This is a genomic window from Streptomyces hokutonensis (assembly GCF_042751305.1).
Taxonomy (GTDB): Bacteria; Actinomycetota; Actinomycetes; order Streptomycetales; family Streptomycetaceae; genus Streptomyces; species Streptomyces hokutonensis_A.
The window spans coordinates 43,212-98,230 of sequence record NZ_JBHYWD010000017.1 but is presented as its reverse complement, the minus strand read 5'-3'; the positions used below and the strand labels follow the sequence as shown (position 1 = coordinate 98,230).

Sequence of the window (55,019 nt, the reverse complement as noted above, 5' to 3'; positions counted from 1 at the left end):
CCACCACCACGTCCGGTTCCTCCTCCGGTTCGCAGCAGGGCGGCCCCGGCGGCGGTGGCGGAACCAGCAGCACCGGCGCACCCCAGGTCCAGGGCGGCGGCGCCAACTTCAACGTGAACTCGTACTCGGTCGCCGGCATCGACGTCACCAACCAGACGCTCGGCCCGCTGTCCACGTCGAAGATCACCTCCGGCAAGACGTTCACGGCCTCGCAGACCAACGCGAAGGCCGCCGTCGTCAGCGCCTCGTACGCCAAGTCGAAGAAGTACAAGGTCGGTTCGACCTTCTCGATATCCGGCACCAAGTTCACGGTCATCGGCATCGCGACGCCCAACAGCAGCGACTCCACGATCGACGTGTACCTGCCGCTGAAGCAGGCGCAGACGCTGGGCGACTCGAAGAACAAGGTCACCACGATCTACGTCAAGGCGACCGACTCCAAGCAGATCTCGGCCGTCAAGTCGACGATCCAGAAGAACATCTCGGGTACGACGGTCACCACCTCCGCCGACCTCGCCTCCACCGTCTCCGGCTCGCTGTCCACCGCCTCCAACCTGGCGACCAGCGTCGGCAAGTGGCTGTCCATCGCGGTGCTGATCGCCGCGTTCCTGGTGGCCGCGCTGCTCACCTCGTCCGCGGTGTCCCGCCGGGTGCGTGAGTTCGGCACCCTGAAGGCGCTCGGCTGGCCGAGCCGCAAGGTCACCCGGCAGGTCGTCGGCGAGTCCATGGTCAACGGTCTGATCGGCGGCGGTCTCGGTATCGCGCTGGGCCTCGCCGCGGCCTACACGGTCACCGCGATCAGCCCCAAGCTGACCGCGCAGCTCGGCAACACCGGCGGTGGCGGCCAGGGCGGCCCCGGCGGCGGTCAGGGTGGCGGCCCCGGCCAGCAGGCCACCCAGAACACCCTGGAGATCGCGCTGAACGCGCCGGTCTCGCTGACCACGATCGCCCTCGCGGTGGGCCTCGCCGTCACCGGCGGTCTGATCGCCGGCGCGATGGGCGGCTGGCGCGCCTCCCGGATGCGCCCGGCGGACGCCCTGCGCAGCGTGTCGTAGGACGGCGGCTGCCGCGAGCGGTCACTGTCACGGACCGCCGCACCCCCTGATCCGGGGCGCCGCCTCCACTCCCCCCGGGAGACGGCGCCCCAACTCCCTTCTTCTTCACGGACTCATCGACGGAGATCCCATGTACAAGCTCACCGGCGTCACCAAGCGCTACACGCGGGGCAAGGAGACGGTCGAGGCGCTGCGCGGCGTCGACCTGACGATCGAGGACGGCGACCAGCTCGTCATCCAGGGCCCCACCGGCGGCGGCAAGTCGACGCTGCTGCAGATGATCGGCGGTCTGGACCGCCCCTCCGAGGGCAGTGTCGAGCTGGACGGCGTCAACCTCGCCACCATCAGCGAGGCCAAGCTGACCCGGCTGCGGGCCGAGAAGATCGGCATCATCTTCCAGTCCTTCAACCTCATCCCGACGCTCACCGCGCAGGAGAACGTCGAGACCGCCCTGGTCCCGCTCGGCGTCAAGCCGGCCGAGCGGCGCGAGCGGGCCGCCGAGGCGCTGACCTCGGTCGGCCTCGGCGACCGCCTCAAGCACGCCCCCTCCGAGCTCTCCGGCGGCCAGCAGCAGCGCGTCGCGATCGCCCGCGCGCTGGTCAAGAAGCCGAAGGTGCTGCTCGCCGACGAACCGACCGGCAATCTCGACGAGGGCACCCGCGACGACATCATGGGCCTGCTGGAAGGCCTGTGGCACGAGTACGGGCTGACCTTCGTCATGGTCACCCACGACTCGTCGATCGCCCGCCGCGCCCCGCGCCTGGCCACCATCAAGGCCGGCCAGATCACGCTGACCGAGCAGGGACGGGGCGGCCAGTTCACCCCCCAACAGCAGTACGCACAGCACGGCAACCAGGGTTACTGAGCCCGCCGGTCGACCCCGTCGGGGCCGTTCACCTCCCGAGCACCTGGTCGACCTCGGCCAACTGCCCGGCGGCGAACGGCCCCTTCGCGATCACCCCGGCGTTCCCGTACGACCGAGGCCGACCCCCCCAGGCGGTGAACCGCTCTTCCGCCGCCGCCCCCACACTGCCCCACGGCAGGGGCCGGCCGCCCACGACCGCCGTCCCGTTGAACCGCTCACCGCCCCAGCACCCGATCGACCTCCACCAACCGCCCCGGCGGCGAACGGCCCCTTCGCGATCACCCCGGCGTTCCCGTACGGCCGAGGCCGACCCCCAGGCGGTGAACCGCTCTTCCGCCGCCGCGCCCACACTGCCCCACGGCAGGGGCCGACCGCCCACAACCGCCGCCCCGATGAACCGCTCACCGCCCCAGCACCTGATCGACCTCCACCAACTGCCCGGCGGCGAACGGCCCCTTCGCGATCACGCCAGAGTTCCCGTACGGCCGAGGCCGACCCCCAGGCGGTGAACCGCTGCTCCGCCGCCGCGCCCACACTGCCCCACGGCAGGGGCCGGCCGCCCACAACCGCCGCCCCGATGAACCGCTCACCGCCCCAGCACCCGGTCGACCTCCACCAACTGCCCGGCAGTGAGCGGCCCCTTCGCGATCGCGCCCGCGTTCTGCTCGGCCTGGGCTACCGAACGGAAGCCCGGGATCGGGACCGTGCGCGGGCTGCGCGCCCACAGCCAGGCGAGGGCGCCCTGGGCGGACGTACGGCCCTCGGAGGTGAGGATCTCGCGCAGGGCGTCCACCCGGGCGACCCAGTCCTCGTCGGCGCCGGCGCCCTGCTTGAAGCCCTGCATCCAGGCGGGCGGGGTGTTGCGGATGTCGCCGGCCTCCAGGGTCCGCCCGGCGGCCTGCTTGCCGGTGAGCAGGCCCATGGCCAGCGGGCTGCGGTTGATGGACGCGAGCCCCAACTCCTCGCACAGCGCGAACATTTCGGGCGCGTCCTGGAACACGTTCGCCGCGTGCTGCACGGCAGCGCAGTGCTCCCCCTCGGCAAAGACGGCGGCGCGCGCGGGGTCGTCGGTGCTCCAGGCGTAGGCCCGGATCAGCCCCTCGCGCACGAACTCCTCGCACTGGTCGCGGAGTTGGGCGGCACGCTCCAAGTCGGCGTCGGACAGGTGGAGTTGGTAGAGGTCGATGTGGTCGGTGCCGAGCCGCTCCAGCGACGCGGTGAGTGCGCGGCGGGCGTACTCCGGGGAGTCGTCGGAGCCGGTGAGGGTGCGGGTCTCCTCGTCGAACACGTTGCCCCACTTGGTGGCGAGGACCACGTCGTCCCGGCGCTTGCCGAGCGCCCGCCCGAGGACGCGTTCGCTGTGCCCGGCGCCGTAGGTGTCGGCGGTGTCGAAGAAGGTGACACCCAGGTCGAGGGCGCGCCGGACCGCCCGTACGGACTCCTCGTCGTCGACCTTGCCCCAGCCCAGCGGCTGCCCGCTCGCGTCCTGCCACTCCCCGCCGATGGCCCAGCAGCCGAAGCCGAGAGCGCTCACGTCGATGCCAGTGCGTCCGAGAGTCCTGCTGTTCGTCTCCATGCCTGCGGACACTAGGAGTTGGAGTGCACACCAAGGCAAGGGTTTTTGCGTCGGTGGGGCCCGTCGGTATTTCTATGCCTGCCCGGTCTCGAAGCGGGCGATCCTGCCGTCCTCGCCGACCGTGAAACTCCACCGGGTGCGCATCTCGCCCCATGCGTCGTTGGAGTAGCGGGCGACCAGGGCCCGGCCGCCGTTCGACTCGCGGTCGACCTCCATGTGGCCGTGGGAGGAGAAGATCTCCCGGTCGATCCACTCGGCGAGGTCACGGTCGGAGCCGTCGTCCGCCATCGTCGCGTCCGGCGCGAGCAACGCCAGGAATGCGTCGCGGTCATGGGCGTTGACGGCGCTGACGAAGGCCCGGACGGCCGGATCGCTGAGTTTGGCTGGCTGAATCGTCATGCGGGCCAGACTCACACCGTTCACCGGGGGCCGCCACCCGAACGGCTGTCTGGGCAGGCCCGCCGCAGGCCGGAGGTGCGACGGTGGAGGGACCGTCCCCGCCGTCCGTCCAGGGAGTCACCGTGACCTGTTACGACCGACAAGATCTGGGCCTGCTGCTGCTCCGGCTGGGTACCGGCGGTGTGCTGGCCGCGCACGGTTCGCAGAAGCTGTTCGGCTGGTTCGGCGGCGGCGGGATCGCGGGCACCGGCGTGGCCATGGAGGCGATGGGCTACTCCCCCGGCAGACAGAGCGCCACGATGGCGGGCCTCGCGGAGGCGGGCGGCGGTGCCCTGCTCGCGCTGGGCCTGGCGACCCCGGCCGCGGGCGCCGCGGCGGCCGGCGCGATGGCGGGCGCGACCGCCGTGCACGCACCCAACGGCTTCTTCGCGGCGGGCGGCGGCTACGAGTACGCGGCCTCCCTCGCCCTGACCGCGGCCGGCCTCGCGGTCACAGGACCGGGCCGCCTCTCCCTGGACCACGCGCTCGGCCACGCGGTGAACCGGGGCTGGATGGTCCCGGCGGCGCTCGCGGTGACCGGGGCGGCGACGGCCGTGGTGATCGGCCTGCGCAACCGGCGGGTGCGGGAGTCGGCGGAGTTCGGGCAGGAAGCGCTGTTCGACGAGTAGGTACCTGATGGCAGGCTGAGCCCATGAGTGATCAGAAGGACCAGCCCGCCGACCTCTGGGCCGGCATCGACAGCCTCTGGACCTGGGTGGACGCGAACCGTCCCCTCGACGGCCGGGAGGGGCTCCTCCTCCGCATCCTGAAACTGTCCGAGGAGGTCGGTGAGGTCTCCCAGGCGGTGATCGGCGTGACCGGCCAGAACCCGCGCAAGGGCGTCACCCACACCTGGGACGACGTACAGGCCGAACTCTGCGACGTCGTCATCACCGCGCTGATCGCGCTGCGCACCCTGACCCCCGACACGCAGGAGGTCTTCACCCGTCACCTGGCCCGGGTCATGGAACGCTCCCTCGGCCCGTCCGCCGTTGTTCACCCTCAGGATCTGCCCGCGCCGCGCGGAGTTGGTGAGATCCACTGAGCCTTCTCGTCGACACCGAGCCGACGAAGGGGTCCCAGTGCAGGACTACGTTTTCACCAGCGGGCGCAGGACGGTCGCCGTGGCGGGCAGCTGCCTCGCCCTCACCGCCCTCGGCCTGGGCCTGGGCCTGGGCCTGAACAGCCAGGCGCACGCGGCGAGTTACGGCACCCCCACCATCTCCCTCTCGGCCGGCTACCTCTCGGGCGCGGTGGGCGGCGTCGGCGATCCGACGGTCCAGGTGACGGTCGCCCAAAGTGGCGCGGACGCCGGCGCGTTGACGGTCGCGGCGAGCAAGAGCAGCAAGACATCCGTGGCGCCCACGAGCGCGGTGACCGTCACCGGCACCGGCGCCACCCCTCAACTCGTCGTCGCGGCAGCCGCGCAGGGCTACACCGACCTGACGGTGAAGGTCACCGGCCTCGGCGGCAGGACGGCCACCAAGACCCTGCACTACGCGGCCTCGGCGTCGGTCCAACAGCCCGCCGACACCCGCTACTTGACCGGCTCGAGCGACGCCTCCGCCGCCGTCGACGTGGGCGGCGGCTACGTCGTCGTGGCGGACGACGAGTCCAACGTCCTCCGCCTGTACGACCGTTCGACGTCCGGCGCTCCCGTCAGGACCTGGGACTTCAGCGACGACATCGGCGTCGACAAGGAGATCGACATCGAGGGCGGGGCCCGCGTCGGCGACACGATCTACTGGACCGGCTCGCTCGGCAACAACAAGGACGGCGAGTACAAGGCCGCCCGCAACACGGTCTTCACCACCAAGGTGACCGGCAGCGGCGCGAACACCGCGCTCTCCTACGGCAGTTCGTACGGCAAGCTGCGCGACGACCTGGTGGCCTGGGACAAGGCGAACGGCAACAGGTACGGCTTCGCGGCGGGCACGGCGGCCGGTGAGATCCCCAAGGAGATCGACGGATTCAACGTGGAGGGCCTGGAGTTCGCGCCCGGCTCGACGACCACGGCGTACATCGGATTCCGCGCGCCGCTGGCCCCGGCGGTGGCGGGCGGCAAGGCGCTGCTCGTACCGGTCACCAACATCGACAAGGTGGTGGCGAACGGCACGGCGGCGGCATTCGGCACCCCGATCGAATTGGACCTCGGCGGTCTCTCGGTACGCGACATCCGCAAGAACGCGGCGAACCAGTACCTGATCGTCGCCGGTTCCTGGGCCGCCGACGACAACTCCGACCCGTACGCCCTCTACTCCTGGACCGGCAACGCGTCCGACAAGCCGGTCAAGCTGCGCGACCTGCCGACCACGGACCCGGGCGCCTGGGAAGCGGTCGTCGACGTACCGGACCTGACGGCGGCGGGCGCCCGCGCCCAGCTGATCACCGACGACGGCTCGGCCGACCTCTACGGCGACGGCACCGAGGCGAAGGACCTCACCCACCCGGAGTGGCAGAAGTCCCGCTCGACCTGGTTCACGATCACGGGCTGACTGGCGGCGGCTTGCGGAGGGCAGCTCACGGGGGCAGCTCACGATCACCGGCTGACGCACGGCGGCTTACCCGCGGCGGCTTACGCACGGCCAGAACTGGCCGGTGCCTGGCGCCCGGCCAGAGCCGGGTGGGGAACGCGCGCGCGGTCAGAGGTGACGGGTGCCGCGCGCCTGCCCCAAGGCGGCGGGCCGCGTGCCCGGAACGGGTGCCGGATGCCCGACCCGAAGCCGAGTGAGAAACACTTGCGCGGTCAGAAACGACGGGTGCCGCGCGCCCGACCCAAGGCGACGGGCGCGCGTGCCCGGAACGGGTACCGGGTTGCCGGCCGAAGCCGGTGGGTGTCGCCCGCACCGCGGGGAGGCCGGGCGCGCGGCACCCTGGCACCCTGGTCCTCGACAACACCGTCGAGGACGAAAGCCGAGTCATGACCACCGAGAAGCTCACCGTAGGCGTCCTGGGCACCGGCATCATGGGCGCCGCGATGGCCCGCAACCTCGCCCGCGCCGGACACACCGTCCACGCCTGGAACCGCACCCGCGCCAAGGCCGAACCGCTGTCGGCCGACGGCGCGCACGTCACCGACACGGTGGCGGAGGCCGTACGCGACGCGGACGTGATCCTCACCATGCTCTACGACGGCGACACCGTCCTCGACGTGATGCGCGAGGCCGCGCCCGTCCTGCGCCCCGGCGCCGCGTGGATCCAGTCGACCACCTCGGGCCTCGAATCGGTGGCCGAACTGGCCGCGTTCGCCGGCCGCCACGACCTGCTCTTCTACGACGCCCCCGTGCTCGGCACTCGCCAGCCCGCCGAGGCCGGTCAGCTCACGGTCCTGGCGGCGGGCCCGGAGTCCGGCCGCGAGACGGTGACTCCGGTCTTCGACGCGGTCGGCGCCCGCACGATGTGGGTCGGCGAGGACGGCGCGGCGGCCACCGCGACCCGCCTCAAGCTGGTCGCCAACAGCTGGGTCCTCGCCGCGACCAACGCGGCCGGCGAGGCCCTGGCCCTCTCCAAGGCCCTGGACGTGAACCCCCAGAGCTTCCTCGACCTCATCGCCGGCGGCCCCCTCGACATGGGCTACCTGCACGCCAAGTCGGCCGCGATCCTGGGCGACCAGCTGACTCCGGCGAGTTTCGCGGTCACGACGGCCGAGAAGGACGCCCGCCTGATCGTCCAGGCCGGCGCGGCGAACGGCGTACGGCTGGATGTCGCGGCGGCGGGCGCGGAACGGTTCGCTCGGGCGGCGGCACAGGGGCACGGCGACAAGGACATGGCGGCGGCCTACTTCGCCAGCTTCGAGGCGGGGGCCGACGGGAAGCCGGCCGATCCGTCCTGATCCGACCTTGATCTCGTCACAGGCAGGACACAGCGAGCGCACAGAAGAAACCGGTCGTACGGCCCGAACTGTCTCCCCAGCCGAAATGCCGGCACGGCCGGTCGCACGAACCGAACTCGGGGGACGTCATGCAGAAGAGCAGCATCCGCAGGGCCGCGATGGCGATGGCCGCGCTGTCGGCGACATTGGTGATGACGGCATGTCAGCCGGGTGACACGGACACCGGATCCGCCGGATCCGCCGGGTCCGACGTGTCGTCACAGTCGCCGACCGCGACCGCCTCCCCCACCTCCTCCGGGTCCACGGGGACTTCCGGATCCACTGGGTCGACGGGAACTTCCGGGTCGACGGGGTCGTCCGGCTCCACAGGATCCACCGGGTCGTCCGCGCCCGCGGGCACCGCGGTGAAGACGTGCGCGGCGGCCTCGCTCAAGGCGATCGCCTACCAGGCCGCCGACCGGCCGCAGGGCACCGGAACCGGGGCGGCGGTCGTGCAGTTCACCAACACCACCGCGAAGGCGTGTGTCCTCCAGGGGCACCCGACCGTGGCCGGCGCGGCCAACGGCTCCCCGGAGCTCAACGTCCCGCTCGAGGTCACCCCGACCGGCACCGCCTCCCCCGTGACGCTGTCGCCCGGCGGCCAGGCCTGGCTGAAGCTGACGTTCGTGCAGGTGCAGGGTGAGGGGGACGGTTACTGCAAGTCCGGTTCGGCACCGGTGATCTACCCGACGATGGTGATCGGACTGCCCGGCGCCGGAAAACACCAAGTCGCCCTTGACGACGGGCAGTTCGCGGAGTGCGACGGCACGCTGACCGCGACCGCCGTGACGGCGACGAAGCCCTCCTGACCGTACGACCGTGTGGTTGGCCGTACGACTGGCTGTCCGGCCGTGCGGCTACACCGACTGGCGGTCGCCCGACGCCTCCACCGCCAAGCCCCGCATGACGTGTTCGAGGAGGGCGAGCAGGACCGTCTTGACCGACTCGCGGTCGCGGGCGTCGCACAGGACGAGCGGGATGTCGGGGGCGAGGTCGAGGGCGGTGCGGATCTCCTCGGGGTCCTCCTCGCAGATGCCGTTGAAGCAGTTGACGCCCACGGCGAAGGGGATGCCGCGGTGCTCGAAGAAGTCGACGGACGGGAAACAGCTCTCCAGCCGCCGGGTGTCGGCGAGGACGACCGCGCCGAGCGCGCCGCGGGACAGGTCGTCCCACATGAACCAGAACCGGTCCTGGCCCGGGGCGCCGAAGAGATAGACCACGAGGGCCGAACTCAGCGTGATCCGGCCGAAGTCCATGGCGACCGTGGTCGTGGTCTTCTGCTCCACGCCGGCGAGGTTGTCGATGCCAACGCTGGCCTCGGTGATGAGTTCTTCGGTGCGCAAGGGTGTCGTCTCGCTGATCGCGCCGACGAGCGTGGTCTTGCCGACGCCGAAGCCGCCCGCGACGAGGATCTTGGCCGTGGCGGCGTTGGGCGCGACGGCGGTGGCGCGAGAGCGGCTTGCGCGGGGGTCAGATTCTGCGAATGCCATCGATCACTGCCTGGAGGAAACGGGCGTCGGGAGTACCGGCCGCGGCGGGCGGGGAGACGGAGACGAGTTCGTTGTCCAGGAGGTCATCGAGCAACACCCGTATGACCGCGACGGGTTGGTCGAGCAGGGCGGCGACCTCCACCAGCGCCGTCGGGGTGCGGCAGAGCGCGAGCAGCCGGTTCTGTTCGGGCTGGAGGCGCTGGTCGCGGGTGGGGGGCCGGACGGTGCTGATCAGGGTGATCAGCTCGATGCCGGAGTGGGCGGTCGGGGTGCGTCCGCCCGTCACCGTGTACGGGCGGACGAGCAGCGCGGGGTCTTCGTCCTCCCAGGGATCTTCCTCCGACCAATGTCTCATTCATGCTCACCCGCGAAGGGCACACCGCTGTACTCCGGGAACCGGGGAGCGGCACTGAGGAACTGCCCCACCTGCCGTACCACCATGGTCATTTCGTAGCCGACGTTGCCGACGTCGACCTCGGAGGTGGCGAGGACGGCGAGCCGGGCGCCGCCTCCCGCGGTGGTGACGAAGAGGAACAGGTCGTCCATCTCGATGACGGTCTGCTGCACCCGGCCGCCGCCGAAGTGACGGCTGGTGCCGAGCGCGAGCGAGTGAACTCCCGAGGAAATGGCGGCGAGTTGCTCGGCGTCGTCCTGCGCGAGCTTCTCGGAGGAGCCGACGAGGAGCCCGTCCTCCGACAGGACGATGGCGTGCAGGGTCTCGGGGATCCGCTCGATCAGGTTGTCCAGCAGCCAGGCCAGTCCGCCGTGCGTGGTGTTGGGCGCAGTCATGGATTGTTCCTTGTCGGACGGGGACGGGTGGGCAGCTGGCGCCGCTCGGTCGGGGTGGTGGGCCGGGTGGCCGGCGGAAACTCGTCTTGCGGGGCTGCCGGACGGCCGGGCGCGGAGCCTTGCCCGCGCGTCGCCAACGGCCAGGCGGGCATGGGTACTTCCTCCTGCGCACGGGCCCGGCGGGTACCGTCCCGAAGCGCGGCGAGCATCGACCGCGCCTGCTCCGGCCGCCGCTCCGCCTCCCGCCCCGGCCCGTGCTCACCGTCGGCCTCCACGACCCGGTCCCGCAACTGCGGCGCCAGATTGGCCTGCCGCACCCGCCGCGGCAACCGCCCGGACCCGCCCCGGGTCCCAAGTGACGACGCGCCTCCACCGGGACGGAACCCACCGGATATCACACCACCGCCGGGACGGAAACTGACCGAAGCCGCGTCTCCGGCACGAAGACCTGCGGACGGTGTCTCACCGGTGCGGGAACCCGCGTACGGCGTCTCTCCCGCGCGGGAACCCGTGTACGGCATCTCACCGGTGCGGGAGCCCATGGACGGGGTGTCCCCCGTGCGGGAGTCCACGTACGGCACGTCTCCCGTGCGGGAGCCCACGGACGGCGCGTCCCCCGACTGGGAACCCAGGGACCCCATCTCCCCGGCGCGAGGACCGGCGGACGGTATCTCGCCGCTGCGGAAGCCCGCGTACGGCACGTCCCCCGTGCGGGAGCCCACGGACGGCGCGTCCCCCGACTGGGAACCCAGGGACCCCATCTCCCCGGCGCGAGGACCGGCGGACGGGGAACCCAGGGACCCCATCTCCCCGGCGCGAGGACCGGCGGAAGCCGCATCCCCGGAGTGAAGACCTGTGGCCGGAGTCTCCCCCGCGCGGGAACCCGCGGATGACGCGCCCCCCGTGCGGGACCCCAACGCCCGCATCTCGCCGATGCGGGACCCCTTGGATGGCGGGTTCCCCTCTCGGGAACCCCCGGACAGGCTGTCCCCGGCGCGAGAGCCCGCAGACGGCATGTCTCCCGCATGCGAACCCAGGAATGGCGCGTCCCCCGCGTGCGGGCCCTCGGACGGCATGTCTCCCGCACGGGAACCGGCGGAAGACCCGGCCTCGTGGGAAGGCGCCGCTTCGTAGGAGGGCGTGGTCGCGCGGGACGGTGCGGCCTCGCGGGACAGTGCGGCCTCGCGGGACAGTGCGGCCTCGTAGGAGGGTGTGTCCTCGTGGGGCGGTGTCGTGTCGGTGCCAACGGGGCCCGCCGCCGAGGCGTTCCGCGTGCGGCGGGTACGCATCGGCATGCCGCCCGCTGTCACTCCCGCGCGGGGCGGGCCGCCGACCGGGCCGGTGGGCTGGCCCGGGAGCGGGTCGGCGGGGGAACCGGCCACCGACGCCAGGTGGCGTTCCGCGCGGGCGTCCAGCGGTGACGGCACGCCGTCGGTCACCGGCTCGGTGAGGGCGTGCGGGAGTACGACGACGGCGAGTGAGCCGCCGTAGGACGAGGCCTGGAGGCTGGCGGTGATGCCGTGGCGCTGGGCGAGGTGGCCGACCGTGAAGAGGCCGAGGCGCGGGTCCTCGCCGAGGGTGGTGAAGCTGAAGTCCTTCGGATGGTGCAGGAGTTCGTTGGCCGCCGCGTACTCGTCGACGGCGAGGCCGAGCCCCCGGTCCTCGACCTCGACGGCGTACCCCTGCGCCACCGGCAGTGCGCGGACGCGTACTTCGGTGTGCGGCGGGGAGAACGTCACGCCGTTCTCGATGAGTTCGGCCATGAGGTGGATCGTGTCGCCGACCGCCGGGCCCAACACCGCTATGGGCGGGAGGGGTTCGACGACGACCCGGGTGTAGCCCTCGATCTCGGAGACCGCGCTGCGCAGCAGGTCCGCGAGTGGCACCGCGTGCTTCCAGCGGCGCCTGGGGGCCGCGCCGGACAGCACGGTGAGGCTCTCCGCGTTGCGGCGCATCCGGGTGGCGAGGTGGTCCACGCGGTAGAGATCGGCGAGGAGTTGGGGATCCTGCTCCTTGCGTTCCATGGAGTCAATCACCGTGAGCTGACGGTGCACCAGGAGCTGGATGCGGCGGGACATGTTGTGGAAGACCAGTCGCGCGCCCTCGCGCAGCGAGGCCTGTTCCAGGGCGACGCTCACCGCGGTCCGCTGGGCGCTGTTGAAGGCCTCCGCGACCTTGCCCAACTCGTCCGTGCCGTAGTCGAGTTCGGGCAGGTCGTCGAGTTCGGCGCGCTTGCCCTGGGTGCGCAGCCGGGTGATCAGCTCGGGGAGCCGTTCCTCGGCCAGTTCGAGGGTCTCGGCGCGCAGGCCGGACATCCGGCCGAGGAGGGAGCGGGTGATGCGCCAGGACAGCAGGGCGACGGCGAGTACGGCGACCAACGCGACGACACTGCCCCACATCGCCTTGACGAGCACCATGTGGGTCCGGTGCGAGGCATCCTTGGTGACCAGCCCCAGGAACTGCCCCTCCACGGCCTGCACCGCGGAGGACACCTGCCCCGGGGCAGCCGCCCGGGCCGCCGCGGGGCGCGGCACGTCGATCGTGCCGTCGTGCGCCGCGGTCGCCGTGCCGACGGTCGTCTCGAAGGCCGCCATGGCGTCCCCGTTCTGCCCGCCCATAGCTGTCCCGAGTGCCGCCGCCAGATCCGCGGGCAGATACGGTTCGACCTCGTTGGACAGCACGGAACCACGAACCGCTGCGGCCGAAGCCAGGGCCGCCCGCTCCTGGACGCTCAGCCTCCCGGAGGCGGCGACGCCGCCGAGGATCGATTCCTCCTGCGTCAGAGCCTCCGTTCCGCGCAGGAACGCCAGAGCATGGCTGGCGCCGGCCGCGGTGGCCGCGTCGCCGCTGTCCGTGTTCAGCGTCCCGAAGAGGTTCAGCACCGACGTCACGGTGCCGGAGTAGACGGTGTAGGCGTGCTGCCGACTGCCCTTCCCCGCGTCCACCGCGACCCGTTCGGCAGCCAGGTCGGAGAGTCGTCTCCGCACGGTCGCCAACTGGGCCCGGTACTGAGTCGATCCGTCACTCCCGGAAGCGGTGTCCGCCTTGCGGAAACCGGCGAGCACGGCGTCTGTCCGGCGCCGCTGCGCGTCCAGCGCGGCACGGCCGCCGTGCGACGACAACAGCACTGTCGTGAGCTGCCGTTCCTTCTGGAACTCCCCGATCGCGGGCACCAGGGCGTACGTGGTCTTCGCCGGCTGCCCCTCCGCGTTGGCTTTGTGCCACTGGTCGAACAGCGCGAACGAACCACTGACCCAGAGCAGGACCATCGCCGCCGCCGGCACCACGGCGAGCGTGATGAGCGAGGCGCGGATGCTGCGCCCGCGACCGAAACCGGGTCTGGTCTGCGTGGACGTGTCCCGGTGTCTGCTCACTTCACCCACCGGTGTCCGACGGCGCGACGATGGAGGCGGGCTGCGGTGAGGAACTGCGACACCGGTGGTTTCCTTTCCGGGGTGGCGCGTGACGCGTCGAATCGCGGGCATACGTCAACACGCCTGCAAAGACTGGGAAGTTGGCGGCGTAGCACGGCACGTACGCCAATGACGAGCTGCGGTTTCCCGACGGGCGCCCGAGCCCCCCGCGCAGTTGGTCAGTTATGAAACCGAGCCATCCGACCCGGGTCAAGGGACCCCACAAACACTCCAGGCACAGCGGTTTAGGGCGGTCAGTACACTATGCGCGTAGACAATCCGGCGGCCTGCCCGCCCAACCATCCGCCCACAAAGACGTTTTGGCTGACTACCCTGGGTGAAGTGCGGGGCAGAGGGCGGTTCGGGTGACACCGAGGGCGCTACGGGAGCGGCCGGACGGGGCGCCCGGGCCGGACGCCAATGTGACCTAGTTCACAGCATAAACATCGTCCACGCACACCAACTCCAGCGGTTTCCGCGGTCGTTGCTCACGCCCGCCCCGGCTCCTCAAGCAACGCCAGACTCTGCGCCCCGAGCGACGTCATGCCGTACGTCTCCGCCCCGCGCGCCGCCTCCCGCAGCAGCCGGACCGCGTGCGGCTCGCTGCCCGGACCGCCCATCCGGCGCGTCGCGCGGGCCTGGGCCAGGCGGAGGCGGGCGAGTTCGGGCTGCGAGGAGCGGGCCGGGACCGCCGCCTGCCGGAAGTGGTCGAGGGCGGTCTCCGGCTCCCCTGCCGCCAGCGCCAGCAACCCGCAGGCCCGGGCGGTCGGGCCGACGAGGACGGTGGGCCAGCCGCCCAGCGCGATCTGCTCGCCGTCGTGCGGCGCGAGGCGCGCGCGGAGCGAGGGCACCGCCTGCGCCAACTCGGCCTCGAATCCGCCCTCCAGGTCCAGCGCCGCGCAGACCTCCGCCAGCAGGACGAGCGCGGGGACCGCCCAGCCCGACGGCGGGAACCGGTCGACGTCGGCGACGCAGCCGAGGAAGAAGTCCGCCCCCTCGGCGTGCTGCCCGGTCTCGCACAGGGCGAGGGCCAGCCCGGCCCGCCAGACGGGGAAGTAGGCGTGGCGCTCGACGTCGCCGGCCAGGTCGGAGGTGAACAGCTCGGCCAGTCGGCCCTGTTGACGCAGCAGCCAGTAGGCCTGGCCGAGCCGGGTCTGCGTCAGGTTGTCCGCCGGTACGGCGTAGTCGGCGCGGAGGAGTTCGATGAACTTCAGCGACTCCACGAAGATCCACTCGGCGGCGGCGTCGAACCGGCCGTGCCACAGGTCGAGCAGGGCGTCGAGGGTGTGCCGCTGCCAGCGGGCCAGGGCGCTCTGGGTGTCCGCCGCGTGCTTGCGGTACTGGTTGGCGGTGGCCAGGGCGCTGAAGATCCGGCCGTTGCGCAACTGGTCGACGGCGACGGCCATCAGCGCTTCGCCGCGGAAGTATGCGGACTCGTGCCGCGCCGCGGCCTCGCGCAGCCGCTCGGAGAGGTCCAGTGAATCGGGGGCGCTCATGAAGTCGTAGCGTGCCCACCGGCATTCGGTGAGGACCTCGCAGCGCACCTCGTCGTCGGCGTCGTCGGGTAATCGGCGCAGGGTGTCCTCGGCGAGCCGGGCGCCCTCGGCGGGACCGGCGAGTCCGGCCGCGGTGTCCTGGCTGACCGCCAGCGCCATCTTCTTCGCCAGCTGCGCTTCGAGCCGCAGCCGCAGCCCGGTGGCCTCGGAGCCGGCGTCACCCTCCAGCGCTGCCAGGCACCCCTTGATCGACTGGATCAGTTCACGGTCGACCTGCCCCGGGTCGGACCAGCGGCGGGCCAGCCTGATCACGGCCTCGGCCTGCGCCTTCGGGTCGCCGGCGGCGCCGCGATAGGCGGCTGTGTAGTACCGCTCAGCCTCCCGCATCTCACCGGCGGCATGGCTGAGATCACCGCGCCGCAACAGCCGCAGGAACTCGGCCCGTTCCTGTGCCGGGGCCGAACGGCCGTTCTTCCCTGGGGACTTGACCAGTCGGACGGTCTCCCCGCCAACCGCCCTCGGCGGCACTTCGGTGCCGGGTGGTGGTGCCAGGCCGGCCAACGCGCCCTTGGCGCCCAGGACTTCGTCGCACAGCTGGGCCAACTCCAGGGACGCCCTGCGGCGTCCGTTCTCGACGCGGCTGAGAAAGCTGCGGCTGCAGTACACCTTGCCGGCCAGTTCACTCAGCGACATACCGGCCGCGATGCGGCGCCGGCGTAACTCCGCGCCGAATCCGTCGTGCTCGATGACCATCCCCCCAACAACACGCCGGCCGACCGGTGTTGCCAAATACCCGCTGGCAACACCCGACCCCTGCGGACCGGCACGATTACCGACGAAGCTGTCTGTGCCGGGAGCCTACCGGGCACAGGGGCGTGCCCATTGGCGGAACAGGAGCACTGGTCATGCCTTCGGGCGAACCTGTGGCGTCGACGGGGGTCGATATGCCGGAGGCACTCGCCCACAGCACACCCACCACGCTCCGCCCGGCACCCAGGAGCTGAATGACGACGGGGGGATGGGGGGTCCACGGTCCGGGGCGCGCGGGGGGCGCTCCGGACCCCGGATCCAGTCGTCACGTCAAGGCCCGAGCCGGCCGGTCAGAAGCCGGCGGCGCGTCGCCGCGTACAACTCGGCGGAGACGTCCTTCAGTTCCTGCGCGTTCCGCGCGGCCCGCGAGAGGTCGACCAGGAGCGGCTGACCGGCAAGTTCGAGAAGGGCCGCCCGGACGTCCTGCGGGTATTGGCGCCGAACATCCCCGGAGTCGACGAGCAGGAGTTGGTCCTCCGTACCCGCTGCGCGGCCGGCCTGCTGAACTGGCTCGCCCTGACGCCCATCGGCAGCGAACTGGCCGCCATGCCCGCCGAGCGATTGGAGCGGCAGTTGGTGCCGGTGGTGGCTGGGGCGTTCCGCGGGGGCGCGGGGTAGCGGTGGATGGGCTTCCGCTACCGCGGTTGTCCGCGGGGCACGATCATCGGGGCGACCTTCCGCGCAGGGGTCAACAGGGTTTCAGGAAGACCCTGTTGGGACTCAAGCCGTTCACACGAGCGCGATGACACCCTCGATCAGGAGTGCCACCAGGGCGGCCCCGAAGCAGAGCGCCAAGAGGAACTCGGTGATCCCGGAGACATCGGTGACACGCACCTCGTCCTCCGCCGAACCCGCCGCCAGACGACGCCCCTCCTCCAGGGTCGCGATCACCTTCCGGTGGCGGCCGAAGGAGGGCCAGCGGCTGAACGCCTGGACCGGAACCCGTCGGCCGTCGGCCAGTTCGAGGGAGAGCACGCCCGAGCGGGGTTCCCAGTCGATACCCGTCAGTGTCTGCCAGGGGATCTCGTAGGTGTTGTAGAGGTTGCGGACCACCAGGGCGGAGGCGCTCACGGACGCGGACGGCACGAGTTGTGTGCGCGCCGCCCAGACGATCACGCACCACAGGGCGAGAAGCAGCGAGACCTTCACCACGCTCACTTCGGGCATCGACCCGGCCGCCGCGACGACCACCGTCACGGGGAGGACCGCGACGAGCAGGCCGCCCATGACCCGGCGGTCCCACCAGAGGCTGATGCGCTCCAGGTTCTTCGTCATTTCCTCATTCTCTCCTGCGGATCGGTCCCCTCGGAGGGCGCTTCAGGCACCCCCCGAGGGGAACGACGGGGACCTGTGCGTCAGCCGCCGAACAGGCCGCTGACGCCCCGCCAGGCGCTGCGCGCGCCGCTTGCGATCGCTCCCCCGGCCCGGCTGGCGTTGCTGCCGATAGTGGTGATGGCCTCCAGGGCCTCACCGGTTTTCAACATCGGAACGAATCCGGTCGCCACGCCGACGAGGGCGTTGCCACAGCCCAGGCTGATGGGGTCGGCGACGCACGCGTCGACTGCCACGACCGCGCTGATGCCGACCCCTATCAGAGCCAGTACCGGCGCCGCGGGGGCGGCTGCGGGGGACCTCTCCGGCTACCGGTCGCACCGGATCGACGACGAACACCGCCTCGTCCACCGAGCCGACAACAAAGAGGCCAAGATCTTCAAGGCTCGCTGCCGTCACACCGACCAGGCCAGCCACGGTACGCCCGCCAACAACCCCTACCGCGCATCACCACATCGTCGGGGATCCGGCCTCCCGTGCCCGTGCGGGCTAACTGATCGTTTCAGAATGGGAAACGCCGTCGTCTGGCCTCCATGGTCCATGGTCCCGGCCGTAGCCACACTCTGGGGGCCTCGGGGGCTGACGTTGGCTCAAGCCCACTCCGTCTGCAGCCCGAACCGCTGCACGTGCTCCGCGCCCAGGAACGAGGTGAGGCCTTCGACGAGCTCGCCGCGCAGGGTCAGCACCGTGATCGACCACGCGAGGTGCGGGGCCGACCGGCTCGTGCCCACGTAGAAGGCCACTGCCGGTTGGCCGTTCGCGGATGTGAGGTGGTAGCGCCAGCTCGGGCAGCGGGTGAGCGGGACCTCAACGGCGAAGTCCATGACGGCGGCCCGGCCCCGGTACCACTGGGCCAGCGGCGGCATCGACCAGGCGACGTCCTCGGTGAGCAGGGCGACCAGGGCGTCGGCGTCGCCGCTTTCCAGGGCGGTGGCGAAGGCGGTGACGGTCTCGCGGACCCGGGCGTCGCCGAGCTTGCGCAGGGTCTGCTGCTGCGAGCGCGCCGGGACCCGCTCGGCGAGCAGTCGACGGGCGCGGGCCAGCGCGGAGTTCACCGAGGTGGTGGAGGTGTCCATCATGGTGGCGATCTCGGCGGCGGAGAAGCCGAGCACGTCGAACAGGAGCAGCGCGGCCCGCTGGTTGCCTGACAGATGCTGCACGGCCGCGACGAAGGCGAGTTCGACGGCCTCGCGCTGCTCGTACCGCGCGGCCGGTCCGGCCGGGCCGGCGGGCAGGCCCGCGTCGGGGTAGGGCCCCAGCCAGGCGACCTCGGTCAGCGGGGTGGCGTCGACCATCGCGTGGTCGCTGGCCGGGCCGAGGTCGATAGGCATCGCCCGCCTGCCGCGCCGGTCGACGGCGTCCAGGCAGGTGCGGGTGGCCACGGTGTACAGCCAGGCGCGCAGTGAACTACGCCCCTCGAAGCGGTCCAGGCCCCGCCAGGCCCGCAGCAGCGCCTCCTGCAGTGCATCGTCCGCGTCGTGGGTCGACCCGAGCATCCGGTAGCAGTGCGCGTGCAGCTCGCGGCGCAGCGGCGCCACCAGTCGGGTGAACGCGGCGTCGTCCCCCTCGCGCGCCCTGGCCAGGTCGCCCGTCGCGGATCCCGCCGAAATTTCCTCGCCCACGAGGGACGATTCTGCCCCACTGCGGGAGTCACCTCTTCGACCGATCGTTTTTCACACCCCGAGGAGACCCCGATGAGCAGTGCCGCCTGGTTCGACATCTCCACTCCCGACGCGCTGCGCGCCCGCCGCTTCTACCAGGAGCTGTTCGGCTGGCCGGTCCACGTGCTGGACGACACCTACGCCCTGGTCGGCGACGAGGACGGCCGACCGACCGGCGGGGTCGGGCAGGCGGGCCCGGACAGCCCGTACACCGGGCTCGTCGCTTACTTCCCGGTCGACGACGTCGATGCCGCGCTCGCCCGCGCCGAGCGGCTCGGCGCCACCCGAATCCTCTCCCCGACCGACACGCCTGCCAGCCGCATCGCCGTCTTCACCGATCTCGACGGCAACCTCGTCGGCCTGATCAGCCGCTGACCGGTCCCCTGCCCGCCCGACCACCGCACAGGAGCACCACGCCCATGACGACACCCGCCACCGGAACCTGGCCACTGATCCACACCGAGCGGACCGCCCTGGCCGCCGACCTCGCGCAGCTGACCGACCATCAGTGGGGCACCCCGTCGCTGTGCGAGGGGCTCACCGTTCGTGAGGTGCTCGCGCACCTGACCTCGGCGGCCGGCCTCAACCCGGTCCGGTGGATGGCGGGCGTGATCCGCTGCCGCTTCGACTTCGACAAGCAGGTCGCCATGCGGCTGGCCGAACAGCTGGGCGCTACCCCTGCCGAAACGCTCGACCGGTTCCGCCGAGTGACCACCCGCACGACGAAGCCGATCCCCTCGACCGTGGCCATGCTCGGCGAGACCATCGTGCACGGCGAGGACATCCGCCGGCCGCTCGGCATCGAACGCGACTACCCCGTCCGCACGTTGACCACCCTGGCCGACTACTACCAGCGCACCGATCTGCCCGTCTTCACCAAGACCCGCATCCGCGAACTGCGCCTGACCGCCACCGACAGCCCCTTCACCACCGGCGAGGGGCCACGCGTGTCCGGCACGACCCTGGCCCTGATCATGGCGATGGCCGGTCGCGTGTCCTACCTCGATGCGCTCGATGGAGACGGCGTTGCCATCCTTCGCGAACGCCAGGCACAACCACGGGCATGACGCCCTGTATCAAGGTGGGAACTCAATGCCGCTGCCCCGTCCGGGGCGGCGGCATCCTGATCCGACGGTTCGTCGGCCTGGGGTGAAGCGGTAGGCCAGCAGGTACGTGCCGCCCGTCTTCGCTACCTGGCCTGCGGAATTAGGGGCGAGACACCCAGTAAGTGCCACGTCTGTCGGTGACGAACCCGCGCCAGCGTCGGCGGATGGTCTCCTCGTTCTCCAACCACCGGACAGGGTGGCCGCCTGGCGTGATCGGCCGGTTGTCCATGAAGCAGGCGATGTCCGCGAGGTAGGCGTGATCGCCGTCGTTGGTGATCCTGCGCAGTCGGTGGATGGCGGCGGCAAGGGGTCCGTCGTCGCCGCGGACGGCGTGGTGGAAGCAGACGGCGAGCTCAAGCAGGGGGAGGAGAGAAGTCAGCCCGGCGGTCTCGGTCTCGGCACGCAGAGCCTGGGCGCGTTCGTCGAGGTCCGGGCCGCGGCCCGCGTCGCGGATGAGCGTGGCGATGCCGAGGGTCAGGGTGGTGGCGTGGAGTGTGAGGTCGGTCAGGAACTGGTGGGCGAGGGCGATTTCGCCGTCCGCGGCCGTGGGGTCCACGAAGGCCAGTACAAGTGCGCGGTGTGCCTGGGCGGTTGCGCGTTCTCCCGTGATACCGCGTTGGTCGGCATCGTTGCGGGCATGTTCGTAGTCGTCGGCCGCTCGTGCGATGTCGCCTTGAGGCCAGTGGATGTCGCCGAGTACGCGGTTTCGCCGGCCGGCCCACCCCAGGGTCTCGGCAACGGTCAGGGCGGCGGGGAAGTCGCCGGCCAGGCGGGCGAGGTGGGCCAGTCCGCGGCGGGCGGCGGGGGCGAGGCGGCCACCGCCGTCGGCGACCTGCTGCATCCCTGTTAGGGAGGCGGCTGAGTCACCGAGGTCACGGTGGGCTTTGGCCAGGTAGTAGCGGGCCATTTGGCGCGGCCGACAGCCGCCAGGGCACAGCGCACCGGTTCGCCCTCGGCCTGGAACAAGGACTGCCCTCCCGTTTCACCACCCCCCACGGGCACGACCGGTGCTACCGAGCGCTCACCGCACTCGCACCGGCCCTCGACCGCCATCCGGCAGTGCACACCGTCACGGTGACCGACCGGAACGTTCGCGCGCCGCGGAACCGGCAAGGTGGTACCGCCGCCATCCTGGAAAGGGAGCGGCAACGCCCCTACACGAACACCGAAGCGGCCCGGTTCGCGGCCGTGCAGCGCCGAGTGTGGGCGTTACTCCCGCACCACCGCACGGAACTCTCGGAAATCACCGCCCTGGCAGCGCCCCTGCTTCCACCGGACTTCCCGCTCGGCGGGCTGACAGATCACCAGGTGTGAGCCACGTCCACCACGAGATGGTTGGCCGTCTGGAAGACCCGGAACGGCAGCCGGGCGCGGACGCCCAGTCCGGCCTGGGTGTATCCCTCGGAGCCGCCCGTGATCTTGAACTCCCGGAAGGTCCGGTACCCGGTGACGTCGACGGACGGAAGCGGCGGGTAGGGCTGTCCGGTCCCCGGGTCGTAGCGCGAGGAGAACAGCGAGATCTCCAGAATGGCTCCGCCCTTGATCGGAACCACGACGTCGCTCGGGTCCTGGTGCAGTACGTCGACGTAGTGGACCGTGTAGCCGATCGGGTCGGCCGCCGTGCCCTGGGCGTCGAAAACCAGCCGGTCGAAGCACTCGTGCTGCCCGGTCCTCACGTCGGTCAGTCGCCTGTTGCCGACCGAGTCACCGGTCTTGTCCAGGCTTCCCCACGTCACGGCACAGTCCACGGCCGTCGGCGCGGCCACCGCCGGAACCGTGCCGGCCAACAGGCCGCCGCCCGCCAGCAATGTCGCGGCCAGTGCAGTACCTATCCGTCGCATGACTACCCCCCAGTAGCTCGCGTAGGTGTGTGTCCTTTCAGACCGGCGGCCTTCCAGAAGGTTGTGCGCGGTGGAACAGTCCATTGCGGCACAGCGGCCCTTCCAGCACCAACTGCCCCGTGAAACCACAGGGGTTGCGCGTGCGGCGCCGCCCCGCAGTGCGAACTCCCGCGTGTACGTAAGGGGCGTGGGCGGCGATCCCGGCCACGATGAGAGCAGGAAGCCCCGGACACGAGAAAGGGCCCCGACCATCCCATAAGGCCAGGTCAGAGCCCCGCCGGCAGACGAGCCGGGCCGTACGCCGGGTTCTGTGTCCGGAGGGACCTCACGATCCCCCCGGCGACGGCCATCCATCTAGGACCGGTGTTGCCACCGGCCTCGTGCGGTCTACCCGCGGACTCGGGCGGGCAGCCCTCGAACGTCCGCGCAGAGCCACGCCTCTTTCGAAGCGGCGGCTCCTTTTGACCTTGCTCCGGGTGGGGTTTACCTAGCTGCCCAGGTCACCCTGGGCACTGGTGGTCTCTTACACCACCGTTTCACCCTTACCGAGGAGCGCCCTCTTTCAAGAGCGCAGCCCCGGCGGTCTGTTTTCTGTGGCACTGTCCCGCGGGTCACCCCGGGTGGCCGTTAGCCATCACCCTGCCCTGTGGAGCCCGGACGTTCCTCGGGGAGTTCCCGCTAGGGGCACTCCACGCGGCCGTCCGCCCGGCTCGTCTGCCGTGTCGACCATGCTACCGGGCGGGCGCGGCCCCGCCGACCGACGTCCGATCCGCCCCTACCCGGCCCCGCCGTAGCCAGCACCGACCCCGCCAGGATCAGCGTGAACGCCACTCCGATGCCCACCGTCAGGTCCTCCCCCAGGAACAGCGCCCCCGCCGCCACCGCGACCGCCGGGTTGACGTAGGTGATCACCGTCGAGCGGGTCGGGCCGACCTCCTTGATCAGTTCGAGGAAGGCCACGAAGGCCACCGCCGTGCAGATCACGCCCAGGCCGGCGAGGGACGCCAGTACCTGGGGCGAGGGGACCGTGGACGGCCACGTCAGCGCCGCCGCCGGGGCGTAGACCAGCGCAGCCAACGCCAGGCAGGGGGCCGTCAGTTGGAGGGTCGGGACGTCCTTCAGGTAGCGCGCCGCGATCAGTGGCGCCGTCGCGTAACCGAGCACCGTCAGCAGCACCTCCGCCAGTGAGCGCGCGTCGCCGCCCGTCAGATGCGGGACCGTGAGGACCGTGACCCCGGACAGGCCAAGCGCCAGACCCGCCACCCGCCTGGCGCCCAACCGTTCCGCGTCGCCGAACAAGCGTGCCATCAGCACGCCCACGATCGGTACGCCCGCGATCAGCAGGCCCGCCGTAGAGCTCGACAGGTGCCGTTCCGCGTCCGTCAGCGTGAACCACGGGCCGATGATCTCGATGCACGCGAAGGCCAGCATCGGGCGCCAGTGCGACCAGACCATACGGGTCAGGCCGCCCTGTCGTAGCGCGAACGGGAGCAGGAGTACGGCGCCCAGGGCACAGCGTGTGAAGACGACCATGGACGGGGACAACGGGGCGTCCACCGCCACCTTGATCATCAGGTAGGGGATGCCCCACACCACTCCCATCAGGGAGAACAGGAACCAGCCGCGTGCAGTCATACGGCGAGGATGCGCCGCCGCCTCATCGGGCGTCTTGAACGCTGTTGCGGTACGCCGCCGGGGTCACCCCGAGCACCCGCCGGAACCAGCGGGTCAGATGCGCCTGGTCGGCGAAGCCCACCTGGACCGCGACCTCGGCGGGGCGCCCGCCCGCCTCCAGCAGGGCTCGGGCCCGGGTGACCCGGTACTGGGCGAGCCAGGCGTACGGCGGTATCCCCATCGTCGTACGGAAGGCCCGGAGGAGTTGGTAGCGGGACAGGTCGAAGTCCGCCGCCAGGGACGAGAGCGACGGCGGGGTCAGGAGTTCGTCCGCGAGGCGGTCCCGTACCGCGTGGGCCACCCAGGCCGCGCCGACGAGAAGGTCCGGTGCCGGGCGGGATGTCGAGTGGCGGCGGGCCAGGGCCGTGAGCAGCCACGGGAGGCGGGACTCGGCCTCCAACGGGTCGGGGCAGGCGCTGAGTTCGGTGTGCGCGAGGCGGAAGGCGCGGGCGAGTTCGGCGTCGTCGAGGAGCGGTTCGCGGAAGTGCGGGACGCCGCCGAGGGTGCCGTCGGTCAGCAGTGCGGGGTCGGCGTAGAGGGCGCGGTAGGCGTAGCCGGCCGTGGTGCTGCCGGGGCCGCCGGTGTGCATTTCGCCGGGGGCGAGTACGACGATGGAGCCGGGGGCCGTGCGGATGTGGCCGCCGCGGTAGTCGATGAGTTCGGAGCCGTCGACGCAGACGCCGATCGTGAACTCCTCGTGGGCGTGCGGGGCGTACACGTGCCGGTCGAAGCGGGCCGTCAGGAGGTCGAGCGGCGGGCCGCAGTGGCCCAGTCTCGCCCTCGTCCACAGGGCCTGTTCGCGTGCGTTCACCAGTGGCACCCCCTTTCCTCAAGAGTGCAACGCGGCGGGGACACACGCTATGCCCAGGTCAGCGCCCGCTCCAGGATGTCGAAGGCCGCGTTCATCCGGGCCTGGTGGTCCTCGGCCGTCGCCTCCCCGCGTTCGCCCGCGAGCAGGCGGCGCGCGGTGGTGACGTACACCGAGCGGTACGCGGCGACGATCAGGGCCGCGGTCAGGGCGGGGTCGGGGGTGTCCGGGGCGGTCTCGGCGAGGGCGTCGGACAGGGCGTCCTCGATCTCCTCCAGGCCTTCGCGGGCCCGGGCGCGCAGGGCCGGTGAGTCGACCACGACCTGCCAGAAGGCCGGGAAGCTGTCATTGGGGCCGGCCAACGGGTGCTGCTGGTCGCGGAGTTCGAGCGTGAGGCGACGGAGTGCGGCGAGCGGGGTCTCGCCCGGGGCGCGGTGGCGTACCGCGCCGCTGAGCACCTCGACCGCCTCCGGGATGCGGTCGAGGAACAGGTCCTCCTTGCGCGGGAAGTAGTTGAAGACGGTCATCGTGGAGACATCGGCTGCGCGTGCTACCTCCGCCACCGACACCCCGTCGAAGCCGCGCTCCTTGAACAGGGCCGTGGCGACGTTCGAGATCCGCTGCCGGGTCGCCCGCTTCTTGCGCTCTCTCAGCGAGAGCTCACCATCGCTCATGAGAACAGTGTAGCGAACATAATTTTTTAGTGACTACACTCTTAGTCATGGACATCGAGAACACTCAGAACACCGAAACGAACTACGACGTCGTCGTCTCCGGAGCCGGTCCCGTGGGCCTGCTCCTGGCCGCCGAGCTGACCCTCGGCGGGGCCCGGGTACTGGTCGTGGAGCGGCTGGCCGAGGTCGACGAGACCATCAAGGCCGGCGGCCTCAACTCTACGACCACCGTGGCTCTTTACCGGCGCGGGCTGCTCCCCGAGCTGACCGGGATACACCAGGAGGCGATGAACCGCTTCAAGGAGTTCACGCGGACGCACGGCGACGGCGACACCGACAGCGGCAACAACCCCGTGCCGCCGCCCAAGTTCGCCGGGCACTTCTCCGGGATCATGCTGCGGGCCGATCTGCTCGACGAGTCGGACCCGGCCTTCGCGGGTCTCGGCCCGGCCGACCGCGTCGGGCTCGTCCCGCAGGCCCCGCTGGAGCGGCTGCTCGGCCGGCACGCCGACGCACTCGGCGTCGAGGTGCGCAGGCAGGTCGAGTTGACCGGCTTCGACACCGACGAGGACGGGGTGACGGTCCGCCTCGCTCCCACGGACGGTTCCGCGCCGTACGCCGTCCGGGCTGGCTGGCTGGTCGGCTGCGACGGTGGCCGCAGTCTCGTGCGCAAGCTCACCGGGATTCAATTCCCGGGCACCGCACCGGAGATCACCGGCTACCAGGCCATCGCCGACATGACCGGCACCGAGCCGCTCAGCGGCGGCTGGAACACCACCGACGTGGGGACGTACGCCTTCGGTCCGTTGCCGGGACGGATCCTCACCGTCGAGTTCGACGGGCCGCCCGCCGACCGTCAATCCCCCGTCACCGCCGAGGAGTTGCAGGCGAGCGTGCGCCGGGTGACCGGCGTCGACGTCACCGTGCACAAGGTGCACTCCTCGACCCGGTTCACCGACAACTGCCGTCAGGCGGAGACCTATCGGGCGGGCCGGGTGCTGCTCGCGGGCGACGCGGCGCACGTCCACTCGCCGTTCGGCGGGCAGGGACTCAACCTCGGTGTCGGGGACGCGATGAACCTCGGCTGGAAGCTCGCCCTGGTGGTGCGCGGCCAAGCACCGGTCGAGCTGCTCGACACCTACACGGCGGAGCGGCATCCGATCGGCGCCTGGGTGCTCGACTGGACGCGCGCCCAGATCGCGGTGATGCGCCCCGAGCCGCACTCCCGGGCCCTGCGCTCGGTGGTCACCGACCTCGCGGGGACGGTGGACGGGACGACGTATCTCGTGAAGCGGATCTCCGGTGTCTGGCAGCACTACGACCTCCCCGGCGACCACCCGCTGACCGGCCGCAGCGCCCCCGACCTCGAACTCGCCGACGGCACCCGCCTCGCCGACCACCTCCACAACGGCCGCGCCCTCCTCCTCGACCTCGCCGACGACCCGAAACTCCGGGCCCGCGCGGACGGCTACGAGGGTGTGGTGGACGTCCTCACCGGCTCCTGCCCCGGGCGGCCGGAGCTCGCCGGGCTGTTGGTGCGGCCCGACGGGTTCACCGCGTGGGCGGCGGACACGGACGGCGCCGACGGCGATCCCTCGGACGCGCTGCGGCTGTGGTTCGGCGCACCGGCCGGCGCTTGACCCTGCCGTAGCGTCAGCGTTTCCACTGGTCCCATGGCGCGAACCGTACCTTCGACGTCCCCGGGTCCGCCTGCGTGAGCCGCACCCGCAGCCGCTCCCCCAGTGGCAGCGGAGTCGCACCGCCTTCGAGGCGGGCGACGACGGCCGGGGAGTCCAACTGCACCTTTCCCACGGCGGGTTGATGTTCGTCCACGTCGACCACATAGCCGTCGAAGAGGTCGCCGACACGGTCCTTCAGCAGCGCGGCCTCGACGATGTCGACGCACTCGCGCTCGACCGTGCCCGCGAGGCGGGTGCCGTCGGCCATCTGCTTGGGGAGCGCGTCGAGGCCGGCCAGGACCCAGGCGGGCGGGGACGCGGGAGAGAGGCAGATCTCGGCGGCGTAGCGGTCGGCCAGGCGTCGTAGCGGAGCCGTGCAGTGGGTGTAGGGGGCGGCCACCGCCGCGTGGGTGGTGATGGCCGGGAGGTCGCCGTCCCTGAAGACCGTGTAGCCCGCGCCGCGCAGCAGGGTCGTGCACTCCTGGAGGAAGGCCGCGTGGTGCGGGAGGTGCGGGTCGAGGGAGCGGATGAGCTGGGCGTACGACACGTGGTGCGGCCAGTCGATGCCCAGGGCGTGCGCGGTGCGGTGCAGGCGGCCCACGGCGCCGTCGGGGGCGGCGGGCAGGGTGCGCAGGACGCCCGTGCCGTGCGCGAGCATCAGGTCGGCGGCGGCCATGCCGGTGAGCAGGGAGATCTGGGCGTTCCAGCCGTCGGCGGGGAGCGGGGCGCGGTAGGCGAGTTCGTAGGTGCGGTCGCGCTCGACGATCTCCTGCTCGGGCACGTTGAGGGAGATGCCGCCGCGCTCCACCTCCAGGCGTTCGCGCGCCTCGCCGATGTCCTTGAGCAGCGCGAGCGGTTCCTCGGCGGTGCCCGTGTCGATCCGTCGCTGCACGGTCGCGTAGTCGAGCTTGGCCCGGCTGCGGACGAGCGCCCGGTGGACGTCGACGGCGACCGTACGGCCGTCCGCGTCCAGGTCGATCGTCCACAGCACCGCCGGCCGGGTCACGTCCGGCAGCAGACTCGCGGCGCCCTCGCTGAGCAGGGGCGGGTGCAGCGGGGTCTCCTCGTCCGGGAAGTAGAGGGTGGTGACGCGGCGGTGGGCCTCCGCGTCGAGTGCTCCGCCGGGTACGACGAAGGCGGCGACGTCGGCGATGGCGTACCGGACCCGGAAGCCGGTCCCCCGGCGGGACAGGTGCATCGCCTGGTCGAGGTCCATGGACGTGGGCGGGTCGACGGTGAAGAAGGGGATGTCCGTGACGTCCGGTACCTGCGGCAGCGGCGCCGCGGCTGCCCGCTCCGCCTCCGCCAGTACCTCCGGCGGGAAGCTCTCGGGTACGCCGAGTTCGGTGCGGAGCGCGGCGAGGGCGGCGCGGAGCGGGGCTTCGGGGGTGCCGGTCACCCTGATGCGGCGGCGGGGCATGACACGAGCGTAGGCACAATCCGCCCGGCCGCACCCTTTACGCTGGCGCAGCACCCACCGTAAGGAGATACCCACCGTGCTCGTCCTGCTGCCGCCCTCCGAAGGCAAGGCCTCCTCCGGCCGCGGTGCCCCGCTCAAGCCGGAATCGCTGTCGCTGCCGGGACTCGCCGACGCCCGCGCGGCCGTACTCGACGAACTCGTCGACCTGTGCGCGGCCGACGAGCACAAGGCACGCGAGGTACTCGGGCTGAGCGAGGGCCTGCGCGGCGAGATCGCGAAGAACGTCGACCTCCGGACCGCCGGGGCGCGGCCCGCCGGAGAGATCTACACCGGTGTCCTCTACGACGCTCTCGACCTGGCCTCCCTCGAACCCGCCGCGAAGAAGCGGGCCGCGCGCTCGCTGCTCGTCTTCTCCGGGCTGTGGGGCGCGGTGCGGGTGACGGACCGGATCCCGTCGTACCGCTGCTCGATGGGGGTACGGCTGCCCGGGCTCGGGGCGCTGGGCGCGCACTGGCGGGCGCCGATGGCGGCCGTACTGCCCGAGGCCGCCGGGAACGGGCTCGTACTCGACCTGCGGTCCTCCGCGTACGCGGCGGCGTGGAAGCCGAAGGGCGAGATCGCGGGACGGACGGCGACCGTACGGGTGCTGCACGCGCCGACCCGGAAGGTCGTCAGCCACTTCAACAAGGCTACGAAGGGGCGGATCGTGCGCAGTCTGCTGAGCGCGTCGGCCGCGCCCGGGACGCCGGCCGAGCTGGTGGACGCGTTGCGGGGGCTGGGGTACGAGGTGGAGGCCGAGGCGCCCGGGCAGGCTGGGCGGGCCTGGTCGCTGGATGTGCTGGTGGACGAGATTCACTGAGCAACTCCCGGGGCGCGTGGGCGTTGCACTCTACGCAATGAGCTTTGCGCACAATGCTTCCGCTCGGCAGGATGAGGCCATGGCTTCCATGGCTTTCTCCTCGCTGCTCGATCTCGCTCCCGTGCTGCCCGTCGTCGTCATCGAGGACGCGGCCGACGCCGTACCGCTCGCGCGGGCACTGGTCGCCGGGGGGCTGCCGGCGATCGAGGTGACGTTGCGGACACCGGCCGCACTGGAGGCGCTGCGGGCCATCGCGGACGAGGTGTCGGGGGCGGTCGTCGGGGTGGGGACCGTGCTGACTCCGGGGCAGGTGAAGGAGTCGGTGGCGGCGGGGGCCGGTTTTCTGGTGAGCCCCGGGTGGACGGAGCTGCTGCTGGAGTCGATGCGGGGGGCCGGGGTGCCGTTCCTGCCCGGGGTGTCGACCACGTCGGAGGTCGTGGCGCTGCTGGAGCGCGGGGTGCGGGAGATGAAGTTCTTCCCGGCTGCGGCGGCCGGCGGTACGGCCTATCTCAGGTCGCTGGCCGGGCCGTTGCCGCAGGCGCGGTTCTGTCCCACCGGCGGGATAGGGATCGACTCCGCGCCGGAATACCTGGCGTTGCCCAACGTCGGCTGTGTGGGCGGGAGTTGGATGATCCCGGCGGACGCGTTGGCCGCGCGGGACTGGGGGCGGATCGAGGCGCTGGCCCGCGAGGCGGCGACGCTCAGCGCAGGTGGGACGTGTCGTTGAACAGCCGTACGCTCGCGTTGCCGTCCGCGTAGTACGCCACCGCGGAGAGGGAGGCCGCCGAGAGTTCCATGCGGAACAGGGACTCCGGCGGGGCGCCCAGGGCGAGTTGGACGAACGTCTTGATCGGCGTGACGTGCGTGACGAGCAGGACCGTGCGGCCCGCGTAGGCCGCGATCAACTTGTCGCGGGTGGCGGCGATTCGGGTCGCCGTCGCCGCGAAACTCTCGCCGCCGCCCGTGGGTTGGGCCGTGGGATCGGCCAACCACGTCGTCAGGTCGTCCGGGTAGCGCTCCCTGACCTCGCCGAAGGTGAGGCCCTCCCAGGCGCCGAAGTCCGTTTCGCGCAGGCCCTCTTCGATCGTCACGTCGAGGCCGAGACGCTCCGCCACGGCCGCGGCGGTCTCGCGGGTGCGGGTGAGGGGGGACGCGATGATGTCCTGGATGGTCCCTCGTGCCGCCAACGCGGTTGCCGCGCGGGCGGCCTGGTCCTGGCCCACGGGTGAGAGGGAGGGGTTGGTGCCGCCGCTGCCGGAGAAGCGCTTCTGGGGGGTGAGGGGGGTTTCGCCGTGGCGGAGGAGGACGAAGGTTGCGGGGGCGCCCATGTCTGCGGGGGCCCAACCTGCGCTGGGGGCGGCGACGTTGCGGGCGGCACGAGCATCTGCGACGGCTTTGACGGTAGTCACGGTGCGGGCCGGTGGGGGCTGGTCGCTCCCGCCCGGCGGAGCCGCATGTGTCACGGGCCCGCGCCCTTCAAGGGCATCACCTGAGCCTGCGCTGGAAAGCTGGGGGCTGCTGCGCCCCTGAAAAACCTCGGCCGAGCCCGTGCTGCGCAGTTCGGCCGTCGAATCCGCCGCCGACCACTGCCCGCCGCGCTTGCCCGCGTCCATCGCCTCGTTGGCCAAGCGGTCCGCGTGCTTGTTCTTCTCCCTGGGGATCCACTCGTACCTCACCTGCCCGACCGGGAACACCGAACCCGCCTCCGCCGCCAAGGGCTTCATATCAGGGTGCTTGATCTTCCAGCGGCCCGACATCTGTTCCACGACGAGCTTGGAGTCCATGCGGACGTGGATCCGGGCGGTGGGGTCCAGGGCGTGGGCGGCGCGGAGGCCCGCGATCAGGCCTCGGTACTCGGCGACGTTGTTCGTGGCGACGCCGATGTACTCGGCCTCCTCCACCAGGGTCTCCCCCGTCGTCGCGTCGATGACCACGCTGCCGTAGCCCGCGGGTCCCGGGTTGCCCCGGGAACCGCCGTCTGCCTCGACGATGAACTCCCGCACCGTGAACGCTCCTTGAAGGACTTACAGACCGGACTCGGACGTGCGCACCAGGATGCGGCGGCAGTTCTCGCAGCGGACCACCGTGTCGGGGGCCGCCGCGCGGATCTCGTTGATGTCGGTGATGGCGAGCTCCTGGCGGCAGCCCTGGCAGGTGCGCTGGTAGAGCTTGGCCGCGCCGATGCCGCCCTGCTGCTGGCGGAGCTTGTCGTAGAGCTTGAGGAGGTCGGCCGGGATGGTGGCCGCGATGACCTCGCGCTCCTTCTCGGCCTTGGCCTCGTCGGCGTCGAGGGTCTCGGCGGCGGCGTCGCGGCGGGCGGTCGCGTCGTCGATCTTGGCCTGCACGGAACCGACGCGCTCGGTCAGTTCGGCGGTGCGCTCCTGCGCGGACTCACGGCGCTCCATGACCTCGAGGACGATGTCCTCCAGGTCGCCCTGGCGCTTGGCGAGGGAGACGATCTCGCGCTGGAGGTTCTCCAGGTCCTTGGGCGAGGTGACGGCACCGGAGTCGAGGCGCTGCTGGTCGCGGGTGGCGCGCTGGCGGACCTGGTCGACGTCCTGCTCGGCCTTGGTCTGCTCGCGGGCGCAGTCGCTCTCCTCGGTCTGCACGGCCACGAGCAGGTCGCGCAGCTGCGTGAGGTCCTTGGTCAGCACGTCGATCTCGGCGTGCTCGGGCAGCGAGTTGCGCTTGTGCGCGAGCTGCTGGAGGCGTACGTCGAGGGCCTGGACGTCGAGAAGTCGGATCTGGTCGGCGGGCGCGGCGTTCAGTTGGGGGCTCCCAGTGGGTCAGAAGAGGAAGGGGGGCGCGAAGCGCTCGTTGGAAGGGTGGTGGTGGGCGACGGGTGGGAGGAGGACGCCGCGTGGGCGGTCCAGGGGTCGGTGACCGTCTTGGAGACGTGGACCCTGAGGTCCCATCCCTCGCGGTCGGAGATCTCGTCGAGCTGGGCGGCGGCCAGCTCGCACCAGGGCCACTCGGTGGCCCAGTGCGCAGCGTCGAGCAGCGCGAGAGGACTGTGGGCGCGGGCCTCGGAGACCGGGTGGTGGCGGAGGTCCGCTGTCAGGAAGGCGTCCACGCCCGCCGCGCGTACGTCGTCGAAGAGGCTGTCGCCGGAGCCGCCGCTGACGGCGACCGTGCGGACCAGGGCGTCGGGGTCGCCGGCGACGCGGATGCCCTGCGCGGTGGCGGGGAGGCGCTCGGCGGCGCGGGCGGCGAGTTCGCGAACGGTCAGGGGGTGGTCCAGCTCGCAGACCCGGCCGAGGCCCCGGCGGCCGTCCGGGTCGGTGGGGTCCGGCACGAGGGGTCGTACGACACGGAGGTCGAGCGCGCCCGCGAGGGCGTCGGAGACTCCCGGGTCGGCGCTGTCGGCGTTGGTGTGGGCGACGTGCAGCGCGATGTCGTGCTTGATCAGTGTGTGCACCACGCGGCCCTTGAAGGTGGAGGCCGCGACCGTGGTCGTACCGCGGAGGTAGAGGGGGTGGTGGGTGACCAGGAGGTCGGCGCCCAGCTTCACCGCCTCGTCGACGATCTCCTGGACCGGGTCCACGGCGAACAGCACGCGCGTGACGTCGTGATCCGGGTCGCCCACGACGGTGCCGACCGCGTCCCAGGACTCGGCCCGTTCGGCGGGCCACAGGTTCTCCAGCGCGGCGACGACTTCGGACAGACGGGGTGCGGACTGACGGGATACGGGCTGACGGGGCACGGGCAAAGGCTACCTGGCCGCACTGTGGGGCTGAACCGCTGAAGCTGCCGTAGACGGTCTACGGCCCCGTTCAGCACACCGGCCCCGGTTTCCTCAGGCGAATCGTTACTTGGCCACCCTTATGTGTGATCCGGATGCTCATCGGTCCCACGTCCGTACGTACGAAAACTAGTTTCGTCGCCGGAGGTGACCGAACCATGACGGCCTGTGCGATCGAGCCCACGGCGGCGGACGAGGACGGGGAGACGCGGACCGATGGCACCCAGTGTGCGATCACCGCGGACGGGGCGTACGCGGCCCGCCTCGCGCCGGCCGGGGAGTGTCTGTTCCCGGAGCGGTGGACGCTGGACGGCCCCGAGCCGTACGCGGTGCCGCTGCCCGGCAACCAGCCGGAGGAGCCCGGCAGCGAGGTGCAGCCGATGGGCGACGGGCGGGTGCTGATCCGGCGGCTGGTCGACGGGCGGCACACGTTCTCGCTGCTCTACCCGACCGGCCCGGGCACCGGTGAGCTGCCGCTCGGCGCGATCGAGTGCCCGGACCCGGACACCCGGCTGCGACTGCTGCCGCCGGCGCCGGGGGGCGAGAAGGCGTACGCCCTCGCCGTGGGCCGGCGGTCGACGGCCGTGTGGCTGGTGGCGGGCGGGGCCTTCGGGCCCGAGCATCTCGCGATGGTGCCGGGGCGGTGTTCGGGCGGGGTGTGGCTGGACCGGGCGGGGCGGATGCTGGCGCTCGACCGGGAGGTCGGCGGGCGGACCAAGGCGATCGTGGTCGACCTGGAGCGGGACGGGGAGGTGTCGCCGCTGCTGCAGATCGCGGCGGACAGCGACGACCGGCTGCTCGCGGCCGATCCCGACAGCGGGCTGCTGCTCATCCGCTCGGACGCGCCGTCGCCCGGGCGGGAGGAGCGGCTGGGCTGGGGGGTGATCGGCTCCACGCTGCCGGTGCGGTTCCCGGAGTGCCTGCGGGTGCCGGACTGCACGGTGACACCGTTCGCGATCCAGCCGGGGCAGGTGCTGACGCCGGAGAACTGCGGGGTGGCGCTGCGCATCGACGGGCCGGCCGGCAGCTGGCTCGGCGTCTGGCGGCCCACGGACCGGCAGCTGCTCCAACTCCCGGCGCCCGAGGGGTGGTTGGCGGGCGCCGGGCTGTGGAGCGAGGACGGGGTGCTGCAACTGCCGTACGCCACACGGGAAGTGCCGTGCGGTGTGGTGCGGTTCGCGGTGCCCAGGGGGGCGGGGGACAACGGGGGCCCGGGGGTCGGGGGGACCCCTGGGGTAATCGGGGAAACAGGGGGTACGGGGGATACACGCCCGGGGGATCCGGTTCGGGACGGGACGGTGGGCGCGCCTGGGGAGGCCGCGCCGGAGCCGTCCCAACCGTCCGAACCGGATCCTCCGGTGCCGGTCGCACCGCGTCCGGTGCCGTTGCGGGAGGCGCCGCTCGAAGGACGGGTGGCGGTCGGGTAACAAAGTGGTGCGGCTCGGTAACGAAGTCGTTCCGGACGGCGGTCCGCCTCGCGTCGGCCCCGGAACGGCTGGATAAGATCGCCGAGCTGTATGAAGGATCTTGTTACTACGGGGTGAAGTTTCCGATGAACGACACGAGCAGCACACAGACGATGTCCGCCGACGCCCAGGACACCTCCGGCCACGGCAAGCACCGGGGCCCGGTCTCGGCACAGGACGGCGACGCTGCCGCCCACGGCCGTCACCGCAAGCCGTCCGAGCAGTCCGAGTACGCGAACGCCTGACGGTACGTCGGGCACCTTGCACCACACGGCCCCGCTCGTCTCCGGACGGGCGGGGCCGTCGCGTTCCCTATGCTCCGCCCGGCTCCCGCCTGAGCCCGAGCACCTCGGCCGCCGCGAAGGTCTCCTCCGCCGGCCGCCTCGCGTAGTGCGGAGTGAGTACGGCGTCCAGCTCGTCGTAGGTGAAGGTGTCCTGCTTGCTGTCGAACTTGGCCTGGACGTGGGGGCGTTCGACGATCGCGACCATGCCGCCGTGGACGACGAGGAGCTGCCCGTTGATCCGGGCGGCGGCGGGTGAGGCCAAGTAGCCGACGAGCGGGGCGACATGCTCGGGGGCCAGCGGGTCGAGGCCTTCGTCGGGCTCCTGGAAACCGGCGAAGACGTCCTCGGTCATCCGGGTGCGGGCGCGCGGGCAGATGGCGTTCGCGGTGACGCCGTACTTGGCCAGCGCGAGCGCGGTGGAGGTGGTCAGGCCGACGATTCCGCCTTTCGCCGCCGCGTAGTTGGGCTGTCCGGCGGAACCGGCGAGGAACGCCTCGGAGGAGGTGTTCACGATCCGCCCGTACACCGGCGCGCCCGCCTCCTTGGACCGGCGGCGCCAGTGCGCGGACGCGAAGTGGGTCGTGTTGAAGTGGCCCTTGAGGTGGACCCGGATCACCGAGTCCCACTCTCCCTCCGTCATGGAGAAGACCATGCGGTCGCGGAGGATGCCCGCGTTGTTGACGAGGATGTCGAGCCCGCCGAGCTCGTCGATCGCCAACTCGACCAGCTGGCTGGCCTGTTGGGTGTCGGCCACGTCTCCCGTGTGGGCGACTGCCCGGCCGCCCGCCTCGCGGATCTCGGCGGCGACCTGCTCGGCGGGGCCCGCGGAGGCCTCGCCGGAGCCGTCCCGGCCGGGCTGGCCGTAGTCGTTGACGACCACGGCCGCGCCGAGCCGGGCGAGTTCGAGCGCCTCGGCCCGGCCGAGTCCGCGTCCGGCGCCGGTGACGATCGCGACCAGGCCCTCGAGTGGCAGCGTCATGACCGGCCTTCAGATCTCGATGCAGGTGCGCAGGGCCGTCCCCGAACGCATCTGGTCCAGGGCCTCGTTGATGTCGGCGAGCGGCACCCGGTGGGTGATCAGGCCCTCCAGGTCGACGCGGCCCGCCCGCCACAGGGCGATCGTGCGCTCGTAGGAACGCAGCACGTCTCCCCCGCCGTACATCGAGGGCAGTATGCGCTTCTCGTCGAAGAACAGCTCGAACATGTTGAGCTGGAGGAAGTCGTCGAGGGCGCCCGCGCCGACGATGACGAGGGTGCCGCCGCGCCGGGTGTTCTCGTAGGCGGTGCGGGCGGTGGCGGAGCGGCCGACGACCTCGAAGACGTAGTCGAAGCCCTCGCCGGCGGTGACCTCCTGCTTGGCGGCGGGCAGCTCGTCCGGTGAAACCGCCCTGGTGGCACCGAACTTGAGCGCGGCCTCGCGGCGCGAGGCGACCGGGTCGACGGCGACGATCTCGGCGGCGCCCTTGAGCCGGGCACCCTGGATCGCGGAGATGCCGACGCCTCCGCAGCCGATCACGGCGACCGACGAACCGGCCTCCACGTCGGCGGTGTTGAGGGCGGCGCCGAGTCCGGTGGTGACGCCGCAGCCGATGAGGGCCGCGATGTCGAAGGGCACGTCGTCGGGGATCGGCACGGCGCAGCCGGCGTCGACGACGACCTCCTCGGCGAAGGTGCCGGTGCCCGCGAAGCCGAACACATCGCCGCCGGGGCGCTTGAAGTTGGGGGTGCCCGCGTTCATGAAACCGGCCAGACACAGCTGGGTCTGGCCGCGCTTGCAGGCGGCGCACACACCGCAGGCCGGCAGCCAGCAGACGACGACCCGGTCACCGGGCTTCAAGTGGCTGACGCCCTCGCCGACTTCGAGGATCTCGCCGGCGCCTTCGTGCCCGGGCACGAACGGCGCGGGCTGCGGCAGGACGCCGGCCATCGCGGACAGGTCCGAGTGGCACAGCCCCGTGGCGCGCACCCGGATCCTGACCCGGCCGGGCCCAAATCCCGTCGTCCCGACGTCGTCGAGGACGTCCAGTTTGTCCTGGCCTATCTCGTGCAGTACGGCTGCGCGCATGGTGCGGCTCCCCTCAAGTCCGGCCTGGTTCAGGAGTGTTCGACGATCGTGTCGGCGAGTACGGGCGCGTCGTCCCGCTCTGCGGCGCTCACCGCGACCCGCACCTCGGTGTCGCCCTGGCGCCACATACGGATGCGCAGCGTCTCGCCGGGGAAGACGACTCCGGCGAACCGGGTGTCGTAGCCCCGCACCCGGGTCACATCGCCGTCGAGCAGGGTGTCGACGACGGCCTTGAGCGTCATGCCGTAGGTGCAGAGCCCGTGCAGGATGGGGCGGTCGAATCCGGCGAGCTTGGCGAACTCGGGGTCGGCGTGCAGCGGGTTCCAGTCGCCGGAAAGGCGGTAGAGGAGGGCCTGGTCCTCGCGGATGGGACGCTCGACCACCTTGTCGGGGGCGCCTGTTGGTGGTTCGAGGCGGGTGGAGGGGCCGCGGTCGCCGCCCCAGCCGCCCTCTCCCCGTACGAAGATCTGCGCGTCGTTGGTCCACAACGGGCCGTCGGCGTCGGCGACTTCGGTGCGCATGACGAGGACGGCCGCCTTGCCCTTGTCGTAGACGGCGGCGATGCGTCCGGTGCCGGTCGCGGTGCCCTGGACCGGGATGGGCCGGTGCAGGCGCAGGGACTGGCCGCCGTGCAGGACGCGGGCGAGGTCGACCTCGATGCCGGGCATGGAAAGGCCGCTGATCACGCCGGGCGAGCCGTTGCCCGCGACGGTGGCGAAGCTGGGCAGGACGTGCAGCCGGGACTCCAGGGTGTAGCGCAGCTCGTCGGGGTCGGTCGCCGGGGTGCCCGCGCCGAGGCCGAGGTGGTAGAGCTGGACGTCCTTGGTGGTCCAGGAGATCTCGCCGGTCCGGGGTTCGGCCGCGAGGGCCAGGGCTGCGTCGATGGGCATGGGGCTCCTGATCGCCGGTGGTCGAAGACCTCGGTGCGGCCGTCCGCACCGTCGGCCGCACCGAGGTCGTCACGGGCCGACCTAGAACGCGTTCCAGTCCGGCGACCCTTGTATAGCCCAGCACCCGGCAGTTGTGAAGGCTCCTGACACTGTGTCAGGTCCGGGTGCCGCGGCTGAGGACCGGTGACATTTGTCCTGCCCGAGTCCGTACAACCGCATCTGCCGCGCGAGGGGTGCGGCTTCGTAGCGTCGTACCCATGACACAGACAGGTGGGACAGAGCGCGCGGTGTCCTTCGCGGGGGCGGTCAAGACCTTCGGCGCGGTGCTGGCCGTCGACGGAGTCGACCTGGAGATCGGGCGCGGGGAGACGGTCGCGCTGCTCGGCCGCAACGGCGCGGGCAAGTCGACGGCGATCTCGCTGCTGCTCGGGCTGAACGCGCCCGACGCCGGAACGGTCGAACTGTTCGGTGCGGCACCGGAGTCGGCCGTACGCGGCGGCCTGGTCGGAGCCATGCTCCAGGAGTCGCGGGCGGTGCCCCGGGTCACCGTCGGCGAGCTGGTCGCGTTCGTCGCCCGGCGCTATCCGGCGCCGATGCCCGTAGCGCGGGCGCTGGAGCTGGCCGGGATCGGCGAGCTGGCCGGGCGGCGGGTGGACCGGTTGTCGGGCGGGCAGACGCAGCGGGTGCGGTTCGCCGTAGCACTGGCCGGGAACCCGTCGCTGATCGTCCTGGACGAGCCGACCGCCGCGCTGGACGTGGAGGCGCGGCACGCGTTCTGGCAGTCGATGCGGGCGTACGCGCGGCGCGGCCACACCGTCCTCTTCTCCACCCACTACCTGGAGGAGGCCGACGCGCACGCCGACCGCATCGTCGTCATCGACCGCGGCCGGATCGTCGCCGACGGCACCGGCGAACAGCTCAAGCGGGCGGCCGGCGGCAGCCTCGTCTCCATCGACCTGGCGGGCCGCTCCACCGAGGGCCTCGACCGGCTGCCCGGCGTACGGACCCTCGAAGTGCGCGGCGACCGCGCCCTGTTGCGCACCGACGACTCGGACGCGACCGTGCGCGCACTGGCTGACCTGGACGCGATCCGCGGCCTGGAGGTCAGCCCGGCGTCCCTCGACGACGCGTTCCTCGCCCTGACGGCACACGAGTTGGAGACGGTGTGATGCTCGACTACCTGCGCCTCGAAGTCCGCCGGACCCTGCGTGACATCGGCTTCGTGATCGGCGGGATCGCGATGCCGGTGATGATGTACCTGCTGTTCACGAACCTCGGCGGTGACGACAGCGGCTACAAGGCCACCGCCATGGTCGGCATGGCCGCCTACGGTGCGGTCGGCTCCGCGCTCAACACCGGGGGCGGGGTCGCCGAGGACCGGGCGATCGGCTGGCTGCGGCAGTTGCGGGTGACGCCGATGACCCCGCGCCAGGTCGTCCTGGGCCGGGCGCTGACCGGTTCGGTGACCGTGCTGCCGGCGATCGTCGCGGTGCTCGCGGCGGGCGGCCTGGTCAACGGCGTACGGCTGGCCGCCTGGCAGTGGGCACTGATCGCGCTGCTGCTGTGGCTTGGCTCGGTCCCCTTCACCCTGCTCGGCCTCGGCAACGGCTACGGCCTCACCTCGCAGACCACCGGCGTCGCCAACATGGCCTGCAACCTGGGGCTCGCGGTGATCGGCGGCCTGTGGTTCCCGATCAGCCTGTTCCCCGGCTGGCTGCGCGCGATCTCCCACTACACCCCCACGAATCGCTTCGCCGAACTCGGCACCTCCGTCGCCGACGGGCACGCCCCGGCACTCGGCGGGATCGTAGTGCTGACAGCCTGGCTGCTCGCGTTCGGTTCGTACGCTGTGCTGGCGTACCGCCGGACCGGGCGGACCGTGTGACCGGGGGAGCGGGAGAGATGTCCTGGATGCGAGGGATCAGGTGCCAGGTACGCGCCTGGCGGGCGGCACGGGCCCGATGGCGGGCCGACATGGCGGAGTTCAAGGTCGCGCAGAAGGAGGCGCGCCGCAGGGGCGAGTGGCCCGAGAACCCGGGCCCGCCGCCGAACGGTTTCTCCCTGCTGCCGTGGCTGCTGATGGGCCTGGGCTCCTTCTCCAACCTCCTCCAGGGCAAGGCCGACAACCCCTGGATCGGCGGCCTGGGCCTGCTGACCTTCAACTCCCTCTACATCTATGTGGTGTTCCGCTCCTTCGTGAAGGAGAAGCGCGAGGCGCTCTCGACCCGGGTGGCGCTCGTCGTGATGGGCCTGGTGACCTGCGCCCTCGCCCTCGGCTACGGCGGCAGCTGGCTGTACTTCTTCCCACTGCTCGGCCTCGCCACGGGAGCCGTCGTGCGCGGCCCGCGCCTCGGCCAGGTCGGCCTCGCGCTCACCGCGCTCGCCGCCGCGGTCTCCGTGTTCCGGGCGGGCTGGGACGCGATCAACGTCGCCTACGGCACGTTCCTGTCGACGATGGTGACCGCCGCGATCCTCTCCCTCTCCGAGGCCGTACGCGAACTGCGCGCCGCCCGCGAGGAGTTGGCCCGCCGTGCGGTGGCCGAGGAACGCATGCGCTTCTCCCGCGACCTGCACGACCTGCTCGGCCACACCCTCTCGGTGATCGTGGTGAAGTCGGAGGCGGCCCGGCGCCTCGCACGCCGTGACATGGAGGCCGCGCTCGGCCAGATCACCGACATCGAGGCCGTGGGCCGGCAGGCGCTCACCGAGATCCGTGAGGCCGTCACCGGCTACCGCGAGGGCAGCCTCGCCACCGAACTGGACCGCGCCCGCTCCGCGTTGTCCGCCGCCGACATCGACCCGGTGGTCCGCCAGTCGGGCCCGCCGCTGACCCCGGGGACCGAGGCCCTGCTCGGCTGGGTGGTCCGCGAGTCGGTGACCAACGTCGTACGGCACAGCGGCGCGACCCGCTGCGAGATCACCCTCGACGGCGTACTGAACCGCGCCCGCCTGACCGTCGCGGACGACGGCACCGGCAACTCCACTGCGTCCGGTGCCGCCGAGGGCGTCGGCGGCACCGGCCTGAAGGGGCTGACCGAGCGCCTCGCGGCGGCGGGCGGCTCCCTGCGGGCCGGCCCGTCGCCGCGCGGCGGTTTCACGGTGACCGCCGAACTCCCGGTGGAGCAGGAGGACTTGACGTCCTCGGTCGTGGCTACGGCGCCCAGGGAGCCGTGACCACCCAACTCACGTCGTCCGTCCACGAGGTGGCGCTGTCGAAGGCGTTCGAGCCGCCGTTGCTCGCTATGTAGACGTTGTAGTTGTAGTGCCGGAGATATCTGGTCGGGTAGTTGTACGACGCGAACGAGGTGCCCGTGCCGCTCTTGCCGGTCGAGGCGCAGAACGTGGCGTCCTGTCTGAACTGGGCGGTACCGACCATGGGTTGGCGGTAGAGCTGGTAGTTGTAGTGCCGCAGGAAGTCGCCGGGGTAGTTACGCGACTCGAAGGAGTAGCAGGAGCTGTCGGCGAGACCCTTGCGGACGATCCAGGTGGCGTCGCCCTTGTCGAGCGTCGAACTGCTCGACGTGATGGCGGAGATGACCGCCGCGTTGTTCTGGTGGCGGATGTAGTCGGCCGTGCAGCACGAGGTGGTCGCCCGCAGCGAGATCTCCGACCCTGCCGCCAGCGTGCCGGTGGTGCCGGTCGAGCCGCCGTAGCCGACGGACACGATGTTGGCCTGTACGGAGTTGTCGGCGGCGTCCGTCGGGATGCCGGCCGTCATGACGCCCTCGAAGAACGAGCCGATGGAGCCGTTGCTGTTGTCGCCGCCGGTGCCCAGGACGATCGCGCCCTCCTGGTGCATGGGCGAGTAACCGCTCGTGGTGGGCTCACCCCCGGAATAGGTGGTCGTGAGACTCCCCGACTGCGCGTTTCCGTATTTCAGCGCGAAATGGTCCTGACCGTTGTTCTTGAGCAAAGCGGTGACGAACGGTATCGCCCCGGTGCCGGTGTTCGCCGTGTTCTTGCTGTACCCGGAGTCCGACTGGAACAGTCCGTTCTCCAGGTCGGCCTGTACCCAGGGGCCACTGCCGTAGCAGGGCGCGAACCAGCACTCGGTGCCGAAGTTGATCGCGTCCATGTGGCCGTTGCCGGTGTCCTGGTTGTTGGTCTCGGCGTTGCCGTAGTCGAAGCAGCAGCTGCCGTTGACGTGGGTGCCCGAGGTCACCATGTACATCCCCTCGGCCGCGCCGTTCGTGGCCACGCCCGAGGTGGAGTTGTCGCGGTAGCCCATCCCGGCCGAGATCTCCAGGCCGTAGACCTGGTGCCCGCCGACGGTCACCGGCAGGGCGTCCGCGGGCGCCCCGACCTCGGCCACGCCGGCCCCGCCCGCGCCCTCGACCGTGAGGTCGTTGTGGCGCGCGGACTGGTCGTAGATCTTGGTGATGATGCACGTCGTACCGGAACAGAACGAGTCCTGGGCCGCCGCGTTGGCGTATCCCCCGGCCGCCAGCAGCCCGATGTTCGCGGTGGCGCTGTCGGAGGCGCGCTGCACTTGGTACAGCGAGCCGTTGTACGACGAGTAGAGCGCCCGGACGAGGCTGTGCGCGGCGACGCACGGTGTCCCGGCGGTGGCGTAGATGTCGCACGGGAGCGAGGTGGCGGCCGACGCCTGCGGAACACCGACGGCCAGTGCGAGGACGGTCACGAGGGCCGACAGTGCGGCCAGGGTCGCGTTTCTCAGCCGGTGCGGCCGAGTGCGGAGGAGTCTCAAGAACACGGTGCACCTCTTTTTCTGTTCCTGGTAGGGCGGTGCGGGTGGCCGACATCCGGAGGGGCGGGCGGGCGATGGTCGATATACCGAACGTCGTTCGATCGAAATGCCGAACCATTCGCGATCGAAATGTCGAACTGTCGAAAGTTTTCCGAAAACGGCTCTGCTCGGGGAATTCCAGGATGTCGGCGGAATGCCGAGGCGATTGTTTGCCCGCAGCCGAAGGCCGTCAAGACTCGCGGACGCGAACAATGAAGAGTTTTTGATAACCGCCCCGGGCCTTACCCTTGCCCCGTGGATGAGATGCCCCGGGACCACCGGCCCGCCAAGTCCGTCAGAGTGCTGCTCGCCGAGGACCAGGGCATGATGCGCGGCGCCCTCGCCCTGCTGCTCGGCATGGAGGCGGACCTGGAGGTCGTCGCCCAGGTCGGGAGGGGGGACGCGATCGTGGACGCCGCCCTGACCCACCGCCCCGATGTCGCCCTCCTGGACATCGAACTCCCCGGCATGAGCGGCCTCGAAGCCGCCGCCGAACTCCGCGAACAGGCCCCCGACTGCCGGGTGCTGATCCTCACCACCTTCGGCCGCCCCGGCTATCTCCGCCGGGCGATGGAGGCGGGCGCGGCCGGCTTCCTGGTGAAGGACGGCCCGGTGGAGGACCTGGCCGCCGCGATCCGCCGCGTCCTCACCGGCGAGACGGTCATCGACCCGGCCCTTGCCGCCGCCGCGCTGAGCGCCGGCCCGAACCCGCTGACCGCCCGCGAATGCGACGTCCTCAAGGCCTCGGTGGACGGCGCGACAGTCTCCGACATCGCCACGAAGCTCCACCTCTCCGAGTCCACCGTCCGCAACTACCTCTCGTCGGCGATCGGCAAGACGGCCACCCGCAACCGCATGGAAGCGATGCGAGAGGCCCGCCAACAGGGCTGGTTGTAGCGCGGCCTACGCTTTCGGGGCTCGGCGGAACAGCGCCGTCCAGAGGAAGTCCTCGCCGAAGCAGGGGGATTCGGCCGGTTCGTCACGCATCCGACGCAGCTCGACCACCTCCAGCTCCCCGAAGATCCACCGCAACTCGTCGGCCGTGTAGGCCAGTCCGCCCTGCAGACCGGAGCCGCGGTAGAGCTCGGCGTCGGGCAGCTCCGAGCCCATCCCGCCCGCCGCGAAACAGGTCAGCGCGAAGTGACCGCAGGGGGCGAGGACTTGGTCCAGCAGGGCGAGGTAGCTGATGCGCCGGTGCGGGGGCAGGTGGTGGAAGCAGCCGGAGTCGTATACGAGGTCGTAGGGGCCGGGGAGCTCCGCGCCGGCCAGGGCGAACGCGTCCCCGCAGTGGAACCGGACCCGGACTCCCGAGTCACGGGCCCTCTCTTCCGCCCACGCGACAGCTGTCGGCGACAGATCAACCCCGTCCACCTCGTAGCCCCGCGCGGCCAGTTGAAGAGCGTTGCGCCCCGGACCGCACCCCAGGTCCAGCGCACGGCCACCCCCAGGCAGCAGCCCCCGGTCGAGATACCCGGCCAGACTCTCGTCCGGCTTCGCCACGAAGAACGGCACCGCCCTGTCCCGGTCGGCATAGAAGCCGTCCCACCAGGAGGCGCCCCGGGAACTCCAGCGATCGGCCTCCGGCGCGAACAGCCCGTCCAGCAGCCGAAGCACGTCGTCGACCGTGCGGATGTCACGCCCGTGCCGGGTCTGGTCCATCCGGTCCCCCTCTCCGAGGCGTCGATCGTAGGAGCGGACAGGCAGGAGGCCCAGGTCGGCGCCTCTCGGGGACCCCTGTGCGGATTCCGTCAACAACCCTGTGCGGGGCTGGAGTTGTCACCGGAAGCACGCCACCCCGGGGGCGGGGCGCAATCGTGCCGGGACCCCGCCCAAGGGCCGCCGGCAGGGCAGTCCCGGCTGCGCCGGCCGTACTTTTCGGCGTTGCTAGTCCGCCGTCGTCACCTCCGCCGACTCATAGCTCGTCCCCGTCGGAGCCACGCACACGAACCAGTTGGCCCCCGGATAGCCGTCCACCGAGCGGATCACCGGGTCCTCGGTGTAGATGTCGTAGTTCGCATTGATCTTGCCGGCCACCGTCGAGGTGCCGTCCTTCCAGTGGCAGGTCACATGCTGCGCGGTCTTGGCGATCTCGCCGATCACCAGGCGCTCGGAGCTTTCGCCGCTCGTGCCCAGGCGGGTCGCGGCCAATTCCATGTCCGTGCCCACCAGGGTCTCCTGCTTCGCCTGCGTGTTGAACATGACCTGCTGGGGGCGGGCGTCGCCGTAGGCCCGGGTCACGAAGAAGGAGGTCTTGCCGATCAAGGCGGTGGCCTTGTGTCCGTCCGGGGGTTCGAGGCCCAGCTCGGTCATGGCGGCCAGCTGCTTGTCCGCCTCGGCCTTGTCGCGCGGTGCCCCCCACACCTCGATGGCGGCCCGCCACGGCTTGTCGCGGTAGGTGCCCATGGCCAGCGCCGTCCGCTGCGGCGCGTACACATGCCGCTCCTCCGGCGTCGACGGCAGCGTCGGCTTCTGGGTCACCGCGGGCGTCACCTCCACGCCGTCCCCGTCGCGCAGTGAGGCCAGGGCGAGGGTGCCCGTCGCGCCCGTGATCACCAGGGCCGCGGCCGTGGCGAGTGCCCAGCGGCGGGCCCGGCGGCGACGGCCGCCGCGAATGACCGCCTGGTAGGGGGCTATGCCGATCTCGACCTCGTCCGCCGCGTCGGCCAGCAGGAGGGCGATGTCCCTGTCCGTCATGGTGTGGTTCGTCTCCCGGTCCTCGCTCATCACTTCCGCCCTCCGTACGTCACCGTCTCGGCGAGTCCTGGTATGGCGCGGAGTTTCGCGATCCCCTTGGCCGCGTTGCTCTTCACCGTGCCGACGGAACAGCCCATCGCCTGTGCCGTCTGTGTCTCGGTCAGGTCCTCCCAGTACCGCAGCACCACCGCCTCCCGCTGCCTCGCGGGCAGTTGGGCCAGCGCCTTCAGCAGGGTGTTGCGGTCCTCGGCCTGGGCGATGCGGTCACCGGTGTCGGCGATCTCGCGCACGAGTCCCGAGTCGTCCTTCGGGGCGAGGAACTCCTTGAGCCGTCTGCGGTGTTTGCGCGCGTGGGCGTTGATCATCACGCGCCGTACATACGCCTCCGGATCGTCCGCCGAGCCGACCTTGCGCCAGGCCACGAAGACCTGCTCCAACGTCGACTGGACCAGGTCCTCCGCCGCGTGCTGCTCCCCCGTGAGAAGAAATGCCGTCCGCATCAACCGCGGCCAGCGGCCGATGACGAAGCTCTGGAACTCGTCATCCCGAGCCCCCCGAGCCTCCTTGCGATCCCCCATGGGCACCTCCTAGATGTGTAAAGGAGTCCATGAGCCGCCCGGACCGTTGCCTCACTTCTCGAAGCTCGTGGAATTCGGGGAAGCCGTGGAATTCGGGGAAGTCGGGGAAGCCGTGGAAGTCGGGCCCTCCGCGTTTGTGGAGGCCGTCCCCTCGGCGACCTTCGCAGCCGCTGTCGGCACCGCCCCCTTCCCCCACGGCAGCCACACCAGCATCAGCACCACCCCGCCGAGCAGCACCCCCGCCCCCGTACGGAACGCCAGCGCGTATCCCTCCGTCAGGGCCTCCGGCGTACTCCCGCCAGTGCTCGCCGTCCGCGCCGCCGCGATCGTCGACATCACGGCGAGGCCCAGCGAACCCCCCATCGTGCGCGAGGTGTTGATCAGCCCGGAGACCAGACCGGCCTCGCCCGGCGCGGCTCCCGACGTGGCGAGCGCGGCGAGCGGGGTGGCGGTCAGGCCCGCCCCCAGCATCATCAGGATTCCGGGGAGCATGATCTCGGTCAGGTAGTCGCCCCGCGCGGTCATCAGGGACTGCCAGCCGAAGCCCACCGCCGCGACGACCGTCCCGAGGACGGCGACGTTGCGCGCGCCGAGGACCGGCATGAAGCGGGGCGCCGACTTTGAGCCGACGAGGACGGCGAGGGAGCTCGGCACCAGGGCGAGCCCGGCCTCCAGCGGGCTGTACCCGAGGACGTTCTGCGCGTACAGCGTCATGAAGAACCACATGCAGAACATCGCGGAGCCGCACAGGAACATCGCCGCGTTGGCCGACGACACCGCCCGCGACCGGAACAGCCCGAGCGGCATCAGCGGAGCCGCCGTACGGGCCTCGACGACCAGGAAGAGCGCGACCAGCGCGAGTCCGGCGGCCAGCGGGAGCAGGGTCGCGGCGGCCGTCCATCCCTCGGCCTCGGTCTGCGAGATGCCGTAGGCCAGCCCCCCGAGGCCCGCCGTGACCAGGACGGCACCGGGCAGGTCGAGCCGCCGCCCGTCCCCGGCCCGGCTCTCCGGGAGCCAGCGCAGTGAACTGAGCAGGACCACCGCGCCGACGGGCACGTTGATCAGCAGCACCCATCGCCACGACAGCGTGTCCACGAGCACTCCCCCGACGAGTCCGCCGGCCGCCCCGCCGCCCGCGCCGACCGCGGTCCAGGTGGCGATGGCCCGCGCGCGGGCCGCGCCCTCCGGCACCGCCGAGGTGACGATCGTCAGCGTCGAGGGCGCCAGCACGGCGGCACCGAGTCCCTGCGCGGCCCGCGCGAGGAGCAGTTGCCAGCCGTCCTGGGCGAGTCCGCCGGCCAGCGAGGCCAGGGTGAACAGCGCGAGCCCGACGAGGAACATCCGCTTGCGGCCGTAGAGGTCACCGGCGCGCCCGCCGAGCAGCATGAACCCCGCGAAGGCGATGGCGTACGCGTTGACCACCCACTGGAGCCCGGACGCGCTCATGCCCAGGTCGGTCCGCATCGACGGCAGCGCCACGTTGACGACGGACACGTCGAGCACGACGAGGAACTGTCCGGCACACGCGAGCGCCACCACCAGCCAGGCGGGCGGCGGCGCGCCCGTGCTGAACAGGCGGGATATTCGGGAGGCACCATCGGCTCGGGACATGGTCGTCATACTCTCAACCGGCCCGCACCCCCGGCATCGGCATTTCGCCTCAGCCGTACCACCGCCGTAGGTCCTAAGCCGCCCGCAGCAACGTCACCACCGCCGCCCCGCCCAGCCCGATGTTGTGCGCGAGCCCCACCTCGGCGCCCGGTACCTGCCGCTCCCCCGCCGTCCCTCTCAACTGCCACACCAGCTCGGCGACTTGGGCGATCCCGGTGGCGCCGAGCGGATGCCCCTTGGAGATGAGCCCGCCGGACGGGTTGACCACCCAGCGTCCGCCGTACGTCGTCGCCCCGGACTCGACGAGCTTCCCGGACTCCCCCGGTTCGCACATGCCGAGCGCCTCGTACGTCAGCAGTTCGTTGATCGAGAAGCAGTCGTGGAGTTCTACGACGTCCACGTCCTCGATGCCGAGTCCGGACCGTTCGTAGACCTGGCGGGCGGCGGCCCGGGACATGGGCTGTCCGACGACCTCGATGCAGGAGCCGGAGGCGAAGGAGTCCTCGGTGTCGGTGGTCATCGCCTGGGCGACGATCTCGACGGGCCGACCCGCAAACTGCCCTGACCGCGCGAAGCGTTCGGAGACCACGACCGCCGCCGCGGCGCCGTCCGAGGTCGGTGAGCACTGGAGTTTCGTCAGCGGGTGGTGGACGACCCGGGCCGCGAGGATGTCGTCGACGTCGTAGACGTCCTGGAACTGGGCGTTCGGGTTGTGCGCGGAGTGCCGGTGGTTCTTGGCGGCCACGGCGGCGAGCTGGGCCTCGGTCGTGCCGTACTTCTCCATGTGTTCGCGGGCCGCGTCGCCGAAGATCTGCGCGGTGGGCGGGGTCATCTCGAAGCCGTGCCGGGCGGCCATGATCCCGTAGTGGCGGGCGACAGGAGAGGTCGCGAAGTCGCCCCCGTCGGCTCCGCCCCCCAGCGCACCCCTCTTCATCTTCTCGAAGCCCACCGCCAGCACGCAGTCGGCGGCCCCGCCCTCGACGAGCTGGCGGGCGAGCATGAGGGCGGTCGAGCCGGTGGCGCAGTTGTTGTTGACGTTGTAGACGGGGATGCCGGTGAGACCGAGTTCATAGGCGGCGCGCTGGCCGGCGGTCGAGGGCTGGAAGCAGTAGCCGATCGGAACCTGTTCTACGTCGCCGTAGGAGATCCCGGCGTCCGCGAGGGCGGCGCTCCCGGCCTCCCGCACCATGTCCCAGTACTGCCACTCCCGGCTCTCCGGCTTCTCGAACTTCGTCATCCCGACGCCAGCGACATAGGCCTTCATGGCGGGCGAGATTAGAACACGTTCCAGTAAATGACCAGAGGTGATGGAGGGTCAGATATTCATGGGACGGTCAAGGATTCGTTAGTACGCCGAAGCATCGGAATAGTTGCCCATGCATACGAGGTTTACCGTGCACTTATCCCGCACGGATCACTTCACACTTACGGCCTGGAGGCCTCACTCCATGACGCACACGTCGACCGACCAGCCCGCACGGAGGCCGTCCGGCGCCATCGTGCCGGTGCTCGCCTTCGCGGGCATCGTTGTCGCGGTGATGCAGACCCTGCTCGTCCCGGTCATCAAGGACCTGCCGCAGCTGCTGAGCACCGAGCCCAGCAACGCCACCTGGGTCCTGACCTCGACGCTCCTCTCCGGAGCCGTCGCCACGCCGATCATGGGCCGCCTCGGCGACCTCTTCGGCAAGCGGCGGATGCTGATCACCAGCCTGGCCATCATGGTGGTGGGCGCCCTCGTCAGCGCCCTCACCAGCGATCTCCTCACGATGATCGCGGGCCGTACGCTCCAGGGCTTCGCGATGGGTGCGATACCGCTGGGCATCGGCCTGATGCGCGACATGCTGCCCCGCGAGAAGCTCGGCTCGGCCATGGCCCTGATGAGCTCCTCGATCGGCGTCGGCGGCGGCCTCGCGCTGCCGCTCGCGGCCCTGGTCGCGCAGCACGCCGACTGGCACGCCCTCTTCTACGGCGCCGCCGGCCTCGGTGTCCTCGCCATCGTCCTCACCCTTCTCGTCGTACCGGAGTCCCCGATGCGCGCGGAGGGCACCTTCGACGTGCTCGGCGCGATCGGCCTCTCCGCCGGCCTGGTCCTCTTCCTTCTCCCCATCACCAAGGGCAGCGACTGGGGCTGGACATCCGGCACCACGCTCGGCCTGTTCGCCGCGGCGGCCGTCGTCCTGCTCCTGTGGGGCGTGATGGAGCTGCGCGTGAAGGCCCCGCTGGTGGACCTGCGCACCACGGCCCGCCCGGCGGTCCTCTTCACCAACCTCGCCTCGATCATGGTCGGCGTCTCCTTCTACGTCGTCTCCCTCGTCCTGCCCCAGCTCCTCCAGCTGCCGAAGGCCACGGGCTACGGCCTCGGCCAGTCGATGGTCACCGCCGGTCTGCTGGTCGCGCCGCTGGGCCTGACGATGATGTTCACGGCCCCCGTCTACGCCCGTCTCTCCGCGAAGTACGGCCCCAAGGTCACCCTGATCCTCGGCATGCTGATCATCGGCATCGGCTACGGCGCCGGCCTCGGCCTCATGAGCGCGGCCTGGCAGAGCCTCGTCATCGCGGTCGTCCTGGGCGCGGGCATCGGCCTCGCGTACTCGTCGCTGCCCGCGCTGATCGTGGGTGCGGTGCCGGCGTCGGAGACCGGTGCGGCGAACGGGCTCAACACCCTGATGCGGTCCATCGGTACGTCCGTGTCGAGCGCCGTGATCGGGATGGTGCTGGCGAACACCGCGAACCATGTGGGCGGGGTCGCGATCCCGACCATGCACGGTTTCCGGGTGTCCTTCATGATCGCGACGGGTGCGGTCGCCGTCGGCCTGCTGATGGCCCTGTTCCTCCCCAAGCCGAACCGTGCGCCGCAGCTGAACTTCAGCAGCGAGGAGGAGGCCAACCTGGAGCGCGCCGAGGAGATCCTGCGGGGCTTCCGGGGGCGGGTGCTCGGCGCCGACGGTTCGCCTGTCGCGCGGGCCAAGGTCACGTTGATCGACCGGCGGGGGCGGCAGGCGGGGGCGACGCTCTCCGACGAGGACGGCAGCTACGCCCTCGCGGTCCCGTCCCAGGGCGCGTACGTCCTGGCGGCACGTGCCACCGGGCATGGTCCGCTGGCCTCGTCTGCGACGCACGGCGGTGACGAGGTTGCGGTTGACCTTGATCTGTCGTTGCCCGGTGAGACTGTCAGCGCGTAATCGGTTTCGTCGTCTTGCGCGGGTGCGTGGGGGCTGGTCGCGCAGTTCCCCGCGCCCCTAAAAGACGTAGCCTGGCGGCGCTCACAAGTCGCCGGTACCGAAGGAACCGCCATGCCCCTGGCACCCAAGCCTCAAATCCTCGCCGCATTCGAGAGCGCCAAGGGGTTCATGCCGGTCGGCGAAGGACTGGCCCTGTACTCCGCCGCCGTAGAAGCCGGAAGCCTCGGGCTGCCGTTGCTGGAAGTCGGGACGTACTGCGGGCGCTCCACCATCCTGCTCGCCGATGCCGCTCGCGCTGCCGGTGTCGTCGCGCTCACGGTGGACCATCACCGGGGCAGCGAGGAGCAGCAGCCGGGGTGGGAGTACCACGACCCGGAGACGGTCGATCCGGAGATCGGGCTGATGGACACGCTGCCCACGTTCCGCAGGACCCTGCACCGGGCGGGGCTCGAGGAGCATGTGGTGGCCCTGGTCGGGCGGTCGCCGCAGGTGGCGCGGGTCTGGGGTGCTCCCCTCGGCCTCGTCTTCATCGACGGCGGGCACACCGACGAGCACGCGAACGCCGACTACGAGGGCTGGGCGCCCCATGTCGCCGAGGGCGGGCTGCTCGTCATCCACGACGTGTTCCCGGACCCGGAGGACGAGTTCACCGGGCAGGCCCCGTACCGCGTGTACCAACGGGCCCTGGAATCGGGCGCGTTCACGGAGGTGTCGGTGACGGACTCGTTGCGGGTGCTACGGCGCACAGGCGCCGGGATCTGAAGATCGGCCGCGACTCCTGGCGGCGCTTGCCGCCGCTTCGGCGGGACCGTACCGCCGGGCCGCTAGGGTGGCTCACGTGTCGTACGTAGGTCCGGACTTCAATCCTCCGCAGCCCCGTCGTTTCCGTCGAGGGCCCCTGACCGTGGCGCTGGCCGCGCTGGTGCCGGGGGCGCTGATCGGGTGGTTCGTGTACGAGGCGGTGGGCGGCCCGGGGGACTCGGGCAAGGCGGCGACCAGCGCGCCCGGTGCGTCCGCTTCGCCCTCTGTCAGCGCCTCGAACGACGACAAGCCGCCGAACTCCAGGCCCCTCACGGGCAAGGTCGTCGTCATCGACCCGGGGCACAACGTCACCAACTTCCAGCACACCGCCGAGATCAACCGCAAGGTGGACATCGGCACGAACTGGAAGGAGTGCGACACCACGGGGACGTCCACCAACTCGGGTTACGCGGAAGCCCAGTTCACGATGGACGTGTCCCACCGGCTGCGGAAGATCCTGGAGCGGCAGGGCGCCACGGTGAAGCTGACGCACGACGGCTCCTCCCCGGCCTGGGGGCCGTGTGTCGACCAGCGGGCGAAGATCGGCAACGCCGCGCACGCGGACGCCGCGATCTCCATCCACGCGGACGGCGCACCGGCCGGCGACCGCGGCTTCCATGTGATCCTGCCGGCCTCCGTGCACGCGGGTGGCGCCGACACCCGCGCGATCGTCGCCCCCTCCGCCGTTCTCGGCCGCGACATCGAGAGCGGCTACCGTCGCGCGACGGGCGAACAGCCCTCCAACTACGTCGGTGACGGCACCGGTCTCGTCACGCGTAAGGACCTGGGCGGTCTCAATCTGTCAACGGTTCCCAAGGTGTTCCTCGAGTGCGGCAATATGCGCGATAGCAAGGATGCCGCACTGCTGACGAACGGCGCCTGGAGACAGGCGGCGGCGCAGGGGATCTCTGAGGGAATCGTGAGTTTCCTGCGCGGGTAACGATCAGTGGGCTGATCCGGGCGGACACCCTGGCAAGGTGGACGATAGGGTCAACTGACGACGAGACGACCTACGAAGGACCTGAAGTGAATATCCGCTCCCTCACACGAGGCGACGGTGTGGTGATCGGGGCAGCGGTATTGCTCTTCATCGCTTCGTTCCTCAAGTTCTACACGGCCACCGGGTACAACCTGGACATCACCGCGTGGACGAGCCTCGGTAACGGCCTCGGCACTTACATGGGTGGCGTCATCGGTGCCGCTCTCATCGTCGTCAACCGCAGCCTGCCCCAGCCGCGCAAGATCCTGGGCCTGGACCTCGGGACAGTCGGCGTGGCGTTCACGGTCCTCACCGCGTGGGCCCTGTTCTGGACGCTGGTGGACGTCGGGGACAACGTCAGCGCGGGCGCGGGCCTCATCCTCGGCTTCATCGCCGCCCTCGTCCTGGCCGGCGCCGCCGTCGCGACCCCCCTCGTCCCGGCCCTCCAGGCCGCCCTCGTCCCCGCGCCCAAGCCGGTCGCCCCGCAGCCCTACGGCGCCCAGCCGCCCGGTGGTTACGGCTACCCGGGTGCCGGTGCGCCGCAGCCGTCGTACGGCACTCCGCCGCAGCAGGCAGGGACCGCGCAGCCGTTCGGGCAGCCCCAGCCGCAGCCGACGCCGCCTCCGGCCGGGGACTTCTCGCCGTTCTGGTTCGCCGTGCCGGTCGCCCGGCCGCTGTTCGCGGAGGACGGTTCGCCGTCGCCGATCGCCGAACTCGCGCCGGGCACCTGGTACTTGGCCGTCGAGCAGCGCGGTCCGGCGCTGATCGCGCAGACGCAGGACGGCCGTCGTGGCGTACTGCAGGACACCTCGGGGATCCAGCGCGGCTGAGCCCCGCACCGTCTCCCACGGCCCCTCGCCCTTCCGGGTGGGGGGCCGTTGTCGTACAGTCGCAGCCGTCCCGTCGACTGGCTGACGATCCGTCAGATTGCTGACTGTGGAGGCGACATGCGGCTCGGTCTCACACTCGGGTACTGGGGGCGCGGGCCCTCCGCCGGCCATGTGCCGCTGGCCCAGGAGGCGGAGCGGCTCGGGTACGACTCGGTGTGGACGGCCGAGTCGTGGGGTTCCGACGCCTTCACCCCGCTGACCTGGATCGCCGCGCAGACGTCAACGATCAAGCTGGGAACGGCCGTTGCCCAGATGGCGGCCCGCTCACCGACCACCACCGCGATGCACGCGCTCACCCTCGACCATCTCTCGGGCGGACGGATGATGCTCGGGCTCGGGCTGTCGGGGCCGCAGGTGGTGGAGGGCTGGTACGGGCGGCCGTTCCCCAGGTCGCCGCTGACCGCGACCCGGGAGTACGTCGAGGTCGTACGGCAGGTGCTGCGGCGGGAGGCGCCGGTCGAGGTGGCGGGGTTGTTCCACGCGCATCCGTACCGGGGCGCGGACGGCACCGGGCTCGGCAAGGCGCTCAAGTCCATCACCCACCCCCTCCGCCCCGACCTGCCGGTCCTGCTGGGCGCGGAGGGGCCGAAGAACGTGGCACAGACGGCCGAAATCGCCGACGGCTGGCTGCCGTTGTACTGGTCGCCGAGCCGCCCAGAGGTCTACGGGACCACCGGCTTCCGTGACGGCTTCCTGGTCGCGCCCATGGCACAGGTGAAGGTCTGCGACGACGTCGCCGAAGGCCTGCTCCCCGTGAAGATGATGCTCGGCTTCTACATCGGCGGGATGGGGCACGCGGCCCGCAACTTCCACGCGGACCTGATGGCGCGCATGGGGTACGAGGAAGAGGCCCGCCGGATACAGGAGTTGTTCCTCGGCGGGCGCCGGGAGGAGGCCGTCCTCGCCGTGCCGGACGCGTTCGCCGACGAGATCTCCCTCGTCGGCCCGCGTGAACGGATCGCGGAACGGCTGGAGTTGTGGCGCAAGGGCCCGGTCACGGACCTGCTGGCCCTTGCGCCCGACCCGCACACGCTGCGGGTGCTGGCCGAACTGAACTCCTAGGAACCGCCCGCCAGTTGGCCTGCCGACGGCACCTGGTCGGTCACCTCCGCGCCCGCGCTCTTCGCGGCGTCCTTGACCTTGTTGATGATGTCGTTGAAGGAACTCGCCGTCGCGTCGGTCGAGTCGCCCTTGCGGAGCTTGGACGGCAGGTCCTTGAGGGAGTCGATGCCGGCGGTCAGCGGGGCGAGTGCCCTGGAGAGCGTGGGGTCGCCCTGGGCGTTCTTCTTGGCCGCCTTGAGCCGGTTGTACGCGAACGCGCCCGCCAGGCCCGCCTTGACGAGGGCGAACCTGCGCCCGCTCGCACCCTTCTTGAACTTGCCGGCCTTCCAGGGCTTCACGATCCACTGGTAGGTGGCACCGGCGGCGAGGCCCGCGTTCGCGACGAAGCGGGTCTTCGCCAGCTTCTGGCGCTCGGCGGTCGTGCTGGGGCTCGGGGTGGAGGCGGCGGCCACGACGGCCGCGGTGTTCTGTGTGGCGTCGTCGGTCGCGCTGCCGCAGGCGGTGGCACCGGCGAGCAGGGCGCAGCACAGGGTGAGCGCCACGAAGAGGCGCCGTATCGGTACGGGCACGGAATCCTCCGGGGGTTTCCCCGAGTGGGTGTCCTTACCCCGGCAGCCTCACCCGGCCCGGGCGGTTGCGCCACCCGGGGGACGCCGTTCGGGTTTCACCGATGCCTGGTTTCATCGCGGGCGGAGCGGCAACCCGGTTGGCATGTCCCCCTACTACCGACGCGGTTCGAATTCCGCCGGCAATGTCATCGTGATCATCGCCGACATCATGGCCCTCATCCTGGGCCTCTGGATTCTGATGTACCTGCTGGACGCCAACCGCGCGAACGACCTCGTGCAGTTCGTCCACCGCACGGCGAACTGGCTGGCCGGCTGGTCCCGTGACCTGTTCACTTTCGACGAGGCGTGGGCGCGGGTCGTGTGCGGGTATGGCCTCGCCGCGATCGTGTACCTGTTTATCGGGCACGCGATCGCCAACCGGGTGAACCGTTCCTGACCGTTTGGCGGGTGCGGGCCGGTGGGGGCTGAGCGCGCCCACGCGGCGGAGCCGCTAATCGATACAGCCCCGCGCCCCGAGGCGGCGGCCCGGTTTGGGGCGGGGGGCGCCGCCGGCTCGCCCCCCCCCCCCCCCCCCCCGCAAACACCCCGACCCACCCCAAACC

At 71.3% G+C, this 55,019-nt stretch carries 54 protein-coding genes, 1 other RNA gene and 2 pseudogenes (1 of these 57 only partly in view); 26 read left to right on the top strand and 31 right to left on the bottom strand.

Annotated elements, in window-relative coordinates; translation table 11 throughout:
• Together ACFXC1_RS35630 and ACFXC1_RS35625 are read left to right on the top strand one after the other, a co-directional pair.
• Positions 1-1,055 carry the 3' portion of an ABC transporter permease gene (locus ACFXC1_RS35630; protein WP_381250843.1) on the top strand. 424 nt of this gene lie to the left of the window's left edge, so only the last 1,055 of its 1,479 coding nucleotides appear in the window; its start codon lies beyond the left edge, outside the window; its stop codon occupies positions 1,053-1,055.
• Positions 1,056-1,185: 130 nt separating this feature from the next.
• Positions 1,186-1,920 (top strand): ABC transporter ATP-binding protein, encoded by a 735-nt coding sequence (locus tag ACFXC1_RS35625; protein ID WP_381250841.1) that lies wholly within the window; start codon positions 1,186-1,188, stop codon positions 1,918-1,920.
• A 586-nt stretch (positions 1,921-2,506) separates the two neighbouring features.
• Here ACFXC1_RS35625 and ACFXC1_RS35620 read toward each other — a convergent pair.
• Both ACFXC1_RS35620 and ACFXC1_RS35615 read right to left on the bottom strand, forming a co-directional pair.
• On the bottom strand, positions 2,507-3,496 hold the full coding sequence (locus ACFXC1_RS35620) for an aldo/keto reductase (protein ID WP_381250839.1): 990 nt from the start codon (positions 3,494-3,496) through the stop codon (positions 2,507-2,509).
• A gap of 72 nt (positions 3,497-3,568) precedes the next feature.
• Positions 3,569-3,895 carry a nuclear transport factor 2 family protein gene (locus tag ACFXC1_RS35615; RefSeq protein WP_381250837.1) on the bottom strand — a complete coding sequence of 109 codons (327 nt, stop codon included), beginning with the start codon at positions 3,893-3,895 and terminating at the stop codon, positions 3,569-3,571.
• A 122-nt stretch (positions 3,896-4,017) separates the two neighbouring features.
• Between ACFXC1_RS35615 and ACFXC1_RS35610 the strand changes: the two genes are divergently transcribed.
• The 4 genes from ACFXC1_RS35610 to ACFXC1_RS35595 all read left to right on the top strand — a co-directional run bounded on the left by ACFXC1_RS35610 (position 4,018) and on the right by ACFXC1_RS35595 (position 7,766).
• Positions 4,018-4,563 (top strand): DoxX family protein, encoded by a 546-nt coding sequence (locus ACFXC1_RS35610; RefSeq protein WP_381250835.1) that lies wholly within the window; start codon positions 4,018-4,020, stop codon positions 4,561-4,563.
• 23 nt (positions 4,564-4,586) lie between these two features.
• Positions 4,587-4,979, top strand: coding sequence for a MazG-like family protein (locus ACFXC1_RS35605; protein WP_381250833.1), 393 nt, complete (start codon positions 4,587-4,589; stop codon positions 4,977-4,979).
• Positions 4,980-5,016: 37 nt separating this feature from the next.
• Positions 5,017-6,429 (top strand): hypothetical protein, encoded by a 1,413-nt coding sequence (locus ACFXC1_RS35600; protein ID WP_381250831.1) that lies wholly within the window; start codon positions 5,017-5,019, stop codon positions 6,427-6,429.
• Positions 6,430-6,815: 386 nt separating this feature from the next.
• Entirely contained in the window at positions 6,816-7,766 is a 951-nt protein-coding gene (locus ACFXC1_RS35595) for an NAD(P)-dependent oxidoreductase (protein WP_381251021.1), read from the top strand.
• A 202-nt stretch (positions 7,767-7,968) separates the two neighbouring features.
• Here the strand turns inward: ACFXC1_RS35595 and ACFXC1_RS35590 are convergent, their stop codons facing one another.
• Positions 7,969-8,199: a hypothetical protein gene (locus ACFXC1_RS35590; RefSeq protein ID WP_381250829.1), complete on the bottom strand. Its 231-nt coding sequence runs from the start codon at positions 8,197-8,199 to the stop codon at positions 7,969-7,971.
• On the opposite strand from ACFXC1_RS35590, the gene ACFXC1_RS35585 reads away from it, so the two are divergent.
• Positions 8,171-8,614, top strand: coding sequence for a DUF4232 domain-containing protein (locus tag ACFXC1_RS35585; protein ID WP_381250827.1), 444 nt, complete (start codon positions 8,171-8,173; stop codon positions 8,612-8,614). The genes ACFXC1_RS35590 and ACFXC1_RS35585 overlap by 29 nt on opposite strands.
• 48 nt (positions 8,615-8,662) lie before the next feature.
• Here ACFXC1_RS35585 and ACFXC1_RS35580 read toward each other — a convergent pair whose 3' ends face one another.
• The 5 genes from ACFXC1_RS35580 to ACFXC1_RS35560 all read right to left on the bottom strand — a co-directional run bounded on the left by ACFXC1_RS35580 (position 8,663) and on the right by ACFXC1_RS35560 (position 15,746).
• Entirely contained in the window at positions 8,663-9,295 is a 633-nt protein-coding gene (locus ACFXC1_RS35580) for a GTP-binding protein (protein ID WP_381250825.1), read from the bottom strand.
• Positions 9,276-9,650, bottom strand: a complete 375-nt coding sequence (locus ACFXC1_RS35575) for a DUF742 domain-containing protein (RefSeq protein WP_019067253.1) — start codon at positions 9,648-9,650, stop codon at positions 9,276-9,278. The genes ACFXC1_RS35580 and ACFXC1_RS35575 overlap by 20 nt, the downstream gene beginning before the upstream one ends.
• Positions 9,647-10,084 carry a roadblock/LC7 domain-containing protein gene (locus ACFXC1_RS35570; RefSeq protein ID WP_019067252.1) on the bottom strand — a complete coding sequence of 146 codons (438 nt, stop codon included), beginning with the start codon at positions 10,082-10,084 and terminating at the stop codon, positions 9,647-9,649. Before ACFXC1_RS35570 ends, ACFXC1_RS35575 begins: the two co-directional genes overlap by 4 nt.
• A complete protein-coding gene (locus ACFXC1_RS35565) occupies positions 10,081-13,458 on the bottom strand; it encodes a sensor histidine kinase (RefSeq protein WP_381250823.1) in 3,378 nt (1,125 codons plus the stop codon). The genes ACFXC1_RS35570 and ACFXC1_RS35565 overlap by 4 nt, the downstream gene beginning before the upstream one ends.
• A gap of 527 nt (positions 13,459-13,985) precedes the next feature.
• Positions 13,986-15,746, bottom strand: coding sequence for a helix-turn-helix domain-containing protein (locus ACFXC1_RS35560; RefSeq protein ID WP_381250821.1), 1,761 nt, complete (start codon positions 15,744-15,746; stop codon positions 13,986-13,988).
• A 489-nt stretch (positions 15,747-16,235) separates the two neighbouring features.
• Here ACFXC1_RS35560 and ACFXC1_RS35555 point away from each other — a divergent pair, with 489 nt between their 5' ends.
• Positions 16,236-16,421 carry a hypothetical protein gene (locus ACFXC1_RS35555; RefSeq protein ID WP_381250819.1) on the top strand — a complete coding sequence of 62 codons (186 nt, stop codon included), beginning with the start codon at positions 16,236-16,238 and terminating at the stop codon, positions 16,419-16,421.
• A 111-nt stretch (positions 16,422-16,532) separates the two neighbouring features.
• On the opposite strand, the gene ACFXC1_RS35550 is transcribed toward ACFXC1_RS35555, so the two are convergent.
• On the bottom strand, positions 16,533-17,078 hold the full coding sequence (locus tag ACFXC1_RS35550; RefSeq protein ID WP_381250818.1) for a PH domain-containing protein: 546 nt from the start codon (positions 17,076-17,078) through the stop codon (positions 16,533-16,535).
• Between the two features lie 80 nt (positions 17,079-17,158).
• On the bottom strand, positions 17,159-17,371 hold the full coding sequence (locus ACFXC1_RS35545; RefSeq protein ID WP_381250816.1) for a hypothetical protein: 213 nt from the start codon (positions 17,369-17,371) through the stop codon (positions 17,159-17,161).
• Positions 17,372-17,429: 58 nt separating this feature from the next.
• Between ACFXC1_RS35545 and ACFXC1_RS35540 the strand changes: the two are divergent.
• Positions 17,430-17,540 (top strand): annotated as a pseudogene (locus ACFXC1_RS35540) (type II toxin-antitoxin system YoeB family toxin); the annotation flags it as partial.
• A gap of 185 nt (positions 17,541-17,725) precedes the next feature.
• Here ACFXC1_RS35540 and ACFXC1_RS35535 read toward each other — a convergent pair.
• Positions 17,726-18,757: a sigma-70 family RNA polymerase sigma factor gene (locus ACFXC1_RS35535; protein WP_381250815.1), complete on the bottom strand. Its 1,032-nt coding sequence runs from the start codon at positions 18,755-18,757 to the stop codon at positions 17,726-17,728.
• A 72-nt stretch (positions 18,758-18,829) separates the two neighbouring features.
• On the opposite strand from ACFXC1_RS35535, the gene ACFXC1_RS35530 reads away from it, so the two are divergent.
• Together ACFXC1_RS35530 and ACFXC1_RS35525 are read left to right on the top strand one after the other, a co-directional pair.
• On the top strand, positions 18,830-19,171 hold the full coding sequence (locus ACFXC1_RS35530; protein WP_381250813.1) for a VOC family protein: 342 nt from the start codon (positions 18,830-18,832) through the stop codon (positions 19,169-19,171).
• Positions 19,172-19,215: 44 nt separating this feature from the next.
• Positions 19,216-19,863: a maleylpyruvate isomerase family mycothiol-dependent enzyme gene (locus tag ACFXC1_RS35525; RefSeq protein WP_381250811.1), complete on the top strand. Its 648-nt coding sequence runs from the start codon at positions 19,216-19,218 to the stop codon at positions 19,861-19,863.
• 139 nt (positions 19,864-20,002) lie between these two features.
• On the opposite strand, the gene ACFXC1_RS35520 is transcribed toward ACFXC1_RS35525, so the two are convergent.
• From ACFXC1_RS35520 to ACFXC1_RS35495, 6 genes and pseudogenes are all read right to left on the bottom strand, one after another.
• On the bottom strand, positions 20,003-20,743 hold the full coding sequence (locus ACFXC1_RS35520; protein ID WP_381250809.1) for a YfgM family protein: 741 nt from the start codon (positions 20,741-20,743) through the stop codon (positions 20,003-20,005).
• Positions 20,744-21,203: 460 nt separating this feature from the next.
• Positions 21,204-21,743 carry an AMIN-like domain-containing (lipo)protein gene (locus tag ACFXC1_RS35515; RefSeq protein WP_381250807.1) on the bottom strand — a complete coding sequence of 180 codons (540 nt, stop codon included), beginning with the start codon at positions 21,741-21,743 and terminating at the stop codon, positions 21,204-21,206.
• Between the two features lie 281 nt (positions 21,744-22,024).
• An RNA gene (gene rnpB, locus ACFXC1_RS35510) (RNase P RNA component class A) lies at positions 22,025-22,456 on the bottom strand.
• A 139-nt stretch (positions 22,457-22,595) separates the two neighbouring features.
• Positions 22,596-23,378: pseudogene (locus tag ACFXC1_RS35505) on the bottom strand (DMT family transporter); the annotation flags it as partial.
• A 22-nt stretch (positions 23,379-23,400) separates the two neighbouring features.
• Positions 23,401-24,228 (bottom strand): helix-turn-helix domain-containing protein, encoded by an 828-nt coding sequence (locus ACFXC1_RS35500; RefSeq protein WP_381250805.1) that lies wholly within the window; start codon positions 24,226-24,228, stop codon positions 23,401-23,403.
• A 47-nt stretch (positions 24,229-24,275) separates the two neighbouring features.
• Positions 24,276-24,899, bottom strand: coding sequence for a TetR/AcrR family transcriptional regulator (locus ACFXC1_RS35495; RefSeq protein WP_381250803.1), 624 nt, complete (start codon positions 24,897-24,899; stop codon positions 24,276-24,278).
• Between the two features lie 47 nt (positions 24,900-24,946).
• Here ACFXC1_RS35495 and ACFXC1_RS35490 point away from each other — a divergent pair, with 47 nt between their 5' ends.
• A complete protein-coding gene (locus ACFXC1_RS35490; RefSeq protein WP_381250801.1) occupies positions 24,947-26,539 on the top strand; it encodes an FAD-dependent monooxygenase in 1,593 nt (530 codons plus the stop codon).
• Between the two features lie 13 nt (positions 26,540-26,552).
• On the opposite strand, the gene ACFXC1_RS35485 is transcribed toward ACFXC1_RS35490, so the two are convergent.
• Complete coding sequence (locus ACFXC1_RS35485) at positions 26,553-27,998, bottom strand: RNB domain-containing ribonuclease (RefSeq protein WP_381250800.1); 1,446 nt, start codon at positions 27,996-27,998, stop codon at positions 26,553-26,555.
• A 76-nt stretch (positions 27,999-28,074) separates the two neighbouring features.
• Between ACFXC1_RS35485 and yaaA the strand changes: the two genes are divergently transcribed.
• Complete coding sequence (gene yaaA / locus ACFXC1_RS35480; protein ID WP_381250798.1) at positions 28,075-28,857, top strand: peroxide stress protein YaaA; 783 nt, start codon at positions 28,075-28,077, stop codon at positions 28,855-28,857.
• 79 nt (positions 28,858-28,936) lie between these two features.
• Positions 28,937-29,584, top strand: coding sequence for a bifunctional 4-hydroxy-2-oxoglutarate aldolase/2-dehydro-3-deoxy-phosphogluconate aldolase (gene eda / locus ACFXC1_RS35475; RefSeq protein WP_381250796.1), 648 nt, complete (start codon positions 28,937-28,939; stop codon positions 29,582-29,584).
• Here the strand turns inward: eda and ACFXC1_RS35470 are convergent.
• The 3 genes from ACFXC1_RS35470 to ACFXC1_RS35460 are packed head-to-tail and all read right to left on the bottom strand — an operon-like array spanning position 29,559 to position 32,560.
• Entirely contained in the window at positions 29,559-30,860 is a 1,302-nt protein-coding gene (locus tag ACFXC1_RS35470; protein WP_381250794.1) for a bifunctional RNase H/acid phosphatase, read from the bottom strand. The two genes, eda and ACFXC1_RS35470, sit on opposite strands and share 26 nt — an antisense overlap.
• A gap of 21 nt (positions 30,861-30,881) precedes the next feature.
• On the bottom strand, positions 30,882-31,625 hold the full coding sequence (locus ACFXC1_RS35465; protein WP_381251019.1) for a zinc ribbon domain-containing protein: 744 nt from the start codon (positions 31,623-31,625) through the stop codon (positions 30,882-30,884).
• Positions 31,622-32,560, bottom strand: a complete 939-nt coding sequence (locus ACFXC1_RS35460; protein WP_381250792.1) for a Nif3-like dinuclear metal center hexameric protein — start codon at positions 32,558-32,560, stop codon at positions 31,622-31,624. Before ACFXC1_RS35460 ends, ACFXC1_RS35465 begins: the two co-directional genes overlap by 4 nt.
• A gap of 197 nt (positions 32,561-32,757) precedes the next feature.
• Here ACFXC1_RS35460 and ACFXC1_RS35455 point away from each other — a divergent pair, with 197 nt between their 5' ends.
• Positions 32,758-34,026 carry a hypothetical protein gene (locus tag ACFXC1_RS35455; RefSeq protein WP_381250790.1) on the top strand — a complete coding sequence of 423 codons (1,269 nt, stop codon included), beginning with the start codon at positions 32,758-32,760 and terminating at the stop codon, positions 34,024-34,026.
• A gap of 125 nt (positions 34,027-34,151) precedes the next feature.
• Positions 34,152-34,310 (top strand): hypothetical protein, encoded by a 159-nt coding sequence (locus ACFXC1_RS35450; protein ID WP_381250788.1) that lies wholly within the window; start codon positions 34,152-34,154, stop codon positions 34,308-34,310.
• A 67-nt stretch (positions 34,311-34,377) separates the two neighbouring features.
• Here the strand turns inward: ACFXC1_RS35450 and ACFXC1_RS35445 are convergent, their stop codons facing one another.
• From ACFXC1_RS35445 to ACFXC1_RS35435, 3 genes are read right to left on the bottom strand one after another with little or no spacing between them, the layout of a single operon-like run.
• Positions 34,378-35,328 (bottom strand): 3-oxoacyl-ACP reductase, encoded by a 951-nt coding sequence (locus ACFXC1_RS35445; protein ID WP_381250786.1) that lies wholly within the window; start codon positions 35,326-35,328, stop codon positions 34,378-34,380.
• A 9-nt stretch (positions 35,329-35,337) separates the two neighbouring features.
• The gene (locus ACFXC1_RS35440; protein WP_381250785.1) at positions 35,338-36,414 is read right to left on the bottom strand and encodes a Zn-dependent alcohol dehydrogenase; all 1,077 of its coding nucleotides are present in this window, start codon (positions 36,412-36,414) and stop codon (positions 35,338-35,340) included.
• Between the two features lie 29 nt (positions 36,415-36,443).
• A complete protein-coding gene (locus tag ACFXC1_RS35435; RefSeq protein WP_381250783.1) occupies positions 36,444-37,304 on the bottom strand; it encodes a MaoC/PaaZ C-terminal domain-containing protein in 861 nt (286 codons plus the stop codon).
• A 257-nt stretch (positions 37,305-37,561) separates the two neighbouring features.
• Here ACFXC1_RS35435 and ACFXC1_RS35430 point away from each other — a divergent pair, with 257 nt between their 5' ends.
• The 3 genes from ACFXC1_RS35430 to ACFXC1_RS35420 are packed head-to-tail and all read left to right on the top strand — an operon-like array spanning position 37,562 to position 40,478.
• Complete coding sequence (locus ACFXC1_RS35430; protein ID WP_381250781.1) at positions 37,562-38,473, top strand: ABC transporter ATP-binding protein; 912 nt, start codon at positions 37,562-37,564, stop codon at positions 38,471-38,473.
• On the top strand, positions 38,473-39,189 hold the full coding sequence (locus ACFXC1_RS35425) for an ABC transporter permease (RefSeq protein WP_381250779.1): 717 nt from the start codon (positions 38,473-38,475) through the stop codon (positions 39,187-39,189). The genes ACFXC1_RS35430 and ACFXC1_RS35425 overlap by 1 nt, the downstream gene beginning before the upstream one ends.
• Before the next feature lie 17 nt (positions 39,190-39,206).
• Positions 39,207-40,478 carry a sensor histidine kinase gene (locus ACFXC1_RS35420; RefSeq protein WP_381250777.1) on the top strand — a complete coding sequence of 424 codons (1,272 nt, stop codon included), beginning with the start codon at positions 39,207-39,209 and terminating at the stop codon, positions 40,476-40,478.
• On the opposite strand, the gene ACFXC1_RS35415 is transcribed toward ACFXC1_RS35420, so the two are convergent.
• A complete protein-coding gene (locus tag ACFXC1_RS35415) occupies positions 40,456-42,018 on the bottom strand; it encodes an alpha-L-arabinofuranosidase B (RefSeq protein ID WP_381250775.1) in 1,563 nt (520 codons plus the stop codon). The genes ACFXC1_RS35420 and ACFXC1_RS35415 overlap by 23 nt on opposite strands.
• Before the next feature lie 297 nt (positions 42,019-42,315).
• On the opposite strand from ACFXC1_RS35415, the gene ACFXC1_RS35410 reads away from it, so the two are divergent.
• Positions 42,316-42,948, top strand: a complete 633-nt coding sequence (locus tag ACFXC1_RS35410) for a response regulator (RefSeq protein ID WP_381251017.1) — start codon at positions 42,316-42,318, stop codon at positions 42,946-42,948.
• Positions 42,949-42,954: 6 nt separating this feature from the next.
• On the opposite strand, the gene ACFXC1_RS35405 is transcribed toward ACFXC1_RS35410, so the two are convergent.
• The 5 genes from ACFXC1_RS35405 to ACFXC1_RS35385 form a co-directional block, all read right to left on the bottom strand.
• Positions 42,955-43,710, bottom strand: coding sequence for a class I SAM-dependent methyltransferase (locus ACFXC1_RS35405; protein WP_381250773.1), 756 nt, complete (start codon positions 43,708-43,710; stop codon positions 42,955-42,957).
• Positions 43,711-43,935: 225 nt separating this feature from the next.
• Entirely contained in the window at positions 43,936-44,775 is an 840-nt protein-coding gene (locus tag ACFXC1_RS35400) for a hypothetical protein (protein WP_381250771.1), read from the bottom strand.
• Entirely contained in the window at positions 44,775-45,323 is a 549-nt protein-coding gene (locus ACFXC1_RS35395) for a SigE family RNA polymerase sigma factor (protein WP_381250769.1), read from the bottom strand. The genes ACFXC1_RS35400 and ACFXC1_RS35395 overlap by 1 nt, the downstream gene beginning before the upstream one ends.
• A gap of 51 nt (positions 45,324-45,374) precedes the next feature.
• Entirely contained in the window at positions 45,375-46,934 is a 1,560-nt protein-coding gene (locus tag ACFXC1_RS35390) for an MFS transporter (protein ID WP_381250767.1), read from the bottom strand.
• 73 nt (positions 46,935-47,007) lie between these two features.
• A complete protein-coding gene (locus ACFXC1_RS35385) occupies positions 47,008-48,198 on the bottom strand; it encodes a lipid-transfer protein (protein WP_381250765.1) in 1,191 nt (396 codons plus the stop codon).
• A gap of 184 nt (positions 48,199-48,382) precedes the next feature.
• Here ACFXC1_RS35385 and ACFXC1_RS35380 point away from each other — a divergent pair, with 184 nt between their 5' ends.
• From ACFXC1_RS35380 to ACFXC1_RS35360, 5 genes are all read left to right on the top strand, one after another.
• Positions 48,383-50,116, top strand: coding sequence for an MFS transporter (locus tag ACFXC1_RS35380; protein WP_381250763.1), 1,734 nt, complete (start codon positions 48,383-48,385; stop codon positions 50,114-50,116).
• Between the two features lie 111 nt (positions 50,117-50,227).
• Positions 50,228-50,878 (top strand): class I SAM-dependent methyltransferase, encoded by a 651-nt coding sequence (locus tag ACFXC1_RS35375; RefSeq protein WP_381250761.1) that lies wholly within the window; start codon positions 50,228-50,230, stop codon positions 50,876-50,878.
• 76 nt (positions 50,879-50,954) lie between these two features.
• On the top strand, positions 50,955-51,857 hold the full coding sequence (locus tag ACFXC1_RS35370) for an N-acetylmuramoyl-L-alanine amidase (RefSeq protein ID WP_381250759.1): 903 nt from the start codon (positions 50,955-50,957) through the stop codon (positions 51,855-51,857).
• 86 nt (positions 51,858-51,943) lie between these two features.
• The gene (locus tag ACFXC1_RS35365; RefSeq protein WP_381250758.1) at positions 51,944-52,726 is read left to right on the top strand and encodes a hypothetical protein; all 783 of its coding nucleotides are present in this window, start codon (positions 51,944-51,946) and stop codon (positions 52,724-52,726) included.
• Between the two features lie 117 nt (positions 52,727-52,843).
• A complete protein-coding gene (locus ACFXC1_RS35360; protein WP_381250756.1) occupies positions 52,844-53,848 on the top strand; it encodes an LLM class F420-dependent oxidoreductase in 1,005 nt (334 codons plus the stop codon).
• On the opposite strand, the gene ACFXC1_RS35355 is transcribed toward ACFXC1_RS35360, so the two are convergent.
• Entirely contained in the window at positions 53,845-54,417 is a 573-nt protein-coding gene (locus ACFXC1_RS35355; RefSeq protein ID WP_381250754.1) for a hypothetical protein, read from the bottom strand. The two genes, ACFXC1_RS35360 and ACFXC1_RS35355, sit on opposite strands and share 4 nt — an antisense overlap.
• 142 nt (positions 54,418-54,559) lie before the next feature.
• Between ACFXC1_RS35355 and ACFXC1_RS35350 the strand changes: the two genes are divergently transcribed.
• Entirely contained in the window at positions 54,560-54,853 is a 294-nt protein-coding gene (locus ACFXC1_RS35350) for a hypothetical protein (RefSeq protein ID WP_381250752.1), read from the top strand.
• Positions 54,854-55,019: the final 166 nt, after the last annotated feature.

Excerpts from the sequence above, each read along its gene's own strand:
- ACFXC1_RS35410 (WP_381251017.1), top strand. The coding sequence starts at position 42,316 with ATGCCCCGGGACCACCGGCCCGCCAAGTCCGTCAGAGTGCTGCTCGCC.
- ACFXC1_RS35350 (WP_381250752.1), top strand. The coding sequence starts at position 54,560 with ATGTCCCCCTACTACCGACGCGGTTCGAATTCCGCCGGCAATGTCATC.
- ACFXC1_RS35375 (WP_381250761.1), top strand. The coding sequence starts at position 50,228 with ATGCCCCTGGCACCCAAGCCTCAAATCCTCGCCGCATTCGAGAGCGCC.
- ACFXC1_RS35430 (WP_381250781.1), top strand. The coding sequence starts at position 37,562 with ATGACACAGACAGGTGGGACAGAGCGCGCGGTGTCCTTCGCGGGGGCG.
- ACFXC1_RS35395 (WP_381250769.1), bottom strand. The coding sequence starts at position 45,323 with ATGGGGGATCGCAAGGAGGCTCGGGGGGCTCGGGATGACGAGTTCCAG.
- ACFXC1_RS35550 (WP_381250818.1), bottom strand. The coding sequence starts at position 17,078 with ATGACGAAGAACCTGGAGCGCATCAGCCTCTGGTGGGACCGCCGGGTC.
- ACFXC1_RS35380 (WP_381250763.1), top strand. The coding sequence starts at position 48,383 with ATGACGCACACGTCGACCGACCAGCCCGCACGGAGGCCGTCCGGCGCC.
- ACFXC1_RS35525 (WP_381250811.1), top strand. The coding sequence starts at position 19,216 with ATGACGACACCCGCCACCGGAACCTGGCCACTGATCCACACCGAGCGG.
- ACFXC1_RS35570 (WP_019067252.1), bottom strand. The coding sequence starts at position 10,084 with ATGACTGCGCCCAACACCACGCACGGCGGACTGGCCTGGCTGCTGGAC.
- ACFXC1_RS35605 (WP_381250833.1), top strand. The coding sequence starts at position 4,587 with ATGAGTGATCAGAAGGACCAGCCCGCCGACCTCTGGGCCGGCATCGAC.
- ACFXC1_RS35420 (WP_381250777.1), top strand. The coding sequence starts at position 39,207 with ATGTCCTGGATGCGAGGGATCAGGTGCCAGGTACGCGCCTGGCGGGCG.
- ACFXC1_RS35620 (WP_381250839.1), bottom strand. The coding sequence starts at position 3,496 with ATGGAGACGAACAGCAGGACTCTCGGACGCACTGGCATCGACGTGAGC.
- ACFXC1_RS35425 (WP_381250779.1), top strand. The coding sequence starts at position 38,473 with ATGCTCGACTACCTGCGCCTCGAAGTCCGCCGGACCCTGCGTGACATC.
- ACFXC1_RS35495 (WP_381250803.1), bottom strand. The coding sequence starts at position 24,899 with ATGAGCGATGGTGAGCTCTCGCTGAGAGAGCGCAAGAAGCGGGCGACC.
- eda (WP_381250796.1), top strand. The coding sequence starts at position 28,937 with ATGGCTTCCATGGCTTTCTCCTCGCTGCTCGATCTCGCTCCCGTGCTG.
- ACFXC1_RS35580 (WP_381250825.1), bottom strand. The coding sequence starts at position 9,295 with ATGGCATTCGCAGAATCTGACCCCCGCGCAAGCCGCTCTCGCGCCACC.
- ACFXC1_RS35400 (WP_381250771.1), bottom strand. The coding sequence starts at position 44,775 with ATGAGCGAGGACCGGGAGACGAACCACACCATGACGGACAGGGACATC.
- ACFXC1_RS35360 (WP_381250756.1), top strand. The coding sequence starts at position 52,844 with ATGCGGCTCGGTCTCACACTCGGGTACTGGGGGCGCGGGCCCTCCGCC.
- ACFXC1_RS35390 (WP_381250767.1), bottom strand. The coding sequence starts at position 46,934 with ATGTCCCGAGCCGATGGTGCCTCCCGAATATCCCGCCTGTTCAGCACG.
- ACFXC1_RS35450 (WP_381250788.1), top strand. The coding sequence starts at position 34,152 with ATGAACGACACGAGCAGCACACAGACGATGTCCGCCGACGCCCAGGAC.
- ACFXC1_RS35625 (WP_381250841.1), top strand. The coding sequence starts at position 1,186 with ATGTACAAGCTCACCGGCGTCACCAAGCGCTACACGCGGGGCAAGGAG.
- ACFXC1_RS35485 (WP_381250800.1), bottom strand. The coding sequence starts at position 27,998 with ATGCCCCGCCGCCGCATCAGGGTGACCGGCACCCCCGAAGCCCCGCTC.
- ACFXC1_RS35520 (WP_381250809.1), bottom strand. The coding sequence starts at position 20,743 with ATGCAGCAGGTCGCCGACGGCGGTGGCCGCCTCGCCCCCGCCGCCCGC.
- ACFXC1_RS35405 (WP_381250773.1), bottom strand. The coding sequence starts at position 43,710 with ATGGACCAGACCCGGCACGGGCGTGACATCCGCACGGTCGACGACGTG.
- ACFXC1_RS35440 (WP_381250785.1), bottom strand. The coding sequence starts at position 36,414 with ATGCGCGCAGCCGTACTGCACGAGATAGGCCAGGACAAACTGGACGTC.
- ACFXC1_RS35515 (WP_381250807.1), bottom strand. The coding sequence starts at position 21,743 with ATGCGACGGATAGGTACTGCACTGGCCGCGACATTGCTGGCGGGCGGC.
- ACFXC1_RS35560 (WP_381250821.1), bottom strand. The coding sequence starts at position 15,746 with ATGGTCATCGAGCACGACGGATTCGGCGCGGAGTTACGCCGGCGCCGC.
- ACFXC1_RS35575 (WP_019067253.1), bottom strand. The coding sequence starts at position 9,650 with ATGAGACATTGGTCGGAGGAAGATCCCTGGGAGGACGAAGACCCCGCG.
- ACFXC1_RS35530 (WP_381250813.1), top strand. The coding sequence starts at position 18,830 with ATGAGCAGTGCCGCCTGGTTCGACATCTCCACTCCCGACGCGCTGCGC.
- ACFXC1_RS35490 (WP_381250801.1), top strand. The coding sequence starts at position 24,947 with ATGGACATCGAGAACACTCAGAACACCGAAACGAACTACGACGTCGTC.
- ACFXC1_RS35615 (WP_381250837.1), bottom strand. The coding sequence starts at position 3,895 with ATGACGATTCAGCCAGCCAAACTCAGCGATCCGGCCGTCCGGGCCTTC.
- ACFXC1_RS35435 (WP_381250783.1), bottom strand. The coding sequence starts at position 37,304 with ATGCCCATCGACGCAGCCCTGGCCCTCGCGGCCGAACCCCGGACCGGC.
- ACFXC1_RS35385 (WP_381250765.1), bottom strand. The coding sequence starts at position 48,198 with ATGAAGGCCTATGTCGCTGGCGTCGGGATGACGAAGTTCGAGAAGCCG.
- ACFXC1_RS35455 (WP_381250790.1), top strand. The coding sequence starts at position 32,758 with ATGACGGCCTGTGCGATCGAGCCCACGGCGGCGGACGAGGACGGGGAG.
- ACFXC1_RS35445 (WP_381250786.1), bottom strand. The coding sequence starts at position 35,328 with ATGACGCTGCCACTCGAGGGCCTGGTCGCGATCGTCACCGGCGCCGGA.